Origin of the sequence: Phaeobacter sp. JH204B, assembly GCF_048055755.1 — a bacterium.
GTDB lineage: Bacteria > Pseudomonadota > Alphaproteobacteria > Rhodobacterales > Rhodobacteraceae > Phaeobacter > Phaeobacter bryozoorum.
In genome coordinates, this window is record NZ_JAYMXF010000010.1 from 1 (window position 1) to 56,773 (window position 56,773).

Genomic DNA, 56,773 nt, shown 5'->3' on the forward strand with positions numbered 1-56,773 from the left:
CAGAAGATGGGGTGGGTTAACCTTGCAGAAAGGACAGCCAGACTCCCCCAATGTTTCGCGTGCGAAACAATTGGTCAGCCTTGCTGTCATTCTAGTGAGGGGTGCGAGCCCGCTATCGCTTGTCTTTCAGCTGTCCGGCCCCTAGGGTGCGCGCCACCTCGGGGTGCGTCATCGACGCTGAGATCACACCCGTAGAACCTGAACCGGCTAGAACCGGCGGAGGGAAGGTATGGATTGGCTCCACCCTTGCCCCACGTCGCATTGGAGGCCGCATTGGAGGATGCCATGAAACATCTTGTACTTGCAGCGGGACTGCTGGGCGCAACGGCAGCCTATGCCGAAACGCCTGAACTTATTGTCTACACCTACGACAGCTTTGTCTCTGACTGGGGTCCCGGGCCGGCGGTGGAGAAAGCCTTTGAGGCGACCTGCGGCTGTGACCTGAAACTGGTCGGCGCAGGTGACGGCGCGGCGCTGCTCGCACGGGTGAAGCTGGAAGGGGCGCGGTCCGATGCGGATGTGGTGCTGGGGCTCGACACCAATCTGACCGCAGCGGCGAAGGCGACCGGTCTTTTTGCCGAGCACAGCATCAGCGCCGATTATGCACTGCCGTTCGAGTGGGAAGACACCACCTTTGCGCCCTATGACTGGGGGTATTTTGCCTTTGTGCATAATGCCGATTCCACGGCACCGAAGAGTTTTACCGAGCTGGCTGAGAGCGATCTGAAGATCGTGATTCAGGATCCGCGTTCCTCCACCCCCGGCCTTGGCCTCTTGATGTGGGTGAAGGCTGCCTATGGCGACAAGGCCCCCGAGGTCTGGGAGGGGCTGGCCGACAATGTGCTGACCGTGACCAAAGGCTGGTCGGAGGCCTATGGGCTGTTCCTGGAGGGCGAGGCGGATATGGTGCTCTCCTATACCACCTCGCCTGCCTATCACCTGATCGCCGAGGATGACGCCAGCAAGGCGGCGGCGGTCTTCGATGAAGGTCACTACATGCAGGTTGAGGTTGCCGGCAAGCTGGCGGCCAGCGACCAGCCGGAACTGGCGGATCAGTTCCTGGCCTTCATGGTCAGCGATGCGTTCCAGTCAATCATTCCGACCACCAACTGGATGTATCCGGCGGTGACGCCGACAGCTGGCCTGCCGCAGGGGTTTGAGACCCTCGTTGCGCCGGAGAAATCGCTGTTGCTGGGTGCAGAGGAAGCGGCGGCGCTGCGTGATGCGGCGCTGGAAGAATGGCTGACCGCGCTCAGCCGCTGAGATCCCGCTGGGGTCTGGGCGTCGCGGCCTTGGTCGCGACGTTCATCCTTGGGGCTTTGGCCGCTGTTATCCTGCGGGCCGAGGTCGGGCGCGGTCTTGGGGTCGCCGATTGGGCCGCGATCCGCTTTACCATCTGGCAGGCGGTTCTGTCGGCGGTTGTGAGCGTGACGCTGGCGGTGCCGGTGGCGCGCGCGCTGGCGCGGCGACGGTTTCGCGGGCGGCGGCTGCTGATCGCCCTGATGGGGGCGCCGTTCATCCTGCCGGTGATTGTTGCGATCCTCGGCATTCTGGCGGTGTTTGGCCGGTCGGGCTGGCTGAGCGATCTGCTGGGGGTTTTCGGGCTTGGACCGCTGCAGATCTATGGTTTGCACGGCGTTGTGCTGGCTCATGTGTTTTTCAATCTGCCGCTGGCGACACGGCTGATCCTGCAAGGCTGGCAGGAAATCCCGGCGGAGCGCTTTCGCCTTGCGGCGCAGCTCAATGCCGGACCATTGGCAATGTGGCGGCTGCTGGAGGCACCGATGCTGCGGCAGGTGGTGCCCGGTGCGCTGGCGGTGGTCTTTGCGATCTGCCTGTCCAGCTTTGCGGTGGCGCTCACGCTGGGGGGCGGACCACGTGCCACCACCATCGAACTGGCGATTTACCAGGCGTTCCGCTTCGATTTCGATCTGGGGCGGGCGGCGATGCTGTCGGGTGTTCAGCTGCTGCTGACCGGGGCGGCGGCGCTGGTGGCGCTGCGCGTTGCCAGCGGCGAAGGATTCGGAGCCGGGCTGGACCGGCCCGTGCGGCGCTGGGATGGCGAGGGGCGCTGGGCGCGGGGGCTGGATGCGATCTATCTGTCGGGGGCGGCGCTGTTCCTGGTGTTGCCGCTGAGCGCCATCGTCATCGCGGGGCTGCCGGGGCTTCTGTCGATGGGGGAGTCGGTCTGGATGGCGGCGGCGACGTCGGCGTTGATTGCCGGGCTGAGTACGCTGGTTCTGCTGCTGATCGCCCTGCCGATGGCAATTGCCGTGGCGCTGGGCCGGGGGGCGGTGGTGGAGGTTGCCGGGCTGCTTGGTCTGGCGGTGTCACCGCTGGTGATCGGCACCGGGCTGTTTATTCTGATCTACCCGGTTGCCGATCCCTTTGCGCTGGCGCTGCCGGTCACGGCATTGGTCAATGCGCTGATGGCGCTGCCGTTTGCGCTGCGCATTCTGATCCCCAGAGTGCGCGAGATCCTGGCGCGCTATGGCCGTTTGTCGCTCTCTTTGGACATGCGCGGCGGGGTGTACCTGCGCCGGGTGCTGTTGCCACGGCTGCGTCCTCAGCTTGGCTTTGCCGCGGGACTGGCGGCCGCGCTGTCGATGGGCGATCTCGGAGTCATTGCGCTGTTTGCCGATTCTGAAACCGCAACGCTGCCCTTGCAGGTCTATCGCCTGATGGGAGCTTACCGGATGGAGGCAGCCTCGGGCGGGGCGCTGTTACTGCTGTGCCTGTCGATGGGGGCGTTTTACATATGCGACCGGGGAGGTCGGCGTCATGCTGAAACTTGATCACTGCAAAATGGATAACGGCGGCTTTATCGTGCGTGCGGATCTGTCGGTTGCGGCGGGTGAGCGGGTGGCGGTGATCGGTCCCTCCGGCGCGGGCAAGACAACGCTGATCGAGGCGATTGCCGGTTTTGTGCCGATCATCTCAGGGGGGCTGTCGTGGCAGGGGCGCGCTTTGACGGATGTGAGACCGGGTGCACGGCCGATTGCGATGTTGTTTCAGGACGGCAATCTGTTTCCCCATCTGAGCGTGGCGCAGAATGTCGCGCTGGGCATTCGCCCGAACCTGCGGCTGAGCCGCGAAGAGCAGGACAGGGTGCGCGCAGCGATTGCCCGGGTCGGACTGGCCGGAATGGAAGAGCGCAAGCCCGCCGCCCTGTCCGGTGGTCAGCAAAGCCGGGTGGCGCTGGGACGGGTGCTGGTGCAGGGCCGCGATCTTCTGCTGCTGGACGAGCCGTTTGCGGCGCTGGGGCCCGCGCTGAAGGCCGAGATGCTGGATCTGGTGGCGGAGCTGGCTCAGGAGACCGGGGCAACGGTTCTGATGGTCAGCCATGACCCGGCGGATGCGCGGCGGATTGCGGATCAGGTGATACTGGTGGCGGATGGCGTGGCGCATCCGCCGATGGCGACGGCGGAGCTACTGGACAATCCGCCGCCGGCGCTGAAGGCCTATCTGGGGTGATCGCTTGGCCGGGCCTGTAGCGGCCCGACCCGCGCTGCGTCGTACCCCGTTTAGGCGCCAAGCGCCTCCTGCCGGGTTCTGACGATCATCAGCGCAGCATTGGCGGCCTCGCGTCCCTTGTCGACAAAATGGGCGCGGTAGATGGCGTTGTGGTGATCGGTTTCCTGATAGTGGTGCGGCGTCAGCGAGACGGACAGGACGGGCACGCCAGTCTCCATGCCTGCCTGCATCAGGCCATCCACCACAGCCTGTGCCACGAAGTCATGGCGGTAGATGCCGCCATCCACCACAAAAGCGGCGCAGGCGATGGCGTCGTATTTTCCGGTCTTGGCGAGATCCTTGGCCAGCAGCGGCATTTCAAAGGCGCCGGGCACATCAAACACGTCGATCTGCTCCGCCGGGATCAGCTGCTGAAAGCCCTCCAATGCGCGATCAACGATATCGGAATGCCAATGTGCCTTGATGAAGGCAAAGCGGGTGTGTGTCATTGTGGTATCTCCTATAGGTTTGACACGTCACCCAAGGCGATCACGAGTGATGAGGGCACACGTCCCTCGTGGCCCTGTCACACGTTCTCTTTCATCCGGACTATGACCGTCGGCTCTGGAGTTGCACCAGATCTGCTGGACATCATTTCCAGCGCCTTCACAGCCCGAAAAGTCGGAACCGGTTTTCGGTTCAAGCTGTGACGGCACTCAAAATGACCGCTCGCGGGCTTATGGGGACATGCCCGCTTACCGCCGGTGGGGAATTTCGCCCCGCCCTGAGAACAGCGCGAACATGGCCGCTCGATATGGCAAAAGCAAGAGGAAGCGTGACCGAAGATGCCGAAGGGGGTGGTCCTGCCGTGAGGCCAGGCTAGAGTGTGCGCAGCCGCGCCCCATGTAAGACATGGTATCATCGTCGTGGATCTGTCTCCAAACCCTGTTCAGAAGGATTTCCGCAATGAAACTCTATCACGCGCCCACCTCCCCCTATGTGCGTAAGGTCATGGTGGTGCTGCATGAAACGGATCAGCTGGCGGATGTCGAGCTGATCCCGGTGGCCACCACGCCGATTGCCCCGGCGAGCGACCTGAAGGCCGCCAACCCGCTGGCCAAGATCCCGGCGCTGGAACGCGCGGGGGGCGCGACGCTGTATGACAGCCGGGTGATCTGCGCCTATCTGGCAGAGCGTGCGGGTGGGGCGCTTTATGAGGGCGGCTGGGACACGCGGGTGCTGGAGGCCACGGCGGATGGCATCATGGAGGCGGCAGTGCTGCTGTCCTATGAAAAGCGCCTGCGCCCCGCGGACAAGCAATGGCCAGAGTGGATCGAAGGGCAGAGCGGCAAGGTGCTGGGCGGCTGCGCGGCGCTGAACGCGCGCTGGATGGCGCATCTGAAAGGATCGCTGCGGATCGGGCAGATCGCTGTGGCCTGTGCATTGTCCTATGTGGATTTCCGGCACCCGGACATGGGCTGGCGCAAGGGGAACGAGGCGCTGGCGGATTGGTTCGCCGAATTCGATTCGCGTCCGTCGATGCAGGCGACGCGACCACCGGAAAGCTGAGATCTGGCGCGGGCGCTCCCCTTGAAATACGGCGTGCCCGCGCAAATATGTGAGGCTGTTTGCAACAGTTGCGCATAATTACTTGCGTGTGCGTCCATCTGCGCGCCTATGACCGCTGGACGAAAGCCCTTCTCCCCGCTAGATACCCGCGATGAGTCACTGCGTTCATTGCGCGGTGTATGCGCATGTTTGCCCTAAACGGGCGCTGGAATTGGAGAAAACCTCGTGTCCCACGCAGAAGACAACGAAGGAACCCGGAGAGATTTCCTCTACTACGCCACTGCCGGCGCCGGGGCAGTGACTGCGGGCGCCGCTATTTGGCCCCTGGTCAACCAGATGAACCCCTCGGCTGACGTTCAGGCTCTGTCCTCGATTATCGTGGACGTGGCAGGTGTGGAAGTCGGGACCCAGATCTCGGTTATGTTCCTTGGCAAGCCGGTGTTCATCCGCCGCCGCACCCAGGAAGAGATCGAAGCAGCACGTGCTGTTGATCTGGCCGACCTGCCCGATCCGGTTGCCCGGAACGTCAACGCAGGCGATGTGCCGGCCACCGACGAAAACCGCACCATGGACGAAGCTGGCGAATGGCTGGTCATGATGGGTGTCTGTACCCACCTCGGCTGTGTGCCGCTGGGTGATGGCGCTGGCGAGTTCAATGGCTGGTTCTGCCCCTGCCACGGGTCGCACTACGACACTGCCGGTCGTATCCGCAAAGGTCCCGCGCCCGAGAACCTGCCGGTTCCGACGGCCGTGTTCCTTGATGAAACTACGATCCAACTGGGATAAGGGAGACATTCATGTCCGGCATTCCGCACGATCATTATGAGCCGAAAACCGGTGGCGAGAAGTGGCTGCACAGCCGCCTGCCCATCGTTGGCCTGATCTATGACACCATTATGATCCCCACACCCAAGAACCTGAACTGGTTGTGGATCTGGGGTATCGTCCTGGCATTCTGCCTGGTCCTGCAAATCGTCACAGGTATCATCCTGGTGATGCATTACACACCGCATGTCGATCTGGCGTTCGCCTCCGTTGAGCACATCATGCGCAACGTGAACGGCGGCCATATGATCCGCTATCTGCATATGAACGGCGCATCGCTGTTCTTTGTCGCGGTCTACATCCACATTTTCCGGGGTCTCTACTACGGGTCCTACAAGGCACCGCGCGAGATCACATGGATCATCGGCATGCTGATCTACCTGATGATGATGGGCACCGCCTTCATGGGCTATGTTCTGCCCTGGGGTCAGATGTCCTTCTGGGGGGCGACCGTGATCACCGGCCTGTTCGGCGCCATTCCCTTTGTTGGTGAAGCGCTGCAGACATGGCTGCTGGGCGGGCCTGCCGTGGACAACGCCACGCTGAACCGCTTCTTCTCGCTGCACTATCTGCTGCCTTTCGTGATCGCGGCGCTGGTCATCGTGCACATCTGGGCCTTCCACACCACCGGCAACAACAACCCGACCGGTGTTGAAGTGCGTCGTGGCTCCAAGGAAGAAGCCAAGAAAGACACGCTGCCGTTCTGGCCCTATTTCGTGATCAAGGATTTCGTAGGTCTGGCGGTTGTGCTGGTTGTGTTCTGGGCGATCGTCGGCTTCATGCCGAACTACCTGGGCCACCCCGATAACTACATCGAAGCCAACCCGCTGGTGACCCCTGCACACATCGTTCCCGAATGGTACTTCCTGCCGTTCTACGCGATCCTGCGGGCCTTCACCTCGGAAGTCTGGGTTGTGCAGATTGCCTCCTTTGTGACCGGTGGCATCATCGACGCCAAGTTCTTTGGCGTGCTGGCGATGTTTGGTGCGATTGCCGTCATGGCGCTGGCGCCCTGGCTGGACACCAGCCGCGTGCGCTCGGGCCGGTACCGCCCGCAGTTCAAGTGGTGGTTCCTGCTGCTGGTCATCGACTTCTTTGCCCTGATGTGGCTGGGTGCGATGCCTGCGGAAGAACCCTATGCGTCGTTCTCCCTGATCGCTTCGGCCTATTGGTTCGCCTACTTCCTGGTGATCCTGCCGCTGCTGGGCGTCATCGAGAAGCCGCTGGCGATTCCCGACACCATCGAAGCGGATTTTGATGCCCATTACGGCAAGAAGTCTGGCGCTGACGCCACGCCGGCCGAGTAATTGAGAAGGACAGCAACCATGTTGAAAAAACTAGCCATTGGTGCCGCCTTCGCACTGTCCCTGGCGCCTGCCGCATCCTTTGCGGCGGGAGGCTCGGGCCATGTCGAGGACTATGACTTCTCGTTCGAAGGCCCGTTTGGCACCTACGACACCAACCAGCTGCAGCGCGGTCTGCAGATCTACACCGAAGTCTGCGCAGCCTGTCACGGGCTGAAGCTGGTGCCGTTGCGCACCCTGGCCGATGAAGGTGGCCCGAACCTGCCAGAAGAGCAGGTCCGCGCCTATGCGGCCGAGAACTTCTCGGTTTACGATCCGGTGGAGGATGAAGATCGTCCGGCCAAGCCGACCGATAACTTCCCGGAAAACAACAACGCAGGCGCGCCTGACCTCAGCATGATGGCCAAGGCACGTGCGGGTTTCCACGGCCCCTACGGTCTGGGTCTGAACCAGCTGTTCAAAGGCATGGGCGGTGCGGAATATATTGCGTCGCTGCTGGCGGGTTACACCGGTGAGACCAAGGAAGAAGCAGGCACCACCTTCTATGGCAACACTGCCTTCCCTGGTGGCTGGATCTCCATGGCGCCGCCGCTGTCGGATGAGCAGGTTGAGTTCGTCGATGGCCACGCCAACGATGTGGAAGCCATGTCGCAGGACGTCGCGGCCTTCCTGATGTGGACGGCGGAGCCGAAAATGATGGCGCGCAAGCAGGCCGGTTTTGTCGGCGTGCTGTTCCTGACGCTGCTGTCGGTGCTGCTGTATCTCACCAACAAGCGTCTGTGGGCGCCGCACAAAGGCAAGAAAACCAGCTAAGCCGGTTTTCCTGAGCAATTACGAACCCCCGCATGGTGTGGCCCTGCGGGGGTTTTTCGTATTGGGGGCGCTGCCCCTCTGCCCTGCGGGCATTCACCCCGGAGTATTTCGGGAAAGATGACAGTGGGCGGTGCGTCCTGATGTGCGGCTAGCGGAAAAACCCGGAGGCGGGTAGCGGCTGGTTGATGCGGGTGAGGATGTCGCGCGCAAGCTGTTCGGTGTCGCGGGTGCCGTCGCAGTCCAGATCATACCGCATCCCGGCACGGACATGGGCGGCATCCTGCACGGCGCTGCCCCGCGGCCTGTCACCCCGGCGCTGCTCGCGCTGGTGCAGCGCGGCGAGAGAGGGGCGCAATCCGACGAACAGCATTTGGTGGCCTGCCAGCAGGTCCTGCAATTGGCTGTGCCAGCCGGGTGTGTCGAGGATATGTTCGATGATCAGATCATTACCGGCGTCGGCAAAGCCTGCAACTGCGCGATGGAACCCGTCAAAGAAGGCGGGGCGGGCCGCTTGCCAGTCGGGATAATCGACCTGGCGCCAGGCGCCGCTGCTGCGCAGGTGATCAATGGAGAGGTGCAGGAAGGGGCGGGGTGACTGGCGGCGCAGTTCTGCTGCCAGCGTGGATTTGCCGCTGCTGGAGGGGCCGTGAAGGAAGAGAATGAGGCTCATGATCCTGCCATCCTCCGGCATCGATGCGGGAGGGGCAAGACTGTCTTCGCAGTAGGAGTGGCACCCAGAGTGCTGCCTGTGTGCGGCTCCAATGCGTCGACGCGCGGCCTCAGGCAGTGAGCTGGGTTCCCCTGATGCCGGTGGTGGTGGTGGTGACGATCTCGCCCTCCACCTGCGGGGTTGCAAAGCTGACCTCGGTGAATTGCTCGGTGCGGCCCATGTGCGGGTTTTCCATCAGGATGCGATGCCTGCGGCCGATCTGCGCGGTGAGATGGGCCTGTACCTGCATGTCACCGGCGACGCGCAGACGGGCAGCTCGCTCCTTGATCACCGTGCCATTCACCTGATTGGGGATCTTGGCGGCCGGGGTGCCCTCGCGCTTGGAATAGGGGAAGACGTGCAGCCAGGTGAGATCGCAGTCGGTAACCAGTTTCAGCGAGTTCTCGAAATGGGCGTCCGACTCGGTCGGAAAGCCTGCAATGATATCGGCACCAAAGGTCATCTCCGGGCGCAGGCGGCGGGCGTCTTCGCAGAATTTGATCGCGTCATCGCGCAGGTGGCGGCGGGCCATCCGTTTCAGGATCAGATCATCGCCGTGTTGCAGCGACAGGTGCAGGTGCGGCATCAGCCGCGGCTCTGTGGCGATGGCCTGCATCAGGTTCTCGTCCACCTCGATCGAATCGATGGAGGAAATGCGCAGGCGCGGCAGGTCCGGCACCAGTTTCAGGATCCGCATCACCAGATCGCCCAGACGGGGCGTGGCGGGCAGGTCGGCGCCCCAGGAGGTGAGATCGACGCCGGTCAGGACAACCTCATTATAGCCTCTGTCCACCAGCCGCTTGATCTGATCGACCACCACACCGGCAGGGACGGAGCGGGAATTGCCGCGACCATAGGGGATGATGCAGAAAGTGCAGCGGTGGTCACAGCCGTTCTGGACCTGCACATAGGCGCGGCTGCGGGTGCCGAAACCGTCAATGAGATGGCCTGCGGTCTCGGTCACCGACATGATATCGTCGACCTGCACCTTTTCCGTGGTGCCGATGAAGTCCGGTCCCTTGGCGATCTGCTGCCAGGTCTCGGCCTGCATCTTTTCGGTGTTGCCGATGACGCGGGTGACCTCTTCCATTGCGGCAAAGGTCTCCGGTTCGGTCTGGGCGGCACAACCGGTGACGATGATCGGCGCCTCCGGGTTTTCACGGCGCAGGCGGCGGATCTCCTGCCGTGCCTTGCGCACGGCCTCGGCGGTGACGGCACAGGTGTTGACCACCACGGCGTTGCTGAGCCCTGCCTGCTGGCTGAGCTCTTTCATCGCTTCGGTTTCATAGGCGTTCAGGCGGCAGCCGAGCGTGGTGAATTTGGGCGCGCTCATGTTGAGAGGCTTTCCAGAAAGTCGCGGGTGAAGCTGCCGTCGAACACGTGGCAGGTCGGGCCGGTCATCCAGACGCCATCGTCGCGCCAGTCAATCCAGAGCGTGCCGCCATCCAGATCTATCTGCACATGGCGACCGGTCAGCCCGCGTCGCGCTGCGGCCACTGCGGTGGCGCAGGACGAGGAGCCCGAGGCCAGGGTGATGCCGACGCCGCGTTCCCAGACGCGCATGCGGATGTGATCTGTGCCGACCAGATGGGCGACCTGCACATTGGTGCGTTCAGGGTAAAGCGGATGATGCTCGTAGCGCGCGCCAAATTCGGCGAGAGGGATCAGCTCGGCGTTTTCGACAAAAAAGGTGCAATGCGGATTGCCCATGCCGGTGGCGGTTGGCGCCCCCTCAATCGGCAGCTCCAGCGTGTCCATCTGCTCTGCCAGCGGGATATCCTGCCAGTCCAGCTGTGGCTGGCCCATGTTGACGGCGGTCAGCCCGTTTCCTGCATCTCTTGCATGAAGCAGGCCGCGATCGGTGGTCAGACGCAGGGCCTCGCGTCCGGTCTGCTGCATCAGGTAGCGGGCCACGCAGCGGGTGGCGTTGCCGCAGGCGGCCGAGGTGGATCCATCGGCGTTGTAGAAGGTCAGATGTGCGTCTTCCTCGCCGTGGGTGATTACGGTGAGCTGGTCGAATCCCACGCCCATCTGCCTGTGCGCGATTCCGGCGGCCATGGCCGGTGTGATGGGCCACGACATGTCACGGGCATCCACAACAACGAAGTCGTTGCCGAGGCCGTGCATCTTCATGAAGGGCAAGCGGGTGTCTGATCCTGTGGTCATTTCGCGCATATAGACCTCCGTCGAAGATGAATCCAGCCTTGTGGCAAGAAAGTTGAAAAAAGGGGTTGACCGTCTCAGCCCTTACCCCTAGATACGCCGCCTATCGGGACAGCATGACTGACACGGTCGCGCCGCTCCGAAGCAAATTAAGTGCTTGATCCTTTTGGATTATGTCCTTAAAGAGCGACCAGGGAACAACACGATGTTCCGAAGAAGAAGTGGGCCGTTAGCTCAGTTGGTAGAGCAACTGACTTTTAATCAGTGGGTCGCAGGTTCGAATCCTGCACGGCTCACCACTTCTTCCAATAAGATCAATCCACTGAACATTCGTATTTGTACTATGCCGGTAGATCTCGGCCAGAGTGCCGAGTGAATACTGTATTGAAGATCCGCCTCCTTTGATTGCTCGGAAGCAGCACGTTTCCCATACTGCTATAGCTACATTGCCTGTCCTCAGACGGGACGCCAGCCGCCTTAGCACAGTCGAGCCCTCCTTGGCTGTGACATCTAGTCCGAAAGCCTGGAAGCAGAGAGCGGGCTATGCGGTTGCCCGCGCAGCCCGCCTGCGGTCGATCAGTGAACCTACTAGGTGAAGACGATATTGCTATGCAGGTCCTGTAGCTGCAGATTCAACAGGGTTAGGCTGTCACCATCACCGAAGTCGAAAATCACGTTCCCTGACACGTCATTTGCATAGCCAAGCGCATCCTGCTCAGTAGAGAAACCGAACCCGCTCAGCAAAAGCGTGTCATTGCCGAGGCCAAAATCGGTGATCCGGTCGGCGTCTTCTCCCTTCGTGAATACAAATGTGTCGGCACCGTTGCCGCCGGTCAGAGTATCGTCGCCGGAACCGCCGTAAAGCGTGTCCCGGCCGCTCTTGCCATTCAGCACGTCGTCGTCCTGATTTCCCAGCAACTTGTCGTTGCCAGTGCCACCAAAGACTGTGTCGTTGCCCTTGCCACCCAGCACTCGGTCATCACCATCTTGACCGCTGATATGGTCATTTCCGGTATTGCCATAGACAGTGTCATTTCCGTCACCACCTGTCATGACGTCATTGCCGCCCTCACCACGCAGAATATTGGCGCCAGTGTTGCCGGAAATCGAGTTGTCCGCCTCATTGCCAGTGCCATTGATGTTGGCACTTCCGGTGAGGGTCAGGTCTTCGATATGTGCGCTGTGAGCAGTCAGATCGAAAGTTACTGAGCTATTGACCCGGTCCTGACCTGCGCCCGCATTTTCGGCCACCTGGTCTGCGGCATCGTCCACCCAGTAGGTATCGTTGCCTGTGCCTCCTGACATACTGTCGGCGCCGGTACCTCCATTCAGAGTGTCGCTGCCGGAACCGCCGTAAAGCGTGTCCGCACCTTCTTTGCCATTCAGCACGTCGTCGTCCTGATTTCCCAGCAACTCGTCGTTGCCAGTGCCGCCAAAGACTGTGTCGTTGCCCTTGCCACCCAGCATCCGGTCATCACCGTCTTGACCGCTGATATGGTCATTTCCGGTATTGCCAAAGACGGTATCATTACCTTCACCGCCTGTGATGGTGTCGTTGCCACCCTCACCACGCAGTAAATTTGAGCCGACGTTGCCCGCGATTACGTCGTTGCCAGTGCCACCTATGGCATTTTCGATCAGCGAACGCGTGTCACCATTATGGAGAAGTGCATTGTAGATATTGCCGCTAGCGTTATATCCATATCCCAGATGGGCCGTCTGTGCAGCGCTGAAGCGTGAGGATTCGCCGGGGTTCAGATCAATGTTTAGATTCTCGGCGTAGGCTGAAAGATCATAGGTGTCGACGCCGCCCCCATCCCAGATGGTGGCGAAAATCCGGTTGCCGACCGCATCGATTGCAATTTCACCATTGACCAAAGTGTCGCCTGAATTGGGGGACCACTTGTAGACCGTATCGTTGCTGTTGGTGGTGTAATCGGCACCATACATATGCTGCAGGGCCGCGATATCCAGCATCATGTAGGTTTGTGCAAAGCTCGAGGGTTCATTTCTATATCCACCTAGCGGGCTATTTTCGTAGCTCAGATAGCTCATGATCGTGTATTCCATGTGGTCGTACTCAGATGGAACAACACCGAATCCGTTAATATTTTCATGTGAATGCGTCAGTCCCAAAGCATGTCCGGTTTCATGCAGCACAGTATGCCAGGCGTAGTTGCCCGCTGCCGGGGATCGGTAAACCGTGTTTCCAAACCAGACGTCCCCTGCGGTTGGACTGTTTTGCGGGTAATATCCATGAGCACCGAGAACATCGGGTGAGGACGTGTTGCCGTACCGAATAGCCTCCGGGCTGGTCGTATCCGGTGTTGCGTCATGCTCAATATTCAGCTTTGTAATACCTTCAACAGAAAAGCCCCTTGCTGCGGCGGGGCCGAGATCAGAGTCCAAAGCGAATTTGATCGCAGATTTCTGCAGATCGGAAACCTCTGAAAACGCAGCTGCCTCATTATAAGAAGCTGAATAATTATAGACACCGGGCTCAGACGGGTAGGCATAGTGAATAGTATCATCGCTCCATTTTTGCCCAAAAAACAAGCCGTCGACTCTTTGATCTCCGATCTGGAGAAATGATGAGACAGAGTTCAAACCTTTAGCCATGAAATTTTCCTTCAAGGGGAATTGCGTCAGTAAATGAGTTGTCGCGTCGGAAAACGGGTCAGCCTTCCCGTGACTCTGTCGATGAATGCATAAATATAGATAGACATGTCGTGACATTAAAATTCACAGATGCAAGCAACCAGAAGGAGACAGCGTGCCCGGCGGCTCAGCTCTACTATCGTCAGGCGTTAGGGCGCGCAATACAAACAACGCCCGGCCATGAGCCGGGTTCTGCAACGCCTGGCGGCAATTGAGACAGCGCTAGCCGGTACGCCCTCCACCGCAAAAGTCATCGGCGCCCGGGGCAGCGGACAGGTCGCCCTCAGCGCCTCTGTCCGCTGCGTCTTTATTGCGCCTGCTTGCGGTACTGTTGCACCGGCAGGCCGCCGACGCCCCAGTCTTCCAGCGGAACCTCGTCGATCACTACAAATGTGGTTGCCGGGGTCTTGCCCAGAATATCCTGCAGCAGCTCCGTCACCCCGGCGATCAGCTGCGCCTTCTGGTCTGCGCTTGGGCCGGTGCCTTCGGGGCCGCCCTCGCGGGTCACTTTGATATTCACATAAGGCATTGTTCAGTCCTTTCGCGGAACATAGGAAAACACTTTGGCCACGATACGCCATTCGGCACCGTAGCGGACAAGGGTCAGCAGGTCGTGGAAATCCCGCCCCATCATGGTCATCCGGGCGCTGACACGGGCCAGCCGGTCGCTGGCAAAGGCGATCTCCAGAATCTCCTCCTCGCGCGCCTCACCGCGTTTGGTCGGCGGCTCGCGGCTATCGACGCGGGTCATGTAGGTCTCAAGATCCAGAAAAAGTTCATCGCCTTCGGTGGCGCAGACATAGGCCAGCTGCGGGTGAAAAACCTTGCGCAGCAGGGCGCTGTCGGCTTGATGGAGGCCCTCGAAATAAGCCTCAATCAGTGCACCGACCTCATTGTGTGCGGCAGGCGTCATTGGATCAGCCCCTCTGCGCGCATTGCCGCCTGGGCCGACGGGCGGGCAGCACTGCGGCTGACAAAGGCGGCCAGATTGGGCCAGCGGGCCAGATCGATGCCGGTGAAGTTCGCCCAGTTCGAGACCACGAACAGATAGGCATCGGCCACCGAGAACCGGTTTTCGACCAGCCACTCCCGGCCATCCGTCAGCTGGACCTCTATGAAATCGAACTTGCCCGCAACCGCGCTGCGCGCGTCGTCCTTGCCGGCTTCGGACGTGGCCTCGCGGAACAGCGGGGTAAAGGCCTTGTGCAGCTCGGTCCCGATCCAGTTGAGCTGTTCCTGCATCCGGGCCCGGCCCAAGGTGCCCGCCGCCGGCGCCAGACCTGCCTCCGGATGGCTGTCCGCGATATACTGTAAAACCGCCGCCCCTTCAGTGAGGACGCTGCCATCGTCCAGACCCAGGGCCGGAACATAGCCTTTGGGGTTGATCGCCCGGTAATCCGCGCCGCTTTCGGTCCGTCCCGCCGCGGTATCTACCGCTTCGATGTCAAACGGGCGGCCGGTTTCATAGAGGGCAATATGGCTGGCCAGCGGGCAGGCACCGGGTTTGTAGTAGAGTTTCATGACAGTCTCCTGTGGTGGTGATGCCCTCTGACTACCTGCTGATATGATTGATTGATAATATCGAGTTTTCAAGATAACGATTACCGAAGTATATCATGTTGAATGCTGATGAAACACGGCCAGCTCCTTGCCCTTGAGGCGATCGTCTCAACCGGCACCTTCCGCGGTGCGGCGGAGCGTCTGAATAAATCCCAGTCGGCCATCAGCCATGCAATCCGCCTGCTGGAAGAGGAATTGGAGCTGGAGCTGTTCAGCCGCGAAGCCTACCGGCCGTCTCTGACCCCGGCGGGCGAAATCTTCTATCGTGAGGCGTCGCGGGTGCTGCGGCAGATGCAGGGGCTTCGATCTACCGCCGCCCGGCTGCGCGCCCGCGAAGAACCGGAACTGACGCTTGCCGTCAGTGCCACCATGGATCTGGACCCTTTGCTGCCGGCGCTTGCGGAGACCGGGCGGCGCCACCCTGCGACCCACCTCCGGCTGCGCATGGAAATGATGGGCGGCCCGATTGCCCGGCTGATGGAGGGCAAGGCGGATATCGCGCTTGCGTCGCTTGACGGGGTGCCGCTGGACGACGTGGAGGCAGAGCCGGTTGCCGAGGTCACGATCCGGCCGGTGGCCAGCCCCGCCTTGAACCTGCCCGTCGGGTCCCGCGCCTTGTCGGCATCCGAAATGCAAAGCCATGTGCAGGTGGTCGCCGCCGGCACCGCCGGCGCGGCGCATGAACAAAGCCGCGATCTCTTGTCCGGGAGCCTGAAATGGACGGTGTCCGATCTTGCGGCCAAGAAAAAGGTGATCCTCGCCGGGCTTGGCTGGGGCGGTCTGCCAGATCACATGACAGAGGAGGAGCGGCGTTCCGGGGCTTTGCTGTCCCTGAACCTGGACGGGTTCCCGCTGCGACGGACAATGATATTCAAGATGCGGCGCAGGGACCAGCCCATTGGGGTTGTTGCCGAGGAACTCTGGAACAGGGTCGGTGCGGCTGTCTCAGCTGCGAAGCCGGTTGCCGCAGACACAGCAAGGCGCTAAGCAGGAGGCAGGCACGGTCCGAGTTGCGAGGCGAATGTGAAAGCTGTTTCTGGATGTCCCGGTGCTATAGGCTTGATCAGGAAGCGCTCTCTCTCCTTCACGCTGCTGCGCGTGATCCGCTACCATCAAAACTCCGATCATATCGCGCTTGGCACCTTTCTGGAGCAGCTTGGCGACAGGTCCTTCGGATGGGCAATCTTGCTGTCGTGCCTGATCAATCTTCTTCCTTTGCCTCCAGGGTCAACCCTTGTCACCGCTCTGCCGCTCTTGTTTTTCTGCGCGCAGATGGGACTGGGATTTTCCAGCGTCCGGCTGCCGCGACGTATCGCGCGGATCCGGTTTTCCGGCACAGGCATGCGCCGTATCGTGCTGCGCTTGCGCCCCGTGTCGCGGCGGCTGGAACGGGTTGCCCGACCGCGCCTGCGGGCGGTGTTTCAGCCACGAAGAGAACAGCTGACCGGAGGCCTGCTGTTTCTGGTTTCCCTGGCGCTGTTCGTGCCGCTGCCGCTCAGCGGTTGGTTTCCAGCAATTGCCCTGTTTGTTGCCAGCATCGGGCTGCTGGAACGGGATGGGATCATCGTGCTGGCGGGTGTCTGCGCCGGGATGTTGTCGATTGCCTTGACGGTGTTTGTGGGCGCTTCGATCCTGATCGGGGCGAACAGTCTGATACACTAACGTTTTTCTGATGAACAATCGAATGCTGTTGCGCTGATAGGTGCGATCGCAGCGGTAGCGCAACGCCTTCCGTGTTCACGACATTTGCAAGACTTTCCTCAAGGGAATGATCTTTGGTCGCCCGATCCTTAGGCGCGCTGTCTTTGGCGAGTGCGACCGCCAGCCTGTTTCATTTTGAGACGCCGGTGATCATCGAGACGATTTCATTCTTGTCCGTCTTGTCTGTCTCGCGGATCCCGATCTGCTCGCCGCGGCGCAGGACACAGATACGGTCCGACAGGCGGAAGACCTGATCGAGACTATGGGAGACGATGAAGATTGCGAGGTTGCGTGCTTTCAGCGATTCAACTGTTGCTTCGACCCGGGCGGTTTCAGCGACGCCAAGCGCGGCAGTGGGTTCGTCGAGCAGGATTAGTTTCCTTGCCCAATGCGTTGCGCGTGCGATTGCGACACCCTGGCGTTGTCCCCCTGAAAGGTCGCGAATCGTAGCGGATGCGGACGGGATGCGCACATCCAGTTCACGAACAAGCGCGTCCGTTTCGGCGATCATCCTCTTGCGATCAAGCAGCCGCAGCGGCCCCTTCACGGGTTCACGACCAAGAAAGAGGTTCATGTAGACAGTCTGTTGATCGGCCAGTGCCAGATCCTGATAGACAACCTCTACCCCCCGTTCCCGAGCAACTGAAGCGTCAGGAAAGTTTGCTGGCTTTCCATCCAGAAGCATCTCGCCTGAACTGGGTGTGTAGACACCTGAGATCATCTTGATGAGAGTTGATTTGCCGGCGCCGTTGTCGCCGACAAGGGCCACGACTTCACCTGCGAGCATGTCGAGCGAGAAATCCTGGATCGCCGTGACTCCGCCAAAGGATTTGCGGATATTTCTGAGTTGAAGAACCGGGGTCATCTTGTCGCATTCCGGATTCTGAGCCAGGGTTCTGCCTGCCCGTAGCTGTTTTCGATCGACACCACGCGCGGCTTGCCCTTCGATACGCCCTCGATGCCGACCGAGTGGGCGCGGGTGACGAAGGCCTGGCCGCGGAAGCCGAAAACGACCGTGTCACCGGGTGCGGGAGCGTTGGCGCCTGTGGCGTCGATCATCCCGTAATAGTCAATCGCAGATGGCGGCGGGATCTCGACGCATCTCAAATCAGTAGTGTCTACGCTGGGGGATGTGGTGACCAATGCCTTGATGTCATATTCGGGAAAGACCGGATCGACATATAGACCTCCGCCGAAGCAATAGGCGCGGCCGCCATGAAGGTGGCTGACCTCGCTGAGGTAGAGAACAGCTGGCATCTCGGGCAGATCCTCGACGGCATGGAGAGGTGTCGTGCCGTGCAGCCCGTTGCCGGGTTCGACCTGGGTTGCTCCGGCTTCAGCAAGCGCCTCAAGTGTGACAAGAGATGTCGTGCCGGGTGCGTTGATTTCGATCTTGTCAAAGCCCGCGCGTTGCAGAGCATCAGCGGTCCGCTTCAGGGTGCCAAGGTTTGGTGTATGTCTAATCTTGCCTGTGGTGTGGTCATAGAGCTGCGCAGGAAACGTGGTGATGCCAGCGAAACGCGCGCCGCTCAGCTGGGACATCCAGCCTGCGGCTGCGACCGCATCCTCTGCGGGAAACCCACCTTCATGACCGCGATAGAATGTATCTCCGGCGGTCTGCACACGGGCAAGCAGTGGTTGTTCGCGTCCGACTGCCAGTGCGGCCTCTGCCGCCTCTGCCGCCTTGGCCTGCGAAAACACGGTCCAGTAATCGGGCGTTAGTTGTCGCGCTGCCATCGCGGCTTCTGCGCGCGGTACCTGCACGAGATGGCCGAGGTGCCCGATTTTCAACCCGGCGTTATGGCAAGCGATGGCGCAGGCCATATCGACAGCAACCGCGCGATCAATGCCGCCAGCCATCACGGCGCGGCAAAACCCCGAGTTGCGGCTCACCTGCTTGGTCATCGCGAAGACCTTGAGGTCAAACTTATCGGCTTCCGCACGGATCAGGCGTGCGTTTTCTGCAACCGCGTCCAGATCAAGAACGTAAGAGTTCGCGGGGATTTCGCCCGTCCTGTGCAGCATCTGCGCGGCGAGGACGAAATCGGGATTTCGACGGCGAAGGACATCGAGGAACATGTCTGTTTTCCTTTCAGCGGTTCGGTTCGCGTAGTGAAACGGCGACGGCGGCCAGAACGATCAGGCCCTTGATGATCATCTGCCAAGAAACAGATAGCCCCATCAGGATCAGCCCGTTGGACAGCATGCCCATCATCAGGCTTCCAACGAGCGCGCCAGGAACGCTGCCTCGTCCGCCGTTCAGGGCGGTGCCGCCCACGATGACGGCGGCGATGACAGTCATCAGATCGCTTTCGCCCAAGGTGTAGCGGGCTGACTGGAGACGTCCGGCATAGAGCAGACCAGCCAAGCCGGCGCAGGCCCCGGATACCATAAGCACCGACAACCGCAGGCGAGCGACGCGGATGCCCGAGACCAGGGCCGCGCGTGGATTGTCGCCGGTTGCCAATACATGGGCCCCATAGCGCGTTTCACGAAAAACTAGATGTCCGATCAACAGCGCTAGAATGGTCCAGATCACAAGCGAGGGGATGCCGAACAGTTTTCCGCCGCCAAAAATGCCGATGAAAGCATCGGCGGTGACCGGGATGGATTGCAAATTGGACAATTCACGCGCGATGCCCGCTACGACACCCATCGTGGCCAATGTAACAAGGAAGGAGGGAAGCCGGGCATAGGCGACGATGGCCCCGTTGACAAAGCCCACCGCCATGCCTGTTGCCAGCCCTGCGGCGACGCCAATAGGCCAGGGCGCGACCCGCATGACCATCGCGGCGACGATCGCCGAAAGTGCGACCGCGGCACCGAACGAAAGGTCGATCTCGCCCGCTGCCAAGACAAAGACCAGTCCAATCGCGAGCACCGTTGCCGGAGCTGTCTGTAAGACGATGTTCGTCAGGTTCTGGGGGGAAAGGAAGCCACGGTCCCAAAGCATCGCGGCAAAGAAGAGGAAAATGAGCACGAAACCCGCATAGACGATCAGCCCTTGCAGAACGGCCCGGTTAGGAAATTTTGGCGACATGGTCTCCGTCCAATTGCGGGAATTCATCTGGGCCTGCGCCTGGATCGCTCCGGGCGCAGCGGGGGTAGATTATTGCTGCGCGTCGAGAACCGATTGCGGCGCATCCAGATTCAGCGATTGGTTCCAACCTTCGTTGACATTTTTGGCGGTAACCGAGACGGCCGGTGCAACGACAAAGGGCGGGTTGTCGAGGTCGAGAACCCCGCGCGCCCCGGCAGCGGCCATGGCGCGCCCGAGCTCATAGGCCTCATCGGCAACGATGCCGACGACATTGCCGCCCTTGACCATATCGAGAGCAATCGGCTCAGACAGGTCGAGCGTCACGATACGGGTTGAGCTGTTGCCGTTTGCGCGCAGCGCGGCGAGCACACCTTCGGCCGGACCTGCCCATGTCACGTAGATCCCACCGATGTTGGGGTTCTGCAACAGCATGGCATTCGCGATTTCCTCTGCCCTTGCGGGATCGCTGATACCGGCCTCGGCGACAATCTCCATCCCGGGATAGTGGGTTTCGATCGTCGTCTTGAAGGCATTGTCGCGCTGGTTCGTCACGTAGTAAGCGGCGTCGTGAAAGATCCAGCCCACGTCGCCTGTGCCGCCCATCGCGCCCGCCAGAATGTCGGCTGCCTGCTTGCCCATCTGGAACAGATCGTCGGTCACGATGGCGGCATAGTCGGCAGGATGCTCGTAGCCGGACGGGAGGTTGGAAAGGAAAACCAACTCGACACCGGCGTCGCGTGCTTTCTTGAAGGCCGACGCAGATGCCACGGGGTCGAGCGGCAGGGACAAGATGATATCGGGGTTGAGCGCGAGCGCGGTTTCGATGTCCGCAAGTTGACGCGCACTGTCAAAGCCGGCTGATGTCGTGGCAACCACCTCGATACCAAGCCGGGTGAATTCATCGGTTGCGCCTGCGGTAACCGCGTTCACAAAGTCGGATTGATCGTGCCAGAGCAGCGCCGCCCTAAGGCCCCGGGATTGCAGCTGGCTCGCCTGCGCATCATCAACGATCACAGCCGAGGAGGGGGTTGCCGCCTCGCCCGAGGGTCCGACGGTCTGGGCCGATGCAGGCATTGCCATGAAGGCAAGTATCGACAACGATGCAAGAAGATTTCTGGAAGTGCAATTCATGGTCTCTCTCCCTGTTGTGGCCCCTGTGTTCAGTCGGACCGAATTCCACATGTGAGTGCGATGAAGGCTGCGAAGGCGACAATCCCGTCGTGGTAATCCTGCAGGGGAACGCGTTCGTGGTTCGTATGGCAGATGCTGATATCGCCAGGTGCGCAATAGACAGTCGGCACGCCGAGCATTGCTGTCAGAAAGGGCATTTCCGACCAGAAGGGCGCACCTTCAACTGCACCGCGATCGGGCCGTACGGCCGCGATGGAAGCAGAGAGCTGCCGGACCATCTCATGATCGGCTTCGATCCCGGCCGGGGAGCCGCCTAGCGGATGGTCGCGACCGGCGGTGAAATCTATTTTGACGCGGATGTCCTCAGCAATTGCGGCGCGGATCACGGCTTCCAGTTCCGAGGTGGCGGCATCAAGGTCGTCACCCGGCAGAAGCTTGCCAATCAGCGAAAAGCGGCATTCTCCGGGAACAGCAATCAGCCCCCCGGCTTCAAGCCCCGTTACAAGGATGTTGCTGCGCCCCAGAAGCGGATGGCTGCCAGCGGCCGAAATTCGATCCGAGTGATCCCAAATCGCCTGAAGGACCTTGTGCGCGGCCTTCAGGGCGTCGCGGCCGAGCTCCGGTCGGCCAAAATAGGCGGATTGGCCCGTCAGCACGATCTCCGCGATATAAAATCCGATCTGCACCGGCAGGATCTGCAGGCGGGTAGGTTCGACATAGACCGCCAGATCCGGACGCGGCAGTCCGCCCGCCAGCACGCTTTCTGTCCAATGGCGAACGCCTGCGCTTTTTCCGCTGCCGGGTTCGCCGCTTTCCTCATCTCCGACAAATGCGAAAGACACCGTTCCCAGAAGGCGGATACCCGCCCGGTCCAGAAGATCGAGAGCGGCGAGCGATGTGCAAATGCCAGCCTTGAGATCGGCAGCGCCGCGCCCCCACAGTTCGCCGTCGATGATTGTCGCGCCAAAGGGGTCCTGTTGTGGTTTGCCAGCCCAATGATCGCTCCAGTTGCCCGGATGAACAACGTCCGTATGTCCGATGAAAAGAAGGTCAGGACCATCGCCACCCTCGCGCCGTCCTGTGATGTTCGGCCTCCCTGGACTGAAGTCTTCGACCGAGGGCGACAGCGATAGACGCTCCATTTCGGGACGCAGCATGTCAACCATCGCGACCTCGTCCCCAGTCACGGAAGCGGCGCGAACAGCCCGGGCCAGCAGATCGTTGACCACCGCCCGGTCAAGATGTTGGCTCAGGAGCGTGATCAGGGGGCCATGCGCCGTCATTCTGCGGAACCCGCAAGTTTGCCCTGTTTCGGGGTCGGCAGGGTAATGACCGCGCCGGGCGCAGATTTGGCGAACAACTCGGTATGCAATTCGGTCAGTCCAACAGCGACGGCTCCGCTCAGCGCGGCGTGATGGCCGAGTTGGGCAGGTTCGATCCTGATCGGGAAGGGAAAGCAGCGCTTCAGCTCATCGCGGGTGGCGGTCAGGATTTCGGGACGGGACCCAATTGCTCCGCCGAGGATGACCACCTCGGGCGCCACCACGGCGCCAATTGCCGCAACTGCCCGCGCCATTTGAGTTGCGACTTTATCGAGGACTTCCCGAGCCGCGACCTCACCAGACGCGGCGGCATCAAATATCGCCGGTACGTCGACATCTTTACCAGTTGTGGCGAGATATGCCGCGCGAATGCCATGCGTGGCCGACACTCGTTCGAACGCCCCGACCCGCAGGGATTCTTCCTCGAAAGGATCAGCGCCGAACGGTAGATAGCCAAGTTCCCCGGCGGCTCCCGATGCGCCTCTTACAAGCGCTCCGTTTACGATCAGCCCTGCGCCAACCCCGGTCCCGAACGCGATCAGGGCAACGTTGTCGATGCCATGGCCTGCGCCAAGCCAGTGTTCGCCGAGTACTGCGAGGTTAACGTCGTTTTCAAGCAACGTCTTTGTGCCCGTTGCCTCTGATACCGCGGCCCGAAAATCGATCTGATCGATTCCGGCAATATTGGGGGCGAAGTTCACCTTTCCGGATAGGACGTCCGGCACACCGGGGCAGCCGACCACTGTCTGTCTGACAGTGTTGGCGGCCACATTTCCCTCGCCGATGGCGCGGCTGACCAGGTCTCCTATTTGATCGGCCACATGACGCCCGCCATCTGGATGAGTGGGGGCTACGACCTCGGCGACAATAGTACCAGCGAGATCGACGATCGCGACGCGCACCTTGGTGCCGCCAAGATCGACCGCCGCCATAAAGGCGCTTTCCGGTATCAGTTCATAGGTGGTCGCCGTGCGGCCGACATGACCAGAGGTCCGGCCCGTCTCGCGAATCCAGCCTTCGCTTTCAAGGATACGAACCAACTCGGAAACTGTCTGCTTCGATAATCCTGTCTGCTTGGAGATTGAGGCGCGAGAGATCGGACCGCAATGGATGATGTCCTGCATGACCGAGTACAGCGCCACCTGCCTGGAAAATGAGGTTTGCTGGGTCGATTCCATACATCACCTATTAGTTCGTTCTGCATATGAACTAATAGGTGGCTGGTTTGAGTGTCAAGCGACAATTGCCGTTGTGCTGGTGCTCACGAGGTGGTCCGGGCGATGACTCGATCGCCGGTAAGCTGCGTCCCGCGATCGGGGGTGGATCATCCGGTTGGGGGTCGCGCTGTTATGGTGAGGTTGCTAGGGTGCGGCGTCTGAGTTTGGTGGCCGGTGGTGACCTGCGGGAAACGCGAGGGTCTGGCCGGTTCGATTTCCCCCAATCCGAAGGGTCTCTACCATGTCTAAGCCGTTGTTCGATCTACCGCCGGTGCCTGCCATTCCGCTGGAGGGGCGCGAGGAGGTCTGGCCGGTTGGCCGCATTTTCTGTGTCGGGCGAAATTACGCGGCCCATGCTGCGGAGATGGGTGTGGCGGTCGACCGGGAGCAGCCGTTCTATTTCACCAAGTCGGCCTGCCACGCGGTATTGAGTGGCGCGGAGCTGCCCTATCCGCAGGGGACGGAGAATTTTCACCACGAAATGGAACTGGTCGTCGCGATTGCAGCGCCGCTCAGGGATGCGACGGCCGCAGAGGCGCGGGCGGCGATCTGGGGATATGGCTGCGCGCTGGACATGACGCGCCGGGATCTGCAATTGCGCGAACGCCAGAAGCAGCGCCCCTGGAGCCTGGGCAAGGATCTGGAGGGCGGCAGTGTCTTTGCGCCGCTGCGTGCGGCATCGGAATGGGGGGAGCCTCAGACGCAGCGAATCTGGTTGCGGGTGAACGGAGAGATCCGTCAGGACGCCTCTCTCGGGGAGCTGATCTGGTCGGTCGAGGAGATTCTATGCCATCTTTCTGGGTATTATCATCTGCGGCCGGGGGATCTGGTGATGACGGGCACGCCGGCGGGGGTTGGTCCTGTTGTCGCAGGGGATCATATCGAAGGCGGTATTGATGGGCTGACATCTGTGCGGTTGTCGCTGCGATAGGCGAAAATAGCGCGTCATGTAATCAGCGCGGCGAATTTAGCGATCAGATGCAACCATGCCGTGATTTATGTAACTTGAATACTTCTTGTTTGAAGGTTTCTGTAACGTATTTTTGTTTCATCGACCCAGCAGGCTGAAGCATTTTCGCGAAATCATGCAGTGCAGATACATAATCATCTGTTGATGGTTACAAATGCACCTAATAGCTGAGGGTGTCAGGGGGCGTTTACGGCCGGATGGCTGGATAGGCTGTGCGTTGGGTTTGTTGCATCAGGGGCATCTGATCGCGATAGTTACGAAAAGACATAAGGTCAGAGGGAGGAAACATATGACCACTCGGAGACAACTACTTGGCGCGGCAGGGGCCGTTGCACTCATGGTGATGGGCGCGACCTCGGCGATGGCGCAGGAGGTGACGCTGAAGCTGCACCAGTTCCTGCCGGCGCAGGCAAATGTGCCCAAGCTGATTCTGGATGTCTGGGCCGACAAGGTCGAGGCGTCTTCGCAGGGGCGTATCAAGATCGACCGCTATCCGTCCATGCAGCTGGGTGGCAAGCCACCAGAACTGATGGATCAGGCCATTGATGGCGTGGCAGATATTGTCTGGACCGTTGTGGGCTATACCCCCGGCCGCTACCCTTCGACCGAAGTGTTCGAACTGCCGTTTATGATGACCAATGCGCGTGCGGCATCGCACGCCTATTGGGAAATGTTCGAGGAGCATATGAAGGATGGTGAATTCAAGGACGTGAAGATCCTTGGCACCTGGGTTCACGGCCCCGGCATCATCCATACCACGGATCCGGTGGAACAACCGGATGATCTGCGTGGGATGAAGATCCGCGGCGGTGGCCGTTCGGTGAACGCGCTGCTGACGGAACTGGGCGCAACCCCGGTGGGTATGCCGGTTCCGGCTATCCCGGAAGCCCTGTCCAAGGGCGTGATCGACGGCACCACCATTCCGTGGGAAGTCACCACCGCGCTGAAGGTGCCGGAGCTGGTCGAGAACCACACGGAATTCACCGGCCGCGCGCTCTATACGCTGACCTTTGTTTTGGCGATGAACAAAGAGAAATATGAGAGCCTGCCCGATGATCTGAAAAAGGCCGTGGATGAGAACTCCGGTCTGGAGTTCTCGGTCTTTGCCGGTGGCACCATGGCTGATGCCGATGATCCGGCGCGGGAGTTCGCACTGGATGAGGGCAACAATGTCATCACGCTGGATGAAGAGCAGACCGCGATCTGGCGCGAAGCCGCGAAGCCGATCTACCAGCAGTGGCTCGACGACATGAAGGCAAAAGGCATTGATGGCGACGCGCTGCTGGAGCAGGCGACCTATCTGATCGACAAATACACCGCTCAGCATAACTAACTGAGCGCAAGACTGGTGGACCTGCGCCTGCATCTGTCGCAGGTCCACCCCACCTGAAAGGGTAGGCTTTCCATGCACAAGCTGATGATGGGACTGGCCAGAACAATGGCCATGGCGGGCGGTATTGTCTTATCGCTTCTGATCCTGCTGACCTGTCTGTCGATTGCCGGGCGGTTGCTGAACGGGGGGCTGCATGGCGCCCTGATGCAGAGCATCGCGCCGGATCTCGCCGAGTGGCTGATCGCCATCGGTGTCGGGCCGATCAATGGGGATTTCGAAATTGTCGAGGCAGGCGTCGCCTTTGCGATCTTTGCCTTTTTGCCACTGTGCCAGATCACGGCGGGCCATGCGTCGGTGGATATTGTCACCAACAGTTTCCCGCGGGGGGCCAAACGGTTCCTGCGGATGGCGACTGAGATCGTCTTTGCGGCTGTGCTGGTGCTGATTGCGGTGCGGCTTGGCGCGGGGATGCTGAGCAAGTTCGAGAACGGCGAGACCTCCTTTCTGCTCGAGTTTCCGGTCTGGTGGGCCTATGCCGCCAGTCTGGTCGCGGCCAGCGTGGCCGCCTTGGTGGGCCTCTATATGGCCGCCGTCCGTACGATTGAATTCATGACTGGCCGCATCCTTGTCTGGGACGGCGTGGAGGGCGAACAGTGACTGCGCTTGAAATCGGGATTGCCTCATTTCCCGTCCTGATGATGCTGATTTTCCTGCGGGTTCCGATTGGCCTTTCGATGTTTCTGGTTGGGCTGGTCGGGCTGATCATCGTGACAGATGGCACTCAGGTGGCCTTTGGCCGGATGAAGAGCGAGACCTATTCCACCTTCTCCTCATATTCGCTGACCATCGTGCCGATGTTCCTCTTGATGGGCCATTTTGCGACGCTGGGTGGCATGTCCACGGCTTTGTTCAAGGCGGCTGAAGGCTTCCTGGGGCATAGGAAGGGCGGGGTTGCCATGGCAGCGATCGGGGCCTGTGCGGGCTTTGGCGCGATCTGTGGCTCCTCGCTGGCCACGGCGGCAACCATGGGACGTGTCGCGCTGCCTGAGCTGCGCAACTATGGCTATGCTGGGGGCTTCTCCACGGCGACGCTGGCGGCAGGCGGTACGCTTGGCATTCTGATCCCGCCCTCTGTGGTGCTGGTGATCTATGCCATCCTGACAGAGCAGAACATCGCAAAGCTGTTTCTTGCCGCCTTTATCCCCGGTATTCTGGCCGCCATTGGTTATGTGATTGCGATTTCTGTCTATGTCCGGGTTTTCCCCGGCAGCGCGGGGACGCGCCCCCCGGTTCCCTGGGGCGAGCGGTTTGCGGCGCTGTTCCACGTCTGGCCGGTTCTTCTGGTTTTTGGACTGGTCGTGGGCGGGATTTATCTGGGCTGGTTCACCCCGACCGAAGGCGCTGCGGTTGGTGCCTTGGGGACCGGGCTGATTGCCTGGCTGAACGGTGGGCTCAACCGTGAGACCCTGACCGATAGTTTCATGGTGACGGCGCGCTCGACCGCGATGATCTTTTTCATCGTGCTGGGTGCGGGGTTCTACAACGGGTTTCTCGCCCTGACCAAAGTCCCACAGGAGCTGGCTGATTTCGTGGTCTCCCAGGGTCTCAGCCCCTGGGTGGTGCTGATGCTGATCCTCGCCTTCTATCTGGTCTTTGGTTGCCTGATGGACAGCCTGTCGATGATCCTTCTGACTATCCCGATCTTTTACCCGGTTATTTCCGCGATGGATTTTGGTCTGGTGAATCTGCCCGCGATGCAGGCTGATGCGGCGATGGAGGTGCTGAGGGCTGGCGCGCCACAGGGGATGGGGGCTGAAATGCTCGCCTCGATCCAGGAGGCGATTGCCACTGGCACCGAACTGACCCGGGACCAGATGAAGGAGCTGGGCATTCGTGTGACCAAGGGCATGGCGAACCGGCTGGAGACAGAATACGTCGCCATCTGGTTTGGCATTCTGGTTCTGATCGTGGTCGAGGTTGGCCTGATCACCCCGCCGGTGGGCATGAACCTGTTCGTCATCAACGCGATGGATCGCACCACCCGGATGGTCGACACCTATAAGGCGGTGATGTTCTTTGTCGCCTCTGACCTGATCCGGGTTGTGATATTGGTGGCCTTTCCAATCATCACGCTGTTGCCATTGATGTTGATGCGCTGAAAGTTGATGATCCTGCAAGGTGGCCATCCGTCCCGGCGGGTGGCCGTTCCCATTGTGAACACCGTGACACCCCAGAGCCGAGGCCCAGAATGACCGACAGCCAGACCCCTGACTTTGTGCATGAAATCCGCGTCGGCTGGGGTGATTGTGACCCGGCGCGCATTGCCTATACCGGTCATCTGCCGGGGTTTGCGTTGCAGGCGATTGATGCCTGGTGGGAGCAGCAGCTGGATGGTGACGGCTGGTATCAGATGGAACTGGATCGCGGTACTGGCACGCCCTTTGTGCATATGAGCATTGATTTCCGCTCTCCCGTTACGCCGCGCCACAGGTTGGCCTGTGCTGTCTGGCCGGTTGCGCTGGGGCAGAAATCCGTGACCTTCCGGGTGGAAGCGCGGCAGGACGGTGTTTTGTGTTTTGAGGGCAAATTCGTCTGCGTCTTTATCGAGCCGAGCGACTTCAGCGCCAGGCCCGCGCCCGCAGATTACCGTGCGGTGATTGAGCCGTTGCTGCGCCCCGACCTCGCCTAGGGCGCGTTTTGCCCGGTGTTAGAGTCGAACTCATAGCGGATCGCGTTGCCAGCCATCCGCAAATGTCACCCGCTCCATCTCTGTGAACCGGCGAATTCGTTCCAGTTCGGCCTCCAACCGATTCTGCCGTGCCGGAGACCATTTGATGCCCCGTTCGGGCCAGAGCGCGGTGATATGTAGACAGCCCGCCAGATCACCCGCCTGCCGGTGTGCTTTCATGTCGATGCGGCCGACCAGACGGTCCCCCTCCATCAGCGGAAAGACGTAGTAGCCGTAGCGCCGTTTCTCGGCGGGGGTGAACACCTCGATCCGGTAGTGAAACCCAAACAGCCCTTCCGCGCGTTTGCGGTCGCGCAGGGCAGGATCAAACGGGCTGAGGAGGCGCATTCGGCCCGGTGGTTGCGGCAGGGCGGGGGCCTGCCCGACGGCGCCGGGGCGGGCAAAGACACGGCGGCTGCGCCCGTCCGAAAGCGTGATATCCAGAGGTTCGATCTGCCCGTCCGCCAGCGCCTGTTTGCACCATGCGGCGCATTCCGCCGGTGAGGCCGTCGCCCAGAAGGCAGCCAGTTCACCCGAGGTGGCAAAGCCGAGCCGGTCCAGCGCCGCATTGCACAGCCAGTCCAGCGTTTTCTCCGGGTCGGGCGACCCTTGGGCGGGGAGGTGACGGGTGTCGATAACCCGTTCGCTCAGGTCGTAGCGTTTCTGAAAGCCACTGCGTCCGACCACGGCCAGCGCGCCGGAGCGCCAGAGGTATTCCAGCGCGGTTTTTGATGGATGCCAGTCCCACCAGCCGCCGGATCCCTTGGCTTCATCCTTGCCCACGTCGGAGGAACTGACTGCGCCGTGGTCGCGAATGTGGTCCAGAACATGCTGGAACTTCGCCTCATAGCCGTCACGGCGCCAGTTGCGGTATCTCTTGCGCAGAACCTCTGCGTCGCGCCGAAATCGCAAGTGCCAATGCTGGTAGAACTCTATAGGCAGAACGGCAGCGTCATGGGTCCAATGCTCGAACAGGCGGCGTTCCTGTTCATAGAGCCGTTTCAGCGCCGCAGGGCGATAGCTGGGCCTGCGGGAGAACAGGATCATGTCATGGGCGCGGGCCACCGTGTTGATGCTGTCCAGCTGAACAAAGCCAAGCCGGGTGATCAGTTCCAGCAGCGCATCACCCTTGGCAGGCCCGCTGGGTTGCTCCAGCAGGGCGTGCCGATCCATGAACAGGCGCCGCGCGGCCCGATTGTCCAGCCGCGCAACCGCCATCAGCGCCGCTTGAGCGTATCGCCGAAGGTGATGGTAGGGGTCAGGGTCACGTGTTTTTCGATCTCCTGATCCGGGTTATCCAGCTGCGCGGCGATGATCTCTGCCGCCTTGCGTCCGATTTCCAGACGGCAGGCGTCCATCGTGGCCAGCTGCCGTGGCAGCCCCTGCAACAGCTCCACTCCGTTGAACCCGGCAAGACCGATCTGACCGGGGATGTCGATCTTCTGATCCATCAGGTAGAGCATGCCACCCGCGCCAATCATGTCGTTGGAATAATAAAGGAAATCCAACTCAGGCGAGCGTTCCAGCATCTCCTGCGTCATCTCGCGGCCCTTTGCGAGGGCGGAACCGCCGGAGTAGAAGGCGCGGTCTTCGATCTCGACCCCTTCTTTTGCAAGCGCCTCGGTGAAGCCTTCAAACCGTTTGCGGGCGCGATGGTCCAGCGGCATCTTGGTGCCCATGAAACCGATGTGGCGATAGCCGGCTTTCAGTATGGCCTTGGCCATCTCACGTCCAGCGCGGCGATGGGAAATCCCCACCATCGCATCCACCGGCTTGCCATCGGTATCCATGATTTCCACCACCGGAATACCAGAGGCATTGAGCATGGCGCGCGCCGCCTCCGTGTGCTCCAACCCGGCAATGATGACGCCAGAAGGTCGCCAGGACAGCATCTCATAGAGGACTTTCTCCTCTTTCTCCGGCTGGTAATCGGTCACGCCGACCACAGGCTGTAGATCCGTGTTTTCCAGCACTGAGTTGATGCCGGTCAGCACCTCCGGGAAGACCATATTGGACAGCGACGGGATGATCACGGCCACCAGGTTGACCCGGTTCGAGGCAAGCGCACCGGCGATCTTGTTCGGGACGTAGCCAAGTTCCTTTGCGGCGCTCAGAACTTTTTGTCGGGTTTTTTCCGACACATCGCCCCGGTTCCGCAACACGCGACTGACGGTCATTTCTGAAACCCCGGTGGCTTCGGATACGTCACGAAGGGTGAGCGGGCGCTTGTTGTCCGTTGTCACGTCGATGGCCTCACATTGTTGTTGTTGTTACGTTAGCGCAGACAGAGCGCGCTGCACAATGGGGCGCAGCCGTTGCAAAATCCAATTCCACAGGATTGTCTTGCCATGGTGGGTTTGCTATCGCGTAAACAGGCTGGCCCTGATCAGGCCCCGTGGCTCAACTGGATAGAGCAGCCCCCTCCTAAGGGGCAGGTTGCAGGTTCGAATCCTGCCGGGGTCACCAAAATTGCACGGCTGCCTGTCTCAATCATGACATTCGGCAGGTGCGGGGGCGCCGTGCCTTGTTCTGACGCGATGTCGATCCCGTTGACAGGGCGCTGTCGGATTGACCTCTGCGCGATGCGAGTTAGCTCAGGCAGATGAAGTACTGGTTGATAATCGGCCTGGTTTTTCTGGGGGCCTGCGGGCGCGGGGTTCCTGAGAATGCGCGCATTGTTGTGGCGGGCGACTCCGTCATGGCCTGGAACCGAAATGACAGTGGATCCGTTGCGGATCGGCTGGAAAGTCGGCTTGGCGAACCGGTTGGCGATGTCTCGCTGTCGCTTGCGCGGGTGACCGGCGGGCGCGGGGCGTTGCACATACCCACGCAGCTGAAACCAGTGTCAGCGGAGTGGGTCGTGCTGAATGGCGGTGCCAATGACCTTCGCAGCCGCGATTGTGGCTGCAAGGTTTGCGATGTCGAACTTGACCGGCTGATTTCCGCGAGCGGAACGCAGGGTGCCATCCCGGAACTGGTCTCGGATCTGCGCCGTCGCGGATCGCGGATCATCTGGCTCGATTATTACACCTCTCCGCGATACGCGGGTACGGTCTGTGTTGCGCCCTACCAAATTCTGGAGGAACGGCTGGCGCGTATGGCGGCAGCGGATGCGGGCGTGACGCTCCTCGATATGGATGCGGTGTTTCGCCCCGACGACCTGTCGCTTTTTGCGCCTGACCGGATTCACCCGTCGCTGCGGGGGTCGGATCTGATCGCAGGACAGGTTGCGCCGCTGCTGAGGCGGTGACAGGCGAAGATCCTGTGGACCCCAGGTGTTGCCACCCCGACGCCCCGGCCGGGAGCGGCCGGGATTTGATATCGGGGCGGCGGGGGACAGCTATCGACGGGTGATCAATCCTCGGTGCTGAGACCGGAGAGGAAGAAGTCCTGACCGAGCTTGGGATTGCTGGCCAGACCTTCGACCATGTCTTCGTAGTATTTTCGTTTGATGGCGCGGCTTTCCTGCTTTTCCAGGCCATGACCTGTGAAGGAGGCGATGCGTGCGGTTTGATTGTCTTTCTTGACCCGCAGCGCCCGTGCCACTTTGTCCGGGTAGCGCTTCACCAGGGCGCTGCGCAGCGCCCAGGAGTATTTCGGCGAGAACGGAGAAATCCAGTCGATGAACCAGAGCCGGTCACCGCTGTTCCAGCGATCCGGGTCGAGGTGGTTTGGATCGAGGATATACGCCGCCTCCGTCTCTTCGTCGAGCAGCGCCCAGCTGCAATACGCAACCGGGAAACCGTCTCTTTCGACTATGAAATATTGCTGGCTGGCGATCGCAGGCAGGATAAACCCTGCCTGCTGGCTGACCCTCCAGTCCCGGTGCAGGACGGAATTGGACCACAGCCAGGCGATCTTGCCATAAGTCTGGAAGTTCTGTTGAGAATCCATGGTCGTTCTTTCCTGCTTCCGGTCAGCTGTGGTCACGGCGTTAGACAAAGACAAAGGAGTTTGCCCCCAGCTCGTCGATTTCCACGCCATGAAGGTCGATAAGGTCGCCATCCGATGTCTGGATACGGGTGTGGGTCTCCTGACCATTTGCACTTGCGACGACCGAGATGTCAAAATCAGCCACGGAGCCGCCAAAGTCAAACATCAGCTTGTCCTCACCAACGGTGAAATCGGTGATCCGGTCCGTGCCGTGACCTGCGCGGAACACAAAGGTATCGAAGCCTTCGCCCCCAGCAAGCCGATCATTGCCAGCGCCCCCCTCCAGCAGGTTTCGCCCTGCGGTGCCGATCAGATCATCATCGAAGTCGGAACCGATGACGCCTTCGAACCCGGAAATCTGATCGCCGGCGATATAGTTGGTTGGCGACGGGATCAGCTCGGAGGTTTGTTGGGCCAGGTTGATACGAACGGCAGTCGAATGGCCCTCATAGCTCAGAACATCGAAGCCTTCGCCACCATTCATTGTATCGGTGCCTTCGCCGCCGATAATGGTGTCGTCGCCTTCCCTGCCGTCGATCAGGTCGGCCCCGGCGCCGCCGTCAAAATAGTTGCCACCGGCATTGCCTTTCAGAATATCCGACTGGCTGGTTCCGACAACACCTTCGAAGTTGCTGACCGTGTCGCCTGCAAGCCATTGGCTGCCATTCCAGTATTGCGCAAACTGTTGATGCCCAGGTTGGGTCGAGGCGAGGTCGAACTGGATAGCAGATGCTTCCCCTTTGTAGCTCGCGACATCAAAGCCGGCGCCGCCGTCCAATACATCCAATCCGGCGCCGCCGACGATGACGTCATTGCCCGCCTTGCCGGAAATCGTGTCTGCCCCGGCGCCACCTTCCAGGTAATTGGCATCGTTGTTGCCGATTAGCTTGTCATCCAGAGAGGTTGCAATCACACCTTCGAAATTGCTGTAGACGCCGGCAGTCGTCAGAAGCACCTCTTCTCCGGTGTGGGCGTCATTGTAACGTACGTGCTCTGCGTGCTGGCCGATACCCAGCTCAAATTTGATACCGATTCCATAGCCTTCGCGGCTGTAGAGATCAAAGCCGGCGCCGCCGTCGATTGTGTCATCCGACAAGCCGCCATCAATGATGTCATCGCCGCCCTTGCCGTCGATATTGTCCTTACCTGATGAGCCAATGATGATATCATCGCCCTCAGTCCCGTTGATGCCGGTCAGAGAGTTTCGATCGACATCGCGAATATTCAGGAGTTTGTTCAGGTCGAACAGGCCGTCGTAGCTGAGCAGTGCACCGCCGCTCTCTGCGTCCGTTAGTTTACCCAGCTCATCGCCGAAACTGCTGGTTTCATCTCCGTTTTGAGGCGTCTTCCAGACGTCGTCCGAGTTGCGGAAGGCGTGGTAATTGGCCCGCAGCGTGGTGAAATAGCTGCTCGGTGACGCAGCTGACGTGCTGTCAAAGCTCCCCAGCGCACCATGGCGGAACTCGACGTTTGCGCCGTTCGAGTAGACGACGTTGACCCCGAACGAGTCTGCACCGCCCGCTTGTTGAAGGATTGCGTTCAGATCAGCTTTTGCCAATCCATCCAGAGTGGTCCAGCTATCTGTGTTGGTGCTCAATGCCTGGCTGCTGGTCCTCAATCCCTGCGGTGCGAGGAAGTAGTCCTCGACCGTAAAGGAGAAGTCTTCACTAAGCGAGATGACCAAATCGTCGCCATAGGAATTGAACCAGATCTCACGGTCGTCGCGAACGTGGATGTTGAGGAGGTCGCCGGCGATATCTTCGGCCTCTGGCCCGGTGATCAGATGATGGCCCCGGCTGCCGCCCCCGAAGTTGGCCGGGAAATAATTGACGTTGTAGATGTCCCGCCCTTCTCCGCCGACGATAATATCGTTGCCGGTAATGAAGTCGTCATAGGTAAAGTGATCATCGCCCGCGTCACCATACAGGTAGTCGTCCTTCGATGATCCCTCAAGCGTATCGTTGTGTTCGGTCCCGAGGAGCGCAACCGACCCGGAATCCCAGGCGACATCGACGCTGATATCCAGCTCGGATGTGGTGCCATCTGCGTTGACATTGGTGATGCCGTTATTGATCGCAGCCCGGTATTCGGACAGGGAATGGACGATGGTATCGCCCTCAGCGCCCTCGGTGTCCAAAACGATATGCGCGGCTTCTGTGTTCCAGACATTGAGCCTTTTCAGTGCAGTATCATCCGTGCTTCTCAGGATATTCGTGAGCGACGCCGCGGTTTTTGTAACCTCCTCATCCCGGTTTTCGGTCACCAGAGGAATCAGGGCTTCTGCCATTTCGGTCGCGGTCTGTTCGCGGATCTGGTCGACCTCAAGCTCATCGACAAAGCGCTGCAATGTCTGGCTGCTGAGCCCGATGGTATCTCCATCGTCTTCGCCGCCATCAATATAGAGCTCGTCTTTCTGGCCGTTCCAGTAGCTTTCCAGAAGTGCGTGTTTGAGGTTGATCAGATCGTCGCCCTCGCCGCCACCAACAACCTGAATTGAGGCGCCGACATCAATGCGGTCATCGCCGCCGAAGCCAAAGACCTGTTCAAGCTGTGTGGAGGTGTCGAGAAACATGAAGTCGCCCAGCGAGGAGCCATGCAGGATTTCGATATTGCTGAGGGTGTCGGAGACTGAGTGGATGCCACTGCGCTCGCTAAGCTCGACTTTGCGGAATTGTACAACCTCGGTGCGTTTGCCGTGGTTGGCAGTCTGCGAGTCGATGGATTCCTGATAGTATTTCGAACCTGCCGTGAGGTTCTTCGAGACATAGGTGCTGTCGCCGGATGCGCCAATGGAAAGCCCTCTCGAAAGCTCGCCACCTGACAGCCGCGCGTAGGAGGCGGTATCCTGCCCGGTGCCACCGTCGAAGGTGACCTGGCTTTCATAGGCGAACAGCGTGTCATCACCACCACCCGCGTTGATTTCGATCCCGACCTCCATCTTGTTGCCCATGCGGTCTTCGGCGCTCGACACCACTTTTGACATGTTGAAGGTTGTCTGGTTGTCGCCGTAGTCGCGGATATCCCAGCCGGACAGGTCGGTAATCTTGAGCGTTGTCTGATACTCGTTCTTGCCGGTCTCTTCGCGGCTGGTTTCCTCGGTGCCGGCGGAGAACAGCGGTGTTGTGAAGGTCAGGTAGGATTTGGCGCCATTGGCATTCGGCAGGTTGATAACATTGATATCGCTGCCCTCGGTCGGGGTGAGGCTGCGGTTGCCGGTCTGCCAGCCATTGGTCGTGAAGGTTTCGACGTAGTTCTTGGCGGTCTTGTTCAACTCGCCACTGGTTTTGCTGATGGCCGACAATTCGATATCGGTTACATCCAGACCCTGGCCGCCAAGCGCAATCACCTGGTCGACATCGTCGTCCGCGATCAACTCGCCGAAGAACTCGGTGTAGTGGGCCTTGGTTTTTTCCTGTTTCTGATCAAAGCTGCCGTCGAAGAACTCTTCGACAGTCTGCGGATTGCCGTTCTCGTCAGTTCGGATCTTGGCGGCATATTTGTCGGCAATTCCTTCAAGCGCAACCTGTTCAAAGGCACCAACAATTGCCGAAATCGCACCACCAATCAGACCCACCGCAGCGGCGATCGGGGCGCCCACGCCGGTTGCCGCAAGTACGCCCGATGTGACGCCGGTGATGACGTCGAGCCCGGTGGTCACGCCATAGAATGCGGCTTCTGCGTCTTTGGATTCCTGGAGAAGGTCGCTCAGCAGGCCGGAGCTGTAGGTGTCGGCCTTCTGAATCGCGTCGATCCGATCCTGTTTCTGGTCAAATTCCGCCCATTTTGCCGGGTTGATCGCACCTACTACAGACCCGATGGCGCCGATAACCGGTACCGCCTTGCCAAGCACGTTAGCGGCCTTGCTGCCTGCCTTGACCGCAAGCTCTGCGATGCCGAGCACGTTCTCGACGGCCGCAAAGGCGAGCGCGGTTCCCTGCAGGCCGACCTCTGCCTGTACGACTTTGCGGGTTTCATCCGGCAGGTTCGGGTCGGCAAGAAGCTTAGCTGTGGGCACAAAGCTGGCTGCTGCGCCGCCAACCAGTGACAGTGCCGCAAAGCCCTTTGCGCCCTTAGCAAATTTCAGATGGCCGGCAGCATCCAGGATGTCGCCGCCAGCGCTGAACACGGCTTCACCCAGGAAGCCTGCGTTAGCAGCATGGCCTTCGGGCGTGTTGTCGGGTTTGACGGCGAAAGCGGAGATCGCCTGACTGCTGCTCAGTAGATTGACTCCGGCCTTCAGCGAGGCGGTGCGGACGGTGCTGCTGTATTCCTGGAAGCCTTCTGTCTTCTCTCGGAGGCTGATCAGCTCAAGGGATTCACTGGAAATGGCTTCCAGCTCGGCCTTTGCATCTGCGGCAAGCACATCGCTGCCGGTGTAGGTCTCCGCCGCGTATTTCTTGTATTCTTCCAGCTTATCTTGCCGGGCGATTTCGAGGGCATCAATGCGCGCTTGCAGATAGTTCGCGTGGCTTTCGCTGTGGTCGGCGATATCGCCGCCCTTCTCAAATGCAGCAAGGTCGGTTTGCAGTTTTTCGGCTGCATCAAGAACGGTGCTGGTCCGGTAGATCTCTTTGCTGACCTTGTCGGCCGCTTCGGCGTCGAAATCCGCATGGTTCGGATCACTTAGGCGGTCGTGCTGCGCCCGGAGCACGTCCAGGTCGACCTGAAGCTTTGATATGTCGTCGGTGACATTACCCTTGATCGAATTGATGAACTGTTCGTTGGTATTCGCCAGTTCGCCAGCAGCATATTGTTGTTCGATGGCGGCGACGATCTTGCCGACAATTTTCAGATCTTTTGCGATGAACTCAGCCCATTGGGCTTCAAGATTGTTGTCCTCATCGTCGTTCACCAAATCCTTACCGGCGATCTTCCCTTTCAGGCTTTTGACCAGATTGTAGTTCCAGTTCGAGTAGTTGGTCGCCTTGCTGATGGCTTTGACTTCGGGAATGCCCAGCCCGGTTTCCAAGAAGGTCTGAACGGTGTCGCGGAACGACTCCCGTGCCTCCGGTCCCAGGTCCGAAAAGATCGCATCATAGGCGATGACAGAGGTTTCCAGAATTGCGGTTTGTTCTTCGTTCAGCATGTATTGCGACCTTTCTGACGGAAGCAGCCTGTAATCTAGTTTCGCTACGGTTGTGCCGTGCTTGGACACGCATAGGGATATTCACGCGCGCGGCTATATGGCCAAATCCTTGGACTGGATAAGGCCAGTTTGCGCTTGGTTCGAATAACGCGCTTATGTTCAGGGGGTTACCGGCATCTATTCGATCAGAATTATCTACAGCGTGAAGAGGGAAAAACGCGGAGGGCCTATTCGTCGCTACAGGCCTCTGCCGCAGTTCTCAACTGAAGTGACGCATTTTGGTTTTCTGTAACATGTTCAGTGATTTGGCGAATCAAATTCGCCCATGACGGGAATCATCTGCGCGTTGTTGTCACCATCACACCGGCAGAGTTTGCTGCCGCTCTCCGTCTCTGATCAGCCTGCTGGGGCCGCCCAAAGACCGGCCGCCCACCAGGTGCCCAGCCCATGGCTTCAATATAGTTTGACACCCTAATAAGGTGAGTTGAGATTTGTAAATCGCGAGACGGCTAGCCGAGTCCGCCAAGGGTTTGGATCATCTCGCGGATCACTCCGACACCGTCGCGGGCCTTCAGATTGGCAAACAAAAATGGGCGATCCCCGCGCATTCGTTTTGCATCGCGCTCCATCACCGATAGATCCGCACCGACGTGCGGGGCAAGGTCGGTCTTGTTGATGATCAACAGATCCGAGCGGGTGATCGCCGGTCCGCCTTTGCGGGGGATTTCCTCGCCTGCGGCGACGTCGATCACATAGATGGTCAGATCTGCGAGCTCGGGGCTGAAGGTGGCAGAGAGGTTGTCTCCGCCGCTCTCAATCAGGACAATCTCGAGATCCGGGTGGCGCTCCCGCATCTCCGCGACCGCGCCGAGGTTGATCGACGCATCCTCGCGGATGGCTGTATGAGGGCAGCCGCCGGTTTCAACACCCAGGATCCGGTCCTGCGGCAGGATCTGCAACCGCATCAGGGCCTCGGCGTCCTCCTGCGTGTAGATGTCATTGGTTATCACCGCAATGGAGTGGCTGTCGCGAAACACCTCGCTCAGGGCTGCGGTCAGGGTGGTTTTGCCCGCGCCAACCGGGCCGCCAATTCCAATGCGCAGGGGGCCGTTCAATGTGCTCATGTGCGAAAGATCCTTGAATGCTGTGTTTCGTGTTTCATCGCGGCAATGTCCGCAAGAAAGCAGGTGGAGGACAGGCGCTGGAGGTCACCATCCCCGGTTTGCTCTGCGATCTGCTGGCAGAGCGGCGCAAGGGCGTGGAGGATTGCCTGTGCGTCGCTTTGCCCGATGGGGGCAAGGCGCTGAGCCGCCGCGACGAGGTTCGCGGTGAATGCGTGCAGGTAAAGCGCCGTTGTGGCCTGCAAGGGCATCGAACAGCAATTTGCCGCAAAGCCGACAGCTACGGGATAGGTGAGCCTCGCGGCAATGTCTCGGTCGGTTCCGGGCCAGATGCTGCGGGTGATCTGGCAAAAGGCTGCGCCCTGAAGATCGGTTTCGCGGAGGCGTTCCAGGGATGGTGCATAGGCGCGGCATTGGGTGTCGATCCGCTGCACGGTATCGGCGTCCGGGGCGTGATAGGCCGCAGCGAGGAACAGCGCATCCGACCAGCCGCCGCCGTCGCGCAGAACCGTTGCGATCCAGTCCTGCACGTCGGCAGCCGAGCTGACCGCGGCGGAGGTCATCGCCCATTCCAATCCGTGGGAATAGCTGAACGCCCCCACCGGGTAGCCGGGAGAAAACCACTGCATCAGGGTCAGCAACTGTGCCTCAGTGGGCATGGGGCTGCCCCTGAGCGTCGCCATGGGAATGGCTGTGGGTGCGGCCATGACCATAGGCGCCGCCCTCGGGGGTGAAGGGTTCGATCACATCGCGCAATGTCGCGCCGAGTTTTTGCAGCATGTCGCTGATCACATGGTCGCGCTGGATCAGCAGACGATCCGCGTCGATCTGGCAGGGCATATGGCGGTTGCCGATATGCCAGGCTAGGCGCAGCAGGTGATCGCCGGTGACCTCCAGCAGCGGTTCGTTTGCCGGGTGCACGCCGATTTTGCGGCCATCGTCCAAGACAAAAGCATCGCCCATGTCGAGCGACAGCGTGGAGGGGAAATCGACCAGAAACCGCAGGCCACTATCAGAGGTCAGCACCCTGCGCCGCAGGAAACGATCCTCGTAGCTGAGGGTGATCCGGTCGTTGGCATCATGCGCGTGGACCTTGTGTTGGCTGAGGGGGAATGACATGGGAAGGCTCCGTCAGAAAAGAAAATAGCGCTGGGCCATGGGCAGATCATCGGCCGGGGCGCAGGTCAGAAGCTCGCCATCTGCACGGACCTCATAGGTTTCGGGATGGACCTCGATCTTGGGCAGGGCGGTGTTGAGTTTCAGGTCCGATTTGCCAATGTCGCGGGTGTTTCTGACCGCGCAGGTCTGTTTGGCGAGACCAAGGTGCTGGGCAATCCCGCCTGCCTGCGCCGCTTCGGAGACAAAGGTGACGGAGGAGTTTTCCACCGATCGGCCAAAGGCTGCGAACATCTGCCGGGAATAGACCGGCTGTGGTGTGGGGATAGACGCATTGGGGTCGCCCATCTGCGCCATTGCAATGGACCCGCCGAGCAGAACCATTTCAGGCTTTACCCCAAAGAAGGCAGGATTCCACAACACCAGATCGGCGCGTTTGCCGACCTCGATACTGCCGATTTCATGGGCGATTCCATGGGCGATGGCCGGGTTGATTGTGTATTTGGAAATATAGCGGCGGACGCGGAAATTATCGTTTTCTCCTGTCTCCTCGGGCAGGCGTCCGCGTTGCTTTTTCATCTTGTCGGCAGTCTGCCAGGTGCGGATCAGAACCTCGCCCACCCGCCCCATCGCCTGACTGTCCGAAGCGATGATCGAGAAGGCGCCCATGTCATGGAGAATATCCTCTGCCGCAATGGTTTCGCGACGGATGCGGCTTTCAGCAAAGGCGACGTCCTCGGGGATGGACTTGTCGAGGTGATGACAGACCATCAGCATATCGAGATGCTCTTCGATGGTGTTGACGGTAAAGGGGCGGGTCGGATTGGTAGAGGAGGGCAGGACATGCGCTTCGCCGCAGATCTTGATGATGTCCGGGGCATGGCCGCCACCCGCGCCTTCGGTGTGGAAGGCATGGATGGTGCGCCCCTTCAGCGCTGCGACCGTGTGTTCAACAAAGCCTGATTCATTCAGTGTGTCGGTGTGGATCATCACCTGCACGTCCATCGCGTCCGCTACTGACAGGCAGCAGTCAATGGCGGCGGGGGTGGTGCCCCAGTCCTCGTGCAGCTTCATCGCGCAGGCCCCGGCGATGATCTGTTCCTCAAGCGCGCGGGGCTGTGAGGCGTTGCCTTTGCCCGCAAAGGCCATGTTCATCGGAAAGGCGTCGGCGGCCTGCAACATGCGCCCGATGTGCCATGGCCCCGGCGTACAGGTGGTGGCGAGGGTTCCATGTGCGGGGCCGGTGCCGCCGCCGAGCATGGTCGTCAGCCCGGAGTGCAGCGCCTCCTCGATCTGCTGCGGGCAGATGAAATGGATGTGGCTGTCAAAACCGCCAGCGGTCAGGATGCGCCCCTCGCCCGCGATGATCTCGGTTCCCGGCCCGATGACAATCGTGACACCGGGTTGAGTGTCCGGGTTGCCTGCCTTGCCGATGGCGGCGATGCGCCCGTCTTTCAGACCCACATCCGCCTTGTAGATGCCGCTATGGTCCACGATCAGCGCATTGGTGATGACCGTGTCGACTGCCCCCTCGGGGCGGCTCGCCTGAGACTGGCCCATGCCGTCGCGGATGACCTTGCCCCCGCCGAATTTCACCTCTTCGCCGTAGCTGAGCACGTTGCCGACACCGCTGGCTTCGGTGATCAAATCGCGCTCCACCTCGATAGTCAGATCGGTGTCCGCCAGACGCAGACGGTCTCCCACCGTGGGGCCGAACATGGCCGCGTAATCGGCGCGTGAAATCTGGGATGGCATCAGAGATCCCCCATGATGGCGGCGTTGAAGCCGAAGATCCGTCGCGCGCCGGATATCGGGATCAGCTGTACCTCGCGGCGCTGGCCCGGTTCAAAGCGCACGGCTGTGCCGGCAGCGATATCAAGACGCAGGCCCCGAGCGGCCTCCCGGTCAAAGTCGAGAGCTGGGTTCGCCTCGGCAAAATGGTAGTGCGAGCCGATCTGTACCGGGCGGTCACCGGTGTTAGAGACCATCAGGACGGTGACCGGACGATCCGGGTTGAGGTCCAGACTGCCCGCGGCGGGGATCAGTTCTCCCGGGATCATTTGCGCCGCCACAGAAGGCTGGCGCAGCCGATAACGACAGTCGCGACCAGAGCCACGAGAAGCCAGGTGTCCGCACCGTGCGGGTGAACATGCGCGCCGCCATGGGCGAGCGCGGGGCCGCCAGCCAGCAGCAACAATGAGAGGAGCGTGGGTCGCAATGTCATGGGTCTGGGTCTCCTGAATGTGAATCAGCGAATGGGGTTGTGAACGGTGACGAGCTTTGTGCCATCGCGGAATGTTGCCTCGACCTGAATGTCGTGGATCATCTCGGGCACGCCTTCCATGCAGTCGTCGCGGGTGATGACCTGCGCGCCGGCTTCCATCATGTCGGCGACTGATCGGCCGTCTCGTGCACCTTCGACAACGGCGTCGGTGATCAGGGCAATTGCTTCGGGATGGTTCAGCTTGACGCCGCGAGAGAGGCGTCGTCGGGCAACCTCTGCGGCCATGGAAATCAGCAGTTTGTCTTTTTCACGCGGGGTCAGGTTCATGTCAGATCATCCAAGGTCGGGGCAGAGGGGCGCCGCGCAGATCACGGAGGATCGGCAGCAGGAGCTGGCGCAGGACATAGCTGTCCGCTGCGAGGGCACGCATGACCAGCAGGTCTGAGCCGATCAGGCTGGCCCCGGCGGTCGGGCCAAGCTGCGCGCGCAACGGGCCAAGCCGCCCGGCAGCGTCCGGTGCAACATAAATGAGCGTTGCGATGGCTCCGGCGCCGTTTGCGGTTGCGGGCCTTGCCAGATGGGCCGCGATGTCACCATCGAGGCTTACGTTATCCAGAAACAGCGGTGCGCCTGCGCGGCGGATGTCGATGCAATCACGCAGGCTCGCCTTGGTAAGGGTCTCGCCCATTGCCGCCCGCCCGAAGATCAGCGTCTCGCATAGCAGCAGCCGGGCGTCTTCGTGCAGATCGACCGTCAGCGTCCGGTCCAGGTTGCATCCTTGAAACAGGATGGTTTCCTGGGGCAGCCAGGCAAGGCTGGCGCGAGGCTCGACACTGAGCGAGTTGCGAATTGTGCCCGTCTCTCCGGGTTGCGCCCGATAGGCCCGCTCCGCCGCCTGGGTGGTGAGCGTAAGAGAGGTTCCGACGCGCGCGGTGGCGCTGAGTTCAAATTGATCTCCGCCAGTCACACCGCCCGCTGTATTGACCAGAACTCCCTGAAGATCCGCGTCATGGGTGCGCGGGAACAGCAGCTTCAGAGAGCCCGCCTGACGGAGTCCGGCGAGGACCGATGTGTTGCCGCGCCGCTTGGAGGATACCGAGACCGTGCCGATGGCGCGCGGCGGGGTCGGCTGGCTCGGCCATGGTTGCGTTTCGGCCGTAGGAAGGCGCGACGCCCTGGAATCACCGGAACAGGCGGTTTGCCAAGGCATCAATTGGCGCTGGGATGAAGGTCTAGGCGTCATGCTGTCGATTTCATCACAGTGCGGATCTGCCGCCAGTTCAAAGCGAACAGTTGGGTGTTCCGCGGCAAGCCCTGCGCAAAATAGAGGCCAATTGTGGGTTTGGTGATCAAAAAACAGGCTGTTGCGCGGTTGTCGGCGGGCGTTTTTCGCGCGTCGTTTGCGAAACTTGCTGCGATGCAGAATGCTCAGTCTATCCACGAGAGCGAGGCTCAAACATCGTGGATGTGTGACGACCGGAGGAATTTGCGATCTCGCCAGCCGCCACACGGATGCAACACGAAGCTGCCCGCCACAGGTAGGAAATCCGGCGCCCCGGCGCAAGGGATACACCTCTGTCCGGGCGAGGAGAGACTGAATGATCACCTATAAATCTGTTCTGGCGACGACAGCCACCTGCACTGCGCTGGGTTTGGCGACCATGGGAACTGCGGTTGCGGCGGCTGATTGCCCAATAAAGGTGGGTGTCCTGCATTCGCTGTCTGGGACGATGGCGATTTCCGAAACAACGCTCAAAGATACCATGCTGATGCTCCTTGAGGATCAGAACGCCAAAGGCGGCGTCCTCGGTTGTGAACTGGAACCGGTTGTGGTGGATCCTGCGTCCAACTGGCCCCTGTTCGCCGAGAAAGCCCGCGAATTGCTGAGTGTGCATGAGGTCGATGTGATCTTTGGCAATTGGACCTCGGTGAGCCGCAAATCGGTGCTACCGGTGATCGAAGAGCTGAACGGCCTGTTGTTCTATCCGGTGCAATATGAGGGCGAAGAAAGCTCGCGCAACGTGTTCTACACCGGTGCTGCGCCGAACCAGCAGGCAATTCCGGCAACGGATTACTTTCTGGACGAGCTGGGTGTGGAGAAATTCGCGCTGCTGGGCACCGATTATGTATATCCGCGCACCACGAACAATATCCTCGCCAGCTATCTGAAGCAGAAGGGAATCGCCGAGAGTGATATCTTTGTGAACTACACTCCGTTTGGTCATTCGGACTGGTCCAAGATCGTTGCCGATGTCGTGGCGCTGGGCGCAGATGGCAAGAAGGTGGGGGTGATCTCCACCATCAACGGCGATGCGAATATCGGGTTTTACAAAGAGTTGGCGGCAGCCGGTATCAGTGCTGACGATATCCCGGTTGTGGCGTTTTCTGTCGGGGAGGAGGAACTCTCGGGTCTGGATACTTCCAATCTGGTCGGGCATCTGGCGGCCTGGAACTACTTTCAATCCGCCGAGGATGACGCCAACAGCGCCTTTGTCGCGAAGTGGAAGGAGCGGATGGGCGAGGACCGGGTAACCAACGATCCGATGGAAGCCCATTACATCGGTTTCAACATGTGGGTGAATGCGGTGACAGAGGCCGGCACCACAGATGTCGATGCTGTCCGCGCGGCGATGTACGGGCAGGAGTTTCCGAACCTGACCGGTGGCACGGCGGTCATGCTGCCTAACCACCATCTGGCCAAACCGGTACTGATCGGTGAGATTCTGGACAACGGGCAGTTTGATATCATCAGCCAGACTGAGGAAGTGCCCGGCGATGCCTGGACAGATTTCCTTCCCGAGTCGGCTGTTCTGACTTCGGATTGGAAAAACCTCGGCTGCGGTATGTACAACACCGAGACCAAGAGCTGCGTGCAGACCCTGTCCAACTACTGACCTGGCAGGATCGTAACGGAAGGGGGGATTTCCTCCCTTCCAACCCTCTCTTCCCTCCTCGAACGGAAATGACGCCTATCATGACACGGTTTTTTGCCGCTGGTCTGTTTGTGCTTTGGGGCTGCTTGGCTGCCACGGCGCAGACAGCGCCTCAACTGGCCTCGCCTTCGCCTGTTGCATCTGCACCATCGAATACAGGGGTTCAGGACCTCCTTCAGTCGCAGTCCGCCTTGATTGTCGCCAGTTCGCGGCAGACGATCGAACCCGCGATTGATGCCATCGCCGAAAGTGGCCTCGCGCAGGTTCAGGCTGTCTTGCAGCTCTGGCAGGACAAGAAACTGGTCCTGCGGACATCCGACCACGTGTTCTTCAGGGCCGAGAAAAACGCTGATGGGCGCTATGATCTGATTGACCTCGACAGTGGCGCAATGGTCGGGGTGGCGGATAAGGGCGATCTCAAGCTGATCAAGCCCAACTCCGGCGTGCGGGCGATGATCGGAACGGCGCTGGTTCGGTTCCAACTGGAAGACCCGGATCTGTCGATACGACAGGCGGCAGTTACCTCCATCGGGCGGGACCCGTCAGCCGCGGCGCTCATGCCGTTGCGGGCCTCAATTGCCAGTGAGACCGATGAGGATCTGCTGGCCTTGAAGCGGCGTGCGGAGCGCCTGTTGACCATTCGCTTTGATACCGATCCAAAGGCACGTGTTGGCGCAATTGAGGAGATGTCCGCCGATCTGGGGGTTGATGTCCGCGCGACATTGAACCCGCTGTTGCAGACGGAGTTGCAAATCCATTCCTCGGGTGCGCCGACGGGTGCAAATGTCGCGGCCGAGCGGCGTATCGGGCGCGGGATCGGCGCGGAGGATGCCTATGCCGCACTGGTTGCCCGCGATCTGGCACCTGCGGCGCTGGGGGCCGACGAGATCAGATCAGCGTTGGAGGCCAATATCGCCGATGGTCGTGTGGCCGGTATTCCATTGGCGCAATTGTCTGACCCTGCAATGCGGCAACAGGCCTATGACGGTCTGGTGGCTGCCGGTCTGGCCCGCCCGGCCCCAACCCGGGAAGAGATGGCTGAAGCAGTCGCAGGCTACCGGTACTTTGACATCTATGAGGAGTCCTCCTTGGCGGTGACGGATGCCGCAGAGACGGCACTGGCGCGCATCAACAGGCAGGTCGGTTTCAATCAGGCGGCGGATCTCACTCTGGATGCCATGTCTCTGGCGTCGATCTATTTTCTGGCGGCCATCGGTCTTGCGATCACCTTTGGCGTTATGGGGGTCATCAACATGGCCCACGGCGAATTCATCATGATGGGGGCTTATACCGGCTATGTGGTGCAGCTGTTCATCTCCGACCATACGCTGTCCATTCTGGTGGCGATTCCAGCGGCCTTTGCGGTGACCTTCGGAGCGGGGATTGCGATGGAGCGTCTGGTGATCCGCTGGCTCTACAATCGGCCGTTAGAGACGCTTCTTGCGACATTTGGTATTTCCATCGCATTGCAGCAGCTGGCCAAGAACATATTCGGGACGCAGGCGCGCCCGCTGACCGCACCGGGATGGCTGGACGGCGCGTGGATCATCAACGACGTCGTGTCCATCAGTTATATCCGTATCGCGATCTTCGTGCTGGCGTTGGGTTTTCTTGGGCTGTTGCTGTTCATTATCCGGCGCACACGCCTGGGGCTGGAAACCCGTGCCGTCACCCAAAACCGAGGCATGGCGGCATCCATGGGGATTAATCCGGACCGGGTGAATATGCTGACCTTTGGCCTGGGGTCCGGCATCGCGGGCATCGCGGGCGTTGCAATCGGGCTCTTTGCGAAGGTGACCTCCGAGCTGGGCAACGACTACATCGTCCAGAGCTTCATGACCGTTGTAGTCGGCGGCGTCGGCAGTATCTGGGGCACCCTGGCCGGGGCGGCGATGATCGGTTTCTCCCAGAAGGGCATCGAATGGCTGAACCCGTCCAACACGCTGGCGGCACAGACCTATATGATTGTGCTGATCATCATCTTCATCCAATTCAGACCGCGCGGAATTGTTGCCCTGCGTGGCCGCGCGGCGGGGGACTGATCCATGCAGCGTTCGTTTATTGCCCGCAATCCATCGGTGCTGGTTTTCATTGCCGTTCTGGCGCTGTTCACGCTGGGAATTACCCTGCTGTCCGAAGGGTTGGGGGCCGGGTTTGTTTCCACTTCCATGATCAAGACACTGGGCAAGACTCTCTGCCTATGTCTGGTAGCGATCGCGATGGATCTGATCTGGGGCTATGTCGGGATCCTCAGCCTGGGGCATTTCGCGTTTTTCGGGCTGGGCGGCTACATGATTGGCATGTGGCTGATGTATGAGCGTACGCGGGATGCGGTGCTCGGCTCCCTGTCGGATGCGGTGCTACCGCCAACCCAGGGCGAGATACATGATGCGATCGCACATCAGATCTTTGGTGTCGTCGGGGGGGACAGCTTTCCGCTGGTCTGGGCCTTTGCCGACAGTCTGGCAGTGCAGCTCTTACTTGTCGTGGCGGTTCCCGGGCTGCTGGCGCTGGTCTTTGGCTGGCTGGCCTTTCGCAGCCGGGTCACGGGTGTCTACCTGTCGATCCTGACGCAGGCGATGACATTGGCGCTGGCGCTATATCTGTTCCAGAACGACAGCGGATTGCGTGGCAACAACGGGCTGAGCGGGCTGCAAAACCTGCCCGGTCTGACTGATGTGCCGCAGTCGCTGGTTTCGATCTGGTTTTTCTGGGGCTCGGCCCTCGCATTAGGGCTGGGCTATGTGACGGCTACCTGGGTGGTTGGCGGAAAGTTTGGATCCGTGCTGCGGGCGATCCGCGACAATGAGACCCGGGTCCGGTTTCTGGGCTATTCCGTTGAGGGCTACAAGCTGGTGGTATTCACCGGAACCGCCTGTGTCGCGGGCATTGCAGGTGCGCTTTATTACCCGCAGGCCGGCATCATCAACCCTGCTGAGATGGCGCCAATCGCGTCTATCTACCTCGCGGTTTGGGTCGCCATCGGTGGACGTGGCCGACTTTACGGCGCGGTGATTGGTGCCGCACTCGTCTCGCTGCTGTCCAGCTGGTTTACTGGCGGTCAGGCCCCGGATGTTGACCTCGGGATTTTCACTATTCGCTGGGTCGACTGGTGGCAGGTTGTTCTGGGGCTCGGGTTCGTTCTGGTGACGCTGTTTGCGCCCAAGGGGATCGGTGGATTGCTTGACCTGATCCAGCAACGCAGAACGATTGAAACTGAACCCGGTGAGCAGGAGGTCCAGCGATGAATCCGCTTCTGGAAGTTTCAGGTATTTCGGTCAGCTTTGACGGGTTTCGCGCGATCAACAACCTGTCGTTCAGGATTGGTCCGGCGGAGCTGCGCGCGATTATCGGACCAAACGGTGCGGGCAAGACCACCTTCATGGATATTGTCACCGGAAAAACTGCGCCCGATAGCGGCAGCATCATCTGGGATGGTCGTCGAAGATCGGTGTTTGCCGGTTCCGAAGCGCGCATTGCGCGGGACGGCATTGGCCGCAAGTTCCAGAAACCGACGGTCTTCGAGGAACAGACAGTGCAGGAAAACCTGCTGCTGGCATTGAAGGCGGACCGCGGCCCGTTTGCCGTGTTACGTTATCGCCCCAGCTCGCCGCATCTTGGCCGCGTTCAGGAACTGGCTGCGGAGGTTGGTCTGGCCGATGCCTTGCACCGTTCCGCCGGGGAGCTGAGCCATGGGCAGAAACAGTGGTTGGAGATCGGCATGTTGCTGGCGCAGGAACCACGGTTGCTGCTGGTGGATGAACCGGCGGCAGGTATGAGCCCGGAAGAACGTGAACAGACCACGGCTATCCTGGTCGCAGCGGCCAAGACGCGTGCGGTTGTCGTCGTGGAGCACGATATGGACTTTGTGCGGCGCCTCAACTGCAAGGTGACGGTTCTGCACGAAGGCGCGGTCCTCGCCGAAGGATCGCTGGATCATGTGACCGCCGATCAAGCTGTCATTGATGTTTATCTGGGGCGCTAAAATATGCTGAAGCTGGAAAATATATCGCTGCACTATGGGCATTCGCAGATCCTGCATGGGATTTCGATGGAGGTGAAACGTGGCGAGGTGGCCTGCGTGATGGGGACGAATGGCGTGGGAAAGACCAGCCTGATGAAGGCGATTTCCGGTCGCCATCCTCGATCGGGTGGAGAAATTCTGCTGGACGGCGACCCATTGCGGGCTGCCTCATCCTATCAACTGGCGCAAAAAGGCATCGCTTATGTGCCGCAGGGGCGGGAGATCTTTCCGTTGCTGACGGTGCTTGAGAATCTCGAAACCGGGTTTGGCTGCCTGCCGCGAAGCGATCATCAGGTGCCGGATCGGATCTACCAGCTGTTCCCCGTTCTACACGATATGCGTCATCGCCGTGGAGGCGATCTGTCAGGGGGGCAACAACAACAGCTTGCCATTGCACGCGCATTGATCACGCGTCCGAAGCTGCTGCTGCTTGATGAACCGACCGAGGGGATCCAGCCAAATATCATTCAGCAGATCGGAGATGTAATCCGGCATCTGCGCGACGAGGGCGAGATGGCGATTGTTCTGGTCGAGCAATATTTCGATTTTGCCTATGAGCTTGCAGATAGATTTGTCGTTCTGCGACGGGGGCGCATCACAATGTCCGGGGAGCGTGCCGACATCAGCCGGTCCGACCTGCTGGCAGGTGTTTCCGTCTGAACCTTACCGGTTCTCTGCTGTCGCGGATTGGTCCGAGGCCGGTCTGTCTGGTTAACTTGCGCAAAATTTTGGCACGGTCATCAGGGATTTTGAGCGTGTTGATCTCTGTATCCGAGATGTTTTTCCGGTCGATATTAGCCGTTGGAACAGGCTTTGACAGGCTGCAAGCATTTGAAATGTTTGAACCCTAATTCGTCTTTGCGATGGATTTAAATTTTCTGAAATTCGCTACATTTTATTCGAAGTGCCTGAAGCACTGTAATTGAGTAGTCTTGACCAAATGCGGGACGCCGACATGGGGACGAGGGGGCTTGGATGCACCTTCGAGACGGCGTCGGCGTGGGACCGGAGATAGGGGAGCAGAACTGAAACCGAACGGCTGCGCGTGCAGCAGAGCCTAGGTTGCGCCGAAGGGCCAACATGGGATCTGCAGATCTGACCGCGTGACCGCATATCGAGCCTTGCGCAGCACCTTTGCGTGCGCTGCGCACAACCCGCCACCCGAGCGCCAGGTGATACGGGGAACGACAACAACGGCGCGCGACACGGAACAGGGAACGATTATGTCAATCAAGCCACCATTTACCGAGTTGGAGATCGAAACAGCTCCATCCGGCTTCTACGAGGGCCACAGCCTTCCTATCGCGTTGATCAGTAAGATCATCATGACGACGCTGGTCCTCTGGGCCTTGGTCTGGCCAAGCAAAGCCAGCGGAACCCTGTCCTGGGTGAACAGCGAGCTGCTGAACGGATTCAACGCCTTCTACATCATCTCCGTGGGACTGTTTGCCTTCTTCCTGTTTGTTCTGGCCATTCTGCCTGCAACCGGCAACAAGAAGCTGGGGGCGGCTGATGCGACGCCGGAATTCTCCAATTTCTCGTGGTTCTCGATGATGTTTGGTGCCGGGCTGGGCGTTGGGCTAATGGTCTTTGCAACGGCGGAGCCGCTGGGCCTCTGGGGTTCCAACCCATTGGTTCTGTCCGGCGAGGTCGCAGCAAATACCGAAGAGGCGGTCCAGTCCGCCTATCGCTACACCTTCCTGCACTATGGGTTTCACGCCTGGGCGATCTACGTTCTGACCGGCCTGTCGCTGGCTTATTATGCCTATACGCGCGATATGCCGCTGACGATCCGGTCGGCCCTGACGCCGTTGCTCGGCAAGGCTGCAAATGGCTTTATCGGCCATCTGGTTGATGTTCTGGGTGTTGTGGCCACCATTCTTGGCGTGTCCGTCACCATCGGTTTTGGTGTCAGCCAGTTCGTTGATGGCGTCTATGCGGTTTCAGGGATGGAATGGCTGATGAACGGGGATGCCGAAGCGCCGAAACCGAGCACCGTTGGCCTGCTGTCGGCGCTTTTCGTGATCATGGGGCTGTCGATTCTTTCTGCAGTTTCCGGGGTTGGTCGCGGCATCAAATATCTCTCCAACCTCAATCTCGTACTGTCGGTTATCCTGCTTCTGACCTTTGTGTTCTTTGGGTCGTTCTTCTTTGCGATGACTAAATTCGGCAGCGGTCTGGTCGATTACATCCTGCATTTCACTCAGATGTCCTTTGGTGCCTATGGGCCGCAATCGGCGGATGCCTTTGCGACGGCTCTGCCGGAGGCCGCACAGGCGCTGCCTGCGGAAGATATGAGCTCGGTCTACGGTTCGGCAACATCCCCCTGGGGCTCGCTGGGCGGCTTCACCGAAGGGCTGCCTGCGTCGGCGGCAGCGCTGGATGCCGATGCGATCTATGCAGCAGGGGAACCCGGTCGCCAGTTCGGCTGGCAGGCAGGCTGGACCACATTCTACTGGGCCTGGTGGATTGCCTTCTCGCCCTTCGTTGGTTTGTTCCTGGCACGTATTTCCAAAGGGCGCACCGTGCGTGAGTTCATTCTGGGCTGCGTGATCGCACCTGCCATCGTCTGCTTCCTGTGGATGACCATTCTAGGCGGCACCGCGATTGATCTGGAACTGAACGGTACCGCCGCAGGGTCGATCATCGGGGCGACCAATACCGCCAAGCTGTTTGTGACGCTCGAGCAGATGATTTCGGGCGGCTTCCTGTCTGCCATCACCGTGATGTGTGTTGTGCTGATCATGACCTTCCTCGTGACCTCAGCGGATTCGGGTATTCTGGTGATGAACACCATCATGTCCGGTGGCGAAGAGGAAACCGGGATCAAGCACCGTATCATCTGGGGCTTGATTCTGACCTCGGTCATCGGGGCGCTGATCATCGCTGGCAACAGTGGCGCGGCTTCCAATCCATTCGGAGCCTTGCAAAACGCTATGATCATTGGCGCACTGCCCTTCACGATTGTCATGGTTTTCATGATGATTTCACTGGCCAAGGCGCTGTATCGCGACAGTTTGCGGGCAAAGGCAGACTGATCCCGACCCTCATTGATTGCTTGTTAGAAAAGGTCGCGCCTCGGCGCGGCCTTTGTCATTCTGCGGAGCGGTCTTTGACCTTAGCAGTATGAGTTTTGCTCATGGGTGCCTGCTGTAATCTCATTGGTAAGACTGGCGCATATCGGCGATAAAGCCCCTGAGCAATAAGGGGTAGGCCATGGATCGCGCCGAGATCGTACATCAAAATTTCCTTGATCGAGTGGTCGCAGGTCGCCTGCCCCCGGGGCCGTCGCCTGTGGGGGACCTTTGCAGCAGTGATGCGGTCGCGATCTTTCGCGCGCAGGCCCTGAGCCGTGCCCTGGACCGCACCAGCCGGGCTATGCAAAAGGCTGGGCAGGGTTTCTACACGATCGGCTCGTCCGGTCATGAAGGAATGGCGGCGGTTGCGCGAGCCTTGCGCGCTGATGACATGGCCTTCCTGCACTACCGCGACGCCGCATTTCAGATCGCCCGGGCAGATCAGGTGCCGGGTCAGAGCATTGCCTGGGATATGCTGCTGTCCTTTGCCTGTTCTGCCGAAGATCCGACATCGGGAGGGCGGCACAAGGTGCTGGGATCCAAGGCGCTGATGATCCCGCCACAGACCTCGACCATTGCCAGCCATCTGCCCAAGGCGGTCGGCGCGGCCTATTCTATCGGTGCCGCGCGACGGCATGATCCAGAGCACCGGGTTCTGCCTGACGATGGGCTTGTGATGTGTTCCTTCGGCGATGCCTCGGCCAATCATTCGACGGCACAAGGAGCGATCAATACCGCCTGTTGGGCGTCTGTGCAGTCGACACCTTTGCCGCTGCTGTTTGTCTGTGAGGACAACGGGATTGGCATTTCGGTCAAGACTCCGAAGGGGTGGATCGAAGCGTCGATGTCGCATCGACCGGGCATGCGCTATTTTCATGCCGACGGGCTGAATATCCACGACACCTATGCGGTGGCCGGGGCAGCTGCCGACTACGTTCGTCGCTGCCGCAAGCCTGCTTTCCTGCATCTGCGCACGGTGCGGCTCTACGGTCATGCAGGTGCAGACGTGCCGACCACTTACCTCAGCAAGGCAGAGGTTGAGGCGGATGAGGCCAATGATCCGCTGCTGCACTCCGTGCGGTTGCTGTCGCAATCCGGAGCTTTGTCACGGGAAGCGGCACTGGAGATTTACACTGAGACCTGCGCGCGGGTTGAACGGATCCGCACAAAGGTCGTCACCCGTCCGCATCTGAGAACGGCAGGGGATGTCAGTGCCAGCCTGATCCCACCAAAGCGGGTCTGTCGCAAGACGAACGGGCCAAGCGGTGAGGTGCGGGCAGAAATTCTGGGCAGCGATCTGCGTGCTCAGACAGACCCCCAGCCGATGAGCCGGTTGATCAACTGGGCCTTGACCGACCTGATGCTGGAGCATCCTGAGCTGGTCACTATGGGTGAAGATGTCGGCCGGAAGGGGGGCGTCTATGGCGTCACCCAGAAGCTGCAACAGCGGTTTGGCCCGGACCGGGTGATTGATACCTTGCTGGACGAGCAGTCGATCCTTGGGCTGGCCATCGGCATGGGACACAACGGATTTGTCCCGATCCCGGAGATCCAGTTCCTGGCCTATCTACACAACGCCGAGGATCAGATCCGTGGCGAGGCCGCGACCCTGCCGTTTTTCTCTAACGGCCAGTTCAGCAATCCGATGGTGCTGCGGATTGCCGGTCTGGGCTATCAGAAAGGCTTCGGTGGCCATTTCCACAATGACAATTCGCTGGCGGTCCTGCGCGACATTCCGGGCATCGTGATTGCCTGTCCCTCGGACGGGGCCGAGGCCGCGATGATGCTGCGCGAGGCCGTGCGTCTGGCGCGAGAGGAGCAGCGCGTCGTGGTCTTTGTCGAGCCGATCGCGCTTTATCCGATGCGTGATTTGCATGAGCCGAAGGACGGCGGCTGGATGCGTCTCTATCCCGCACCTGACCAGCGGATTGCGTTGGGAGAGGTCGGGGTGCATGGCGATGGTCAAGACCTTGCCATCGTGACCTATGGAAATGGCCGTTACTTGGCGACACAGGCCCAGTCCGAGCTGAAGGCCAAGGGCGTTTCCACCCGGGTCGTCGATCTGCGCTGGCTCGCGCCGTTGCCAAAGGAAGCGCTGCTTGCGGCCACGGCAGGATGCGACAACATCTTGATCGTCGACGAATGCCGCAGCACAGGAAGTCAGTCGGAGGCGCTGATGGCGCTGTTCTATGAGACGGATGGCGCGCCGATGGCACGTGTCGTGGCGGAGGATTGCTTTATCCCGACCGGTCCCGCCTATGCTGCAACATTGCCGTCAAAGGAGAGTATCGTCGCAGCGGCGCTGCGGCTGACAGGAGCTGACACATGACCCGCACCGCTGTTCTGATCTGTCCCGGACGTGGCACATACAACAAAACTGAACTTGGGTATCTGGCGCGTCACCACGCCGACAAGCAGGCTCTAATCAGATCATTTGACGCAATGCGCGAGGCCGCGGGCCAAGAGAGTGTCACTGCGCTGGATGGTGCTGAGAGATACGCGATGTCCAAATACACCCGCGGCGATGTGGCCTCTCCGCTGATCTATGCCAGCGCGATTGCGGATGCGCAGTCACTCGCCGAGGACATTGATGTCGTGGCGGTCACGGGCAATTCGATGGGCTGGTACATCGCGCTGGCCGCCGCCGGTGCGCTCAGCCCTCAAACAGGGTTTGAGGTGGTCAACACCATGGGTCAGCTGATGCAGCAGCATCTCATTGGCGGGCAGCTGGTTTACCCCTGTCAGAGCGACGACTGGCAGTTGGATCGGCAGCGCAAGACAGAGCTGCTTCAGCTAGTGCGTGACATAGACAGCAGGCCTGATCATCACCTGTCGCTGTCAATCAATCTGGGCGGCATGCTGGTGCTGGCGGGCAATGCCGACGGTCTGGATGCGTTTGAACAGGCTGTGCCGCAGGTGCAGGATCGCTTCCCCATGCGATTGACCAACCATGCCGCGTTCCATACCGACCTACAGGCCCCGGTCGCTGCTGAAGGCCGGTCGCGACTGCCGGTGGACCTGTTCTCTGCGGCAAAGAAGCCATTGGTCGACGGGCGAGGGCAGGTTTGGTGGCCTGGCGGATATTCACTGACGAGCCTCAGGGACTACACGCTGAATGCGCAGGTCGTTGAGCCTTATGATTTCACTCGCGCGGTGCAGGTCGCGGCGCAGGAGTTCGCGCCGGATCTGTTTATCATCACCGGACCGGGGGCAACGCTGGGCGGCGCTGTTGCGCAGTCGCTGGTGCAGATCAACTGGCAGGGGCTAGGTGGCAAGGCTGCGTTCAAGGCGCGGCAGGCGCAGGAGCCGCTGGTTGTAACAATGGGGGACGAGGCGCAGCGCCTGCTGGTCAGCCGTTAGGACGCGGCGAGCTGGTCGGCATCCATCGCCACGGAAACGGCGAAGGCCTCAACCGGGCGGGAGACATTGTGCAGCGATACTGAGCCAAGCGGCGTCGCCTGTTCCGGGGTTTCCAACAGGTCGCGGCTGACCACGATCGTATGGCCGCAGGATTTGCCATAGTCGCCAAGCCGTGCGGCGATATTGGCGGCCTGACCGATGACGGTGAAATCCAACCGCTCACGGGATCCGACGTTGCCGTAGGTGACACGACCGTAGGCGAGACCGATGGCCGATTCACAGCGCCGCTTGCCCTCTTCGTCGCCCATCGCGTCCAGTCCGGCAACAATTGCCCGCGCCGATTGCAGGGCCTGCGCGCGTGCCTCATCGGGTGCGTCGCCGGCGGGGAACACCGCTAGGACCGCATCGCCGATGAATTTCAGCACCTCGCCGCCGTGTTCATGCACGATCGTCGATACCGTTTCAAAGAAGCTGTTGAGTAGCTCGATATAGGCGCTGCGGCCCAGGTCCTCCTCAAGCCGAGTGGATCCACGCAGGTCGCAGAACATAATGGCGGCATCAATGTCATCGCCATCACCACGCCGGATTTCCCCACCCAGAACCCGCGCGCCGGTTCGCTTGCCTACATAGGTTTCCAGCAGGGACTGTGCGTTCTCCCGCTGCATGAACACTTCATAGTACCGGGCAATAACCGCAGAACATTCGAATATAAGCCCCAGGTTTTCGGTCGAGAACCCTTTCGGATGATGGCTGGCAACCGTCAGCACGTTTATCCTCCCATCGGAGAAGGGCAGCGGCATCGCCACGTAATCGGTTGCGCCCTCTTCCCTCAGATCGCTGAGGATCGGAAAGGCATCGCTGGGCTGATCCAGATCCAACCGCTGCCGGATGCCGCCAAGCCCGTTGGAAACATGGCGCAGGGGACTGTTCTGAAATGCCGGGTGATCGTGGATCTCATAGCTCGGGGCGTAGGTCGTGACCTTGCCGGAGGCGCGGCTCCATATGAAGTTCTTGCCCGCGATCATCGGGTGCAGGGACCAGGCCATCACCGAGAGGCGCGACAGGTGAACGCCATGTTCGACCAGTTTCTCCGACAGGTTTTGGGTGAATTCCTCAGGTGTCGGCAGATATGCAGCTTCGCGCAGCAGCCAATCGATCAGCGGTCCTGAAATATTACCGTATTCCGGGACCTCAAGCTGATTGCTGCCAAGGTCGATCTCAACGCGCGCTTCCGGCATAAAACTGACATGGCCTGCGATGCCGGAAGCCTCAGGCAGAGCATCGTCATAGGACCAGGCGGCATTGCAGATGCTCTGTTCGCCAAGTTCCAGATCCTGATAGCCTGCAGTTCCCTTAAACGGGCAGAAGGTCTGGTGCCCGTTGGCAGGCGTCAGGCAGGTGTG

50 protein-coding genes, 2 tRNA genes and 2 riboswitches (1 of these 54 cut by a window edge) are annotated in these 56,773 nt (G+C 60.2%); of the genes, 25 read left to right on the forward strand and 27 right to left on the reverse strand.

What is annotated here, in order from left to right; genetic code table 11:
- Window positions 1–149: 149 nt before the first annotated feature.
- Window positions 150–242: riboswitch (TPP riboswitch) on the forward strand.
- A 43-nt stretch (window positions 243–285) separates the two neighbouring features.
- Genes thiB through VXL81_RS05590 form a run of 3 tightly spaced genes read left to right on the forward strand, consistent with a single transcriptional unit; the run spans window position 286 to window position 3,474 of the window.
- Entirely contained in the window at window positions 286–1,263 is a 978-nt protein-coding gene (gene thiB, locus VXL81_RS05580) for a thiamine ABC transporter substrate binding subunit (protein ID WP_416553243.1), read from the forward strand.
- On the forward strand, window positions 1,239–2,795 hold the full coding sequence (locus tag VXL81_RS05585; protein ID WP_416553245.1) for a thiamine/thiamine pyrophosphate ABC transporter permease ThiP: 1,557 nt from the start codon (window positions 1,239–1,241) through the stop codon (window positions 2,793–2,795). The genes thiB and VXL81_RS05585 overlap by 25 nt, the downstream gene beginning before the upstream one ends.
- Entirely contained in the window at window positions 2,782–3,474 is a 693-nt protein-coding gene (locus VXL81_RS05590; protein ID WP_416534413.1) for an ATP-binding cassette domain-containing protein, read from the forward strand. The genes VXL81_RS05585 and VXL81_RS05590 overlap by 14 nt, the downstream gene beginning before the upstream one ends.
- Before the next feature lie 50 nt (window positions 3,475–3,524).
- Here VXL81_RS05590 and VXL81_RS05595 read toward each other — a convergent pair whose 3' ends face one another.
- The gene (locus tag VXL81_RS05595; protein ID WP_340547005.1) at window positions 3,525–3,962 is read right to left on the reverse strand and encodes a 6,7-dimethyl-8-ribityllumazine synthase; all 438 of its coding nucleotides are present in this window, start codon (window positions 3,960–3,962) and stop codon (window positions 3,525–3,527) included.
- A 79-nt stretch (window positions 3,963–4,041) separates the two neighbouring features.
- Window positions 4,042–4,249, reverse strand: a riboswitch (FMN riboswitch).
- Between the two features lie 170 nt (window positions 4,250–4,419).
- Between VXL81_RS05595 and VXL81_RS05600 the strand changes: the two genes are divergently transcribed.
- The 4 genes from VXL81_RS05600 to VXL81_RS05615 all read left to right on the forward strand — a co-directional run bounded on the left by VXL81_RS05600 (window position 4,420) and on the right by VXL81_RS05615 (window position 7,964).
- A complete protein-coding gene (locus VXL81_RS05600) occupies window positions 4,420–5,022 on the forward strand; it encodes a glutathione S-transferase (RefSeq protein WP_340547004.1) in 603 nt (200 codons plus the stop codon).
- A gap of 225 nt (window positions 5,023–5,247) precedes the next feature.
- Window positions 5,248–5,808 carry a ubiquinol-cytochrome c reductase iron-sulfur subunit gene (gene petA, locus VXL81_RS05605; RefSeq protein ID WP_340547003.1) on the forward strand — a complete coding sequence of 187 codons (561 nt, stop codon included), beginning with the start codon at window positions 5,248–5,250 and terminating at the stop codon, window positions 5,806–5,808.
- Window positions 5,809–5,819: 11 nt separating this feature from the next.
- A complete protein-coding gene (petB, locus tag VXL81_RS05610; RefSeq protein ID WP_416546499.1) occupies window positions 5,820–7,154 on the forward strand; it encodes a cytochrome b in 1,335 nt (444 codons plus the stop codon).
- Between the two features lie 18 nt (window positions 7,155–7,172).
- Window positions 7,173–7,964 (forward strand): cytochrome c1, encoded by a 792-nt coding sequence (locus VXL81_RS05615; RefSeq protein WP_340547001.1) that lies wholly within the window; start codon window positions 7,173–7,175, stop codon window positions 7,962–7,964.
- A 148-nt stretch (window positions 7,965–8,112) separates the two neighbouring features.
- Here VXL81_RS05615 and VXL81_RS05620 read toward each other — a convergent pair whose 3' ends face one another.
- The 3 genes from VXL81_RS05620 to dapF form a co-directional block, all read right to left on the reverse strand.
- Window positions 8,113–8,634, reverse strand: coding sequence for a chloramphenicol phosphotransferase CPT family protein (locus tag VXL81_RS05620; RefSeq protein ID WP_416553247.1), 522 nt, complete (start codon window positions 8,632–8,634; stop codon window positions 8,113–8,115).
- Between the two features lie 109 nt (window positions 8,635–8,743).
- Complete coding sequence (gene mtaB / locus VXL81_RS05625; RefSeq protein ID WP_416553249.1) at window positions 8,744–10,006, reverse strand: tRNA (N(6)-L-threonylcarbamoyladenosine(37)-C(2))-methylthiotransferase MtaB; 1,263 nt, start codon at window positions 10,004–10,006, stop codon at window positions 8,744–8,746.
- Window positions 10,003–10,848, reverse strand: a complete 846-nt coding sequence (gene dapF / locus VXL81_RS05630) for a diaminopimelate epimerase (protein ID WP_416534418.1) — start codon at window positions 10,846–10,848, stop codon at window positions 10,003–10,005. The genes mtaB and dapF overlap by 4 nt, the downstream gene beginning before the upstream one ends.
- Before the next feature lie 211 nt (window positions 10,849–11,059).
- Here dapF and VXL81_RS05635 point away from each other — a divergent pair.
- Window positions 11,060–11,135: transfer RNA gene (locus VXL81_RS05635), tRNA-Lys, on the forward strand.
- Between the two features lie 289 nt (window positions 11,136–11,424).
- On the opposite strand, the gene VXL81_RS05640 is transcribed toward VXL81_RS05635, so the two are convergent.
- The 4 genes from VXL81_RS05640 to gstA form a co-directional block, all read right to left on the reverse strand.
- Window positions 11,425–13,455, reverse strand: coding sequence for a M10 family metallopeptidase (locus VXL81_RS05640; RefSeq protein ID WP_416553251.1), 2,031 nt, complete (start codon window positions 13,453–13,455; stop codon window positions 11,425–11,427).
- Window positions 13,456–13,801: 346 nt separating this feature from the next.
- Window positions 13,802–14,023, reverse strand: a complete 222-nt coding sequence (locus tag VXL81_RS05645; RefSeq protein ID WP_416553253.1) for a tautomerase family protein — start codon at window positions 14,021–14,023, stop codon at window positions 13,802–13,804.
- Between the two features lie 3 nt (window positions 14,024–14,026).
- Window positions 14,027–14,407, reverse strand: a complete 381-nt coding sequence (locus VXL81_RS05650; RefSeq protein WP_416534421.1) for a nuclear transport factor 2 family protein — start codon at window positions 14,405–14,407, stop codon at window positions 14,027–14,029.
- Window positions 14,404–15,015 carry a glutathione transferase GstA gene (gene gstA / locus VXL81_RS05655; protein ID WP_416553255.1) on the reverse strand — a complete coding sequence of 204 codons (612 nt, stop codon included), beginning with the start codon at window positions 15,013–15,015 and terminating at the stop codon, window positions 14,404–14,406. The genes VXL81_RS05650 and gstA overlap by 4 nt, the downstream gene beginning before the upstream one ends.
- A 108-nt stretch (window positions 15,016–15,123) precedes the next feature.
- Here gstA and VXL81_RS05660 point away from each other — a divergent pair, with 108 nt between their 5' ends.
- Window positions 15,124–16,041 (forward strand): LysR family transcriptional regulator, encoded by a 918-nt coding sequence (locus tag VXL81_RS05660; RefSeq protein ID WP_416553390.1) that lies wholly within the window; start codon window positions 15,124–15,126, stop codon window positions 16,039–16,041.
- 72 nt (window positions 16,042–16,113) lie between these two features.
- A complete protein-coding gene (locus VXL81_RS05665; RefSeq protein ID WP_416534424.1) occupies window positions 16,114–16,716 on the forward strand; it encodes an exopolysaccharide biosynthesis protein in 603 nt (200 codons plus the stop codon).
- A 169-nt stretch (window positions 16,717–16,885) separates the two neighbouring features.
- On the opposite strand, the gene VXL81_RS05670 is transcribed toward VXL81_RS05665, so the two are convergent.
- Genes VXL81_RS05670 through VXL81_RS05695 form a run of 6 tightly spaced genes read right to left on the reverse strand, consistent with a single transcriptional unit; the run spans window position 16,886 to window position 23,426 of the window.
- The gene (locus VXL81_RS05670) at window positions 16,886–17,620 is read right to left on the reverse strand and encodes an ATP-binding cassette domain-containing protein (RefSeq protein WP_340546992.1); all 735 of its coding nucleotides are present in this window, start codon (window positions 17,618–17,620) and stop codon (window positions 16,886–16,888) included.
- Entirely contained in the window at window positions 17,617–18,834 is a 1,218-nt protein-coding gene (locus tag VXL81_RS05675; protein WP_416553257.1) for an alanine racemase, read from the reverse strand. The genes VXL81_RS05670 and VXL81_RS05675 overlap by 4 nt, the downstream gene beginning before the upstream one ends.
- A 13-nt stretch (window positions 18,835–18,847) precedes the next feature.
- A complete protein-coding gene (locus VXL81_RS05680; RefSeq protein ID WP_416546516.1) occupies window positions 18,848–19,822 on the reverse strand; it encodes an ABC transporter permease in 975 nt (324 codons plus the stop codon).
- A gap of 42 nt (window positions 19,823–19,864) precedes the next feature.
- Window positions 19,865–20,926, reverse strand: coding sequence for a substrate-binding domain-containing protein (locus VXL81_RS05685; RefSeq protein ID WP_416553259.1), 1,062 nt, complete (start codon window positions 20,924–20,926; stop codon window positions 19,865–19,867).
- Between the two features lie 29 nt (window positions 20,927–20,955).
- Window positions 20,956–22,209: a M20 family metallopeptidase gene (locus VXL81_RS05690; RefSeq protein ID WP_416541465.1), complete on the reverse strand. Its 1,254-nt coding sequence runs from the start codon at window positions 22,207–22,209 to the stop codon at window positions 20,956–20,958.
- Window positions 22,206–23,426, reverse strand: coding sequence for an ROK family transcriptional regulator (locus VXL81_RS05695; protein ID WP_416542648.1), 1,221 nt, complete (start codon window positions 23,424–23,426; stop codon window positions 22,206–22,208). Before VXL81_RS05695 ends, VXL81_RS05690 begins: the two co-directional genes overlap by 4 nt.
- A 280-nt stretch (window positions 23,427–23,706) precedes the next feature.
- On the opposite strand from VXL81_RS05695, the gene VXL81_RS05700 reads away from it, so the two are divergent.
- The 5 genes from VXL81_RS05700 (at window position 23,707) to VXL81_RS05720 (ending at window position 28,457) form a co-directional block, all read left to right on the forward strand.
- Window positions 23,707–24,396 (forward strand): fumarylacetoacetate hydrolase family protein, encoded by a 690-nt coding sequence (locus VXL81_RS05700; protein ID WP_416553261.1) that lies wholly within the window; start codon window positions 23,707–23,709, stop codon window positions 24,394–24,396.
- 328 nt (window positions 24,397–24,724) lie between these two features.
- Window positions 24,725–25,768 (forward strand): TRAP transporter substrate-binding protein, encoded by a 1,044-nt coding sequence (locus tag VXL81_RS05705; protein ID WP_340546985.1) that lies wholly within the window; start codon window positions 24,725–24,727, stop codon window positions 25,766–25,768.
- 72 nt (window positions 25,769–25,840) lie between these two features.
- Window positions 25,841–26,425, forward strand: coding sequence for a TRAP transporter small permease (locus VXL81_RS05710; protein WP_340546984.1), 585 nt, complete (start codon window positions 25,841–25,843; stop codon window positions 26,423–26,425).
- A complete protein-coding gene (locus tag VXL81_RS05715) occupies window positions 26,422–27,927 on the forward strand; it encodes a TRAP transporter large permease (protein WP_416553263.1) in 1,506 nt (501 codons plus the stop codon). Before VXL81_RS05710 ends, VXL81_RS05715 begins: the two co-directional genes overlap by 4 nt.
- Window positions 27,928–28,016: 89 nt before the next feature.
- Window positions 28,017–28,457, forward strand: coding sequence for an acyl-CoA thioesterase (locus tag VXL81_RS05720; protein WP_340546982.1), 441 nt, complete (start codon window positions 28,017–28,019; stop codon window positions 28,455–28,457).
- A 30-nt stretch (window positions 28,458–28,487) separates the two neighbouring features.
- Here VXL81_RS05720 and VXL81_RS05725 read toward each other — a convergent pair whose 3' ends face one another.
- Together VXL81_RS05725 and VXL81_RS05730 are read right to left on the reverse strand one after the other, a co-directional pair.
- Window positions 28,488–29,714, reverse strand: a complete 1,227-nt coding sequence (locus VXL81_RS05725; protein ID WP_416553265.1) for a winged helix-turn-helix domain-containing protein — start codon at window positions 29,712–29,714, stop codon at window positions 28,488–28,490.
- Entirely contained in the window at window positions 29,714–30,739 is a 1,026-nt protein-coding gene (locus VXL81_RS05730) for a LacI family DNA-binding transcriptional regulator (RefSeq protein ID WP_340546980.1), read from the reverse strand. Before VXL81_RS05730 ends, VXL81_RS05725 begins: the two co-directional genes overlap by 1 nt.
- 146 nt (window positions 30,740–30,885) lie before the next feature.
- Here VXL81_RS05730 and VXL81_RS05735 point away from each other — a divergent pair.
- Both VXL81_RS05735 and VXL81_RS05740 read left to right on the forward strand, forming a co-directional pair.
- Window positions 30,886–30,962, forward strand: a tRNA-Arg gene (locus tag VXL81_RS05735).
- Between the two features lie 232 nt (window positions 30,963–31,194).
- Window positions 31,195–31,746: an SGNH/GDSL hydrolase family protein gene (locus VXL81_RS05740; RefSeq protein ID WP_416548992.1), complete on the forward strand. Its 552-nt coding sequence runs from the start codon at window positions 31,195–31,197 to the stop codon at window positions 31,744–31,746.
- Window positions 31,747–31,850: 104 nt separating this feature from the next.
- Here VXL81_RS05740 and VXL81_RS05745 read toward each other — a convergent pair whose 3' ends face one another.
- The 10 genes from VXL81_RS05745 to VXL81_RS05790 form a co-directional block, all read right to left on the reverse strand.
- Complete coding sequence (locus VXL81_RS05745; RefSeq protein WP_416553267.1) at window positions 31,851–32,390, reverse strand: toxin-activating lysine-acyltransferase; 540 nt, start codon at window positions 32,388–32,390, stop codon at window positions 31,851–31,853.
- Window positions 32,391–32,430: 40 nt separating this feature from the next.
- Complete coding sequence (locus tag VXL81_RS05750; RefSeq protein ID WP_416553269.1) at window positions 32,431–37,515, reverse strand: hypothetical protein; 5,085 nt, start codon at window positions 37,513–37,515, stop codon at window positions 32,431–32,433.
- A gap of 509 nt (window positions 37,516–38,024) precedes the next feature.
- Window positions 38,025–38,639 (reverse strand): urease accessory protein UreG, encoded by a 615-nt coding sequence (gene ureG / locus VXL81_RS05755; protein WP_340546976.1) that lies wholly within the window; start codon window positions 38,637–38,639, stop codon window positions 38,025–38,027.
- On the reverse strand, window positions 38,636–39,295 hold the full coding sequence (locus VXL81_RS05760) for an urease accessory protein UreF (RefSeq protein WP_416553271.1): 660 nt from the start codon (window positions 39,293–39,295) through the stop codon (window positions 38,636–38,638). The genes ureG and VXL81_RS05760 overlap by 4 nt, the downstream gene beginning before the upstream one ends.
- Window positions 39,285–39,755: an urease accessory protein UreE gene (locus VXL81_RS05765; RefSeq protein WP_416553273.1), complete on the reverse strand. Its 471-nt coding sequence runs from the start codon at window positions 39,753–39,755 to the stop codon at window positions 39,285–39,287. Before VXL81_RS05765 ends, VXL81_RS05760 begins: the two co-directional genes overlap by 11 nt.
- A gap of 12 nt (window positions 39,756–39,767) precedes the next feature.
- Window positions 39,768–41,507 carry an urease subunit alpha gene (gene ureC, locus VXL81_RS05770; RefSeq protein WP_416553275.1) on the reverse strand — a complete coding sequence of 580 codons (1,740 nt, stop codon included), beginning with the start codon at window positions 41,505–41,507 and terminating at the stop codon, window positions 39,768–39,770.
- Complete coding sequence (locus VXL81_RS05775; protein WP_260089776.1) at window positions 41,507–41,812, reverse strand: urease subunit beta; 306 nt, start codon at window positions 41,810–41,812, stop codon at window positions 41,507–41,509. The genes ureC and VXL81_RS05775 overlap by 1 nt, the downstream gene beginning before the upstream one ends.
- The gene (locus VXL81_RS05780) at window positions 41,809–41,976 is read right to left on the reverse strand and encodes a peptidase M23 (protein ID WP_416534441.1); all 168 of its coding nucleotides are present in this window, start codon (window positions 41,974–41,976) and stop codon (window positions 41,809–41,811) included. Before VXL81_RS05780 ends, VXL81_RS05775 begins: the two co-directional genes overlap by 4 nt.
- A 24-nt stretch (window positions 41,977–42,000) precedes the next feature.
- Window positions 42,001–42,303 carry an urease subunit gamma gene (locus VXL81_RS05785; RefSeq protein ID WP_260089774.1) on the reverse strand — a complete coding sequence of 101 codons (303 nt, stop codon included), beginning with the start codon at window positions 42,301–42,303 and terminating at the stop codon, window positions 42,001–42,003.
- A gap of 1 nt (window position 42,304) precedes the next feature.
- Window positions 42,305–43,186, reverse strand: a complete 882-nt coding sequence (locus VXL81_RS05790) for an urease accessory protein UreD (RefSeq protein ID WP_340546971.1) — start codon at window positions 43,184–43,186, stop codon at window positions 42,305–42,307.
- Window positions 43,187–43,574: 388 nt separating this feature from the next.
- Here VXL81_RS05790 and urtA point away from each other — a divergent pair, with 388 nt between their 5' ends.
- The 8 genes from urtA (at window position 43,575) to VXL81_RS05830 (ending at window position 55,370) form a co-directional block, all read left to right on the forward strand.
- Window positions 43,575–44,870: an urea ABC transporter substrate-binding protein gene (urtA, locus tag VXL81_RS05795; RefSeq protein ID WP_416553277.1), complete on the forward strand. Its 1,296-nt coding sequence runs from the start codon at window positions 43,575–43,577 to the stop codon at window positions 44,868–44,870.
- 80 nt (window positions 44,871–44,950) lie between these two features.
- On the forward strand, window positions 44,951–46,951 hold the full coding sequence (urtB, locus tag VXL81_RS05800) for an urea ABC transporter permease subunit UrtB (RefSeq protein WP_416553279.1): 2,001 nt from the start codon (window positions 44,951–44,953) through the stop codon (window positions 46,949–46,951).
- Between the two features lie 3 nt (window positions 46,952–46,954).
- Entirely contained in the window at window positions 46,955–48,157 is a 1,203-nt protein-coding gene (gene urtC, locus VXL81_RS05805) for an urea ABC transporter permease subunit UrtC (RefSeq protein ID WP_416553281.1), read from the forward strand.
- Entirely contained in the window at window positions 48,154–48,894 is a 741-nt protein-coding gene (urtD, locus tag VXL81_RS05810; RefSeq protein ID WP_340546967.1) for an urea ABC transporter ATP-binding protein UrtD, read from the forward strand. The genes urtC and urtD overlap by 4 nt, the downstream gene beginning before the upstream one ends.
- A gap of 3 nt (window positions 48,895–48,897) precedes the next feature.
- Window positions 48,898–49,593, forward strand: a complete 696-nt coding sequence (gene urtE, locus VXL81_RS05815; RefSeq protein ID WP_416553283.1) for an urea ABC transporter ATP-binding subunit UrtE — start codon at window positions 48,898–48,900, stop codon at window positions 49,591–49,593.
- A 563-nt stretch (window positions 49,594–50,156) separates the two neighbouring features.
- Window positions 50,157–51,971, forward strand: a complete 1,815-nt coding sequence (locus VXL81_RS05820) for a BCCT family transporter (RefSeq protein ID WP_340546965.1) — start codon at window positions 50,157–50,159, stop codon at window positions 51,969–51,971.
- A 178-nt stretch (window positions 51,972–52,149) separates the two neighbouring features.
- Window positions 52,150–54,339, forward strand: a complete 2,190-nt coding sequence (locus VXL81_RS05825) for a thiamine pyrophosphate-dependent enzyme (protein WP_416553285.1) — start codon at window positions 52,150–52,152, stop codon at window positions 54,337–54,339.
- Window positions 54,336–55,370, forward strand: coding sequence for an ACP S-malonyltransferase (locus VXL81_RS05830; protein ID WP_416553287.1), 1,035 nt, complete (start codon window positions 54,336–54,338; stop codon window positions 55,368–55,370). Before VXL81_RS05825 ends, VXL81_RS05830 begins: the two co-directional genes overlap by 4 nt.
- On the opposite strand, the gene VXL81_RS05835 is transcribed toward VXL81_RS05830, so the two are convergent.
- A protein-coding gene (locus tag VXL81_RS05835) for a DUF427 domain-containing protein (protein WP_416553289.1) crosses the window boundary here: on the reverse strand, window positions 55,367–56,773 show its 3' portion. It continues 171 nt past the right edge of the window; only the last 1,407 of its 1,578 coding nucleotides appear in the window; its start codon lies beyond the right edge, outside the window — the gene reads right to left on this strand; the stop codon is at window positions 55,367–55,369. The genes VXL81_RS05830 and VXL81_RS05835 overlap by 4 nt on opposite strands.

Bases quoted from the DNA above. Each gene is read 5' to 3' on its own strand.
- thiB (WP_416553243.1), top strand. From the start codon at position 286: ATGAAACATCTTGTACTTGCAGCGGGACTGCTGGGCGCAACGGCAGCC.
- VXL81_RS05585 (WP_416553245.1), top strand. From the start codon at position 1,239: ATGGCTGACCGCGCTCAGCCGCTGAGATCCCGCTGGGGTCTGGGCGTC.
- VXL81_RS05590 (WP_416534413.1), top strand. From the start codon at position 2,782: ATGCTGAAACTTGATCACTGCAAAATGGATAACGGCGGCTTTATCGTG.
- VXL81_RS05595 (WP_340547005.1), bottom strand. From the start codon at position 3,962: ATGACACACACCCGCTTTGCCTTCATCAAGGCACATTGGCATTCCGAT.
- VXL81_RS05600 (WP_340547004.1), top strand. From the start codon at position 4,420: ATGAAACTCTATCACGCGCCCACCTCCCCCTATGTGCGTAAGGTCATG.
- petB (WP_416546499.1), top strand. From the start codon at position 5,820: ATGTCCGGCATTCCGCACGATCATTATGAGCCGAAAACCGGTGGCGAG.
- VXL81_RS05615 (WP_340547001.1), top strand. From the start codon at position 7,173: ATGTTGAAAAAACTAGCCATTGGTGCCGCCTTCGCACTGTCCCTGGCG.
- VXL81_RS05620 (WP_416553247.1), bottom strand. From the start codon at position 8,634: ATGAGCCTCATTCTCTTCCTTCACGGCCCCTCCAGCAGCGGCAAATCC.
- mtaB (WP_416553249.1), bottom strand. From the start codon at position 10,006: ATGAGCGCGCCCAAATTCACCACGCTCGGCTGCCGCCTGAACGCCTAT.
- dapF (WP_416534418.1), bottom strand. From the start codon at position 10,848: ATGCGCGAAATGACCACAGGATCAGACACCCGCTTGCCCTTCATGAAG.
- VXL81_RS05640 (WP_416553251.1), bottom strand. From the start codon at position 13,455: ATGGCTAAAGGTTTGAACTCTGTCTCATCATTTCTCCAGATCGGAGAT.
- VXL81_RS05645 (WP_416553253.1), bottom strand. From the start codon at position 14,023: ATGCCTTATGTGAATATCAAAGTGACCCGCGAGGGCGGCCCCGAAGGC.
- VXL81_RS05650 (WP_416534421.1), bottom strand. From the start codon at position 14,407: ATGACGCCTGCCGCACACAATGAGGTCGGTGCACTGATTGAGGCTTAT.
- gstA (WP_416553255.1), bottom strand. From the start codon at position 15,015: ATGAAACTCTACTACAAACCCGGTGCCTGCCCGCTGGCCAGCCATATT.
- VXL81_RS05660 (WP_416553390.1), top strand. From the start codon at position 15,124: ATGAAACACGGCCAGCTCCTTGCCCTTGAGGCGATCGTCTCAACCGGC.
- VXL81_RS05670 (WP_340546992.1), bottom strand. From the start codon at position 17,620: ATGACCCCGGTTCTTCAACTCAGAAATATCCGCAAATCCTTTGGCGGA.
- VXL81_RS05675 (WP_416553257.1), bottom strand. From the start codon at position 18,834: ATGTTCCTCGATGTCCTTCGCCGTCGAAATCCCGATTTCGTCCTCGCC.
- VXL81_RS05680 (WP_416546516.1), bottom strand. From the start codon at position 19,822: ATGAATTCCCGCAATTGGACGGAGACCATGTCGCCAAAATTTCCTAAC.
- VXL81_RS05685 (WP_416553259.1), bottom strand. From the start codon at position 20,926: ATGAATTGCACTTCCAGAAATCTTCTTGCATCGTTGTCGATACTTGCC.
- VXL81_RS05690 (WP_416541465.1), bottom strand. From the start codon at position 22,209: ATGACGGCGCATGGCCCCCTGATCACGCTCCTGAGCCAACATCTTGAC.
- VXL81_RS05695 (WP_416542648.1), bottom strand. From the start codon at position 23,426: ATGGAATCGACCCAGCAAACCTCATTTTCCAGGCAGGTGGCGCTGTAC.
- VXL81_RS05700 (WP_416553261.1), top strand. From the start codon at position 23,707: ATGTCTAAGCCGTTGTTCGATCTACCGCCGGTGCCTGCCATTCCGCTG.
- VXL81_RS05705 (WP_340546985.1), top strand. From the start codon at position 24,725: ATGACCACTCGGAGACAACTACTTGGCGCGGCAGGGGCCGTTGCACTC.
- VXL81_RS05710 (WP_340546984.1), top strand. From the start codon at position 25,841: ATGCACAAGCTGATGATGGGACTGGCCAGAACAATGGCCATGGCGGGC.
- VXL81_RS05720 (WP_340546982.1), top strand. From the start codon at position 28,017: ATGACCGACAGCCAGACCCCTGACTTTGTGCATGAAATCCGCGTCGGC.
- VXL81_RS05725 (WP_416553265.1), bottom strand. From the start codon at position 29,714: ATGGCGGTTGCGCGGCTGGACAATCGGGCCGCGCGGCGCCTGTTCATG.
- VXL81_RS05740 (WP_416548992.1), top strand. From the start codon at position 31,195: ATGGCCTGGAACCGAAATGACAGTGGATCCGTTGCGGATCGGCTGGAA.
- VXL81_RS05745 (WP_416553267.1), bottom strand. From the start codon at position 32,390: ATGGATTCTCAACAGAACTTCCAGACTTATGGCAAGATCGCCTGGCTG.
- VXL81_RS05750 (WP_416553269.1), bottom strand. From the start codon at position 37,515: ATGCTGAACGAAGAACAAACCGCAATTCTGGAAACCTCTGTCATCGCC.
- ureG (WP_340546976.1), bottom strand. From the start codon at position 38,639: ATGAGCACATTGAACGGCCCCCTGCGCATTGGAATTGGCGGCCCGGTT.
- VXL81_RS05760 (WP_416553271.1), bottom strand. From the start codon at position 39,295: ATGCCCACTGAGGCACAGTTGCTGACCCTGATGCAGTGGTTTTCTCCC.
- VXL81_RS05765 (WP_416553273.1), bottom strand. From the start codon at position 39,755: ATGTCATTCCCCCTCAGCCAACACAAGGTCCACGCGCATGATGCCAAC.
- ureC (WP_416553275.1), bottom strand. From the start codon at position 41,507: ATGCCATCCCAGATTTCACGCGCCGATTACGCGGCCATGTTCGGCCCC.
- VXL81_RS05775 (WP_260089776.1), bottom strand. From the start codon at position 41,812: ATGATCCCGGGAGAACTGATCCCCGCCGCGGGCAGTCTGGACCTCAAC.
- VXL81_RS05780 (WP_416534441.1), bottom strand. From the start codon at position 41,976: ATGACATTGCGACCCACGCTCCTCTCATTGTTGCTGCTGGCTGGCGGC.
- VXL81_RS05785 (WP_260089774.1), bottom strand. From the start codon at position 42,303: ATGAACCTGACCCCGCGTGAAAAAGACAAACTGCTGATTTCCATGGCC.
- VXL81_RS05790 (WP_340546971.1), bottom strand. From the start codon at position 43,186: ATGCCTTGGCAAACCGCCTGTTCCGGTGATTCCAGGGCGTCGCGCCTT.
- urtA (WP_416553277.1), top strand. From the start codon at position 43,575: ATGATCACCTATAAATCTGTTCTGGCGACGACAGCCACCTGCACTGCG.
- urtB (WP_416553279.1), top strand. From the start codon at position 44,951: ATGACACGGTTTTTTGCCGCTGGTCTGTTTGTGCTTTGGGGCTGCTTG.
- urtC (WP_416553281.1), top strand. From the start codon at position 46,955: ATGCAGCGTTCGTTTATTGCCCGCAATCCATCGGTGCTGGTTTTCATT.
- urtD (WP_340546967.1), top strand. From the start codon at position 48,154: ATGAATCCGCTTCTGGAAGTTTCAGGTATTTCGGTCAGCTTTGACGGG.
- urtE (WP_416553283.1), top strand. From the start codon at position 48,898: ATGCTGAAGCTGGAAAATATATCGCTGCACTATGGGCATTCGCAGATC.
- VXL81_RS05820 (WP_340546965.1), top strand. From the start codon at position 50,157: ATGTCAATCAAGCCACCATTTACCGAGTTGGAGATCGAAACAGCTCCA.
- VXL81_RS05825 (WP_416553285.1), top strand. From the start codon at position 52,150: ATGGATCGCGCCGAGATCGTACATCAAAATTTCCTTGATCGAGTGGTC.
- VXL81_RS05830 (WP_416553287.1), top strand. From the start codon at position 54,336: ATGACCCGCACCGCTGTTCTGATCTGTCCCGGACGTGGCACATACAAC.